54 protein-coding genes and 2 tRNA genes (1 of these 56 running past the window's edge) are annotated in these 57671 nt (G+C 37.7%); 32 read left to right on the top strand and 24 right to left on the bottom strand.

The genetic code is table 11. The features are described 5' to 3' along the window. Positions 1-763, top strand: the 3' portion of a protein-coding gene (locus ACTJIV_RS00280; RefSeq protein ID WP_440624901.1) for a PQQ-dependent sugar dehydrogenase. 455 nt of this gene lie to the left of the window's left edge; only the last 763 of its 1218 coding nucleotides appear in the window; its start codon lies beyond the left edge, outside the window; it ends in the stop codon at positions 761-763. An 82-nt stretch (positions 764-845) separates the two neighbouring features. On the opposite strand, the gene ACTJIV_RS00275 is transcribed toward ACTJIV_RS00280, so the two are convergent. The 8 genes from ACTJIV_RS00275 to ACTJIV_RS00240 all read right to left on the bottom strand — a co-directional run bounded on the left by ACTJIV_RS00275 (position 846) and on the right by ACTJIV_RS00240 (position 10171). Further along, a complete protein-coding gene (locus ACTJIV_RS00275; protein WP_440624899.1) occupies positions 846-3275 on the bottom strand; it encodes a TonB-dependent receptor plug domain-containing protein in 2430 nt (809 codons plus the stop codon). A 162-nt stretch (positions 3276-3437) separates the two neighbouring features. Beyond that, entirely contained in the window at positions 3438-4595 is a 1158-nt protein-coding gene (locus tag ACTJIV_RS00270; protein WP_440624897.1) for a pyridoxal phosphate-dependent aminotransferase, read from the bottom strand. A gap of 3 nt (positions 4596-4598) precedes the next feature. Beyond that, positions 4599-5684 (bottom strand): FAD-dependent oxidoreductase, encoded by a 1086-nt coding sequence (locus tag ACTJIV_RS00265; RefSeq protein WP_440624895.1) that lies wholly within the window; start codon positions 5682-5684, stop codon positions 4599-4601. 24 nt (positions 5685-5708) lie between these two features. Further along, positions 5709-6629 carry a DsbA family protein gene (locus tag ACTJIV_RS00260; protein WP_111953715.1) on the bottom strand — a complete coding sequence of 307 codons (921 nt, stop codon included), beginning with the start codon at positions 6627-6629 and terminating at the stop codon, positions 5709-5711. A 149-nt stretch (positions 6630-6778) separates the two neighbouring features. Continuing rightward, positions 6779-7396: a DUF502 domain-containing protein gene (locus ACTJIV_RS00255; RefSeq protein ID WP_111953713.1), complete on the bottom strand. Its 618-nt coding sequence runs from the start codon at positions 7394-7396 to the stop codon at positions 6779-6781. 26 nt (positions 7397-7422) lie between these two features. Then, positions 7423-8004 (bottom strand): tRNA-(ms[2]io[6]A)-hydroxylase, encoded by a 582-nt coding sequence (locus tag ACTJIV_RS00250; protein WP_111953711.1) that lies wholly within the window; start codon positions 8002-8004, stop codon positions 7423-7425. Between the two features lie 75 nt (positions 8005-8079). Continuing rightward, a complete protein-coding gene (locus ACTJIV_RS00245; protein WP_336378070.1) occupies positions 8080-9168 on the bottom strand; it encodes an acyltransferase family protein in 1089 nt (362 codons plus the stop codon). A gap of 115 nt (positions 9169-9283) precedes the next feature. Next, on the bottom strand, positions 9284-10171 hold the full coding sequence (locus tag ACTJIV_RS00240) for a metalloprotease (RefSeq protein ID WP_111953707.1): 888 nt from the start codon (positions 10169-10171) through the stop codon (positions 9284-9286). Between the two features lie 193 nt (positions 10172-10364). On the opposite strand from ACTJIV_RS00240, the gene rplU reads away from it, so the two are divergent. From rplU to ACTJIV_RS00225, 3 genes are all read left to right on the top strand, one after another. Beyond that, positions 10365-10940, top strand: a complete 576-nt coding sequence (gene rplU, locus ACTJIV_RS00235) for a 50S ribosomal protein L21 (protein WP_111953705.1) — start codon at positions 10365-10367, stop codon at positions 10938-10940. Positions 10941-10952: 12 nt separating this feature from the next. Further along, positions 10953-11210, top strand: coding sequence for a 50S ribosomal protein L27 (gene rpmA, locus ACTJIV_RS00230; protein ID WP_111953703.1), 258 nt, complete (start codon positions 10953-10955; stop codon positions 11208-11210). 199 nt (positions 11211-11409) lie between these two features. Further along, positions 11410-11577: a bacteriocin-like protein gene (locus ACTJIV_RS00225; protein ID WP_223557801.1), complete on the top strand. Its 168-nt coding sequence runs from the start codon at positions 11410-11412 to the stop codon at positions 11575-11577. A 161-nt stretch (positions 11578-11738) separates the two neighbouring features. On the opposite strand, the gene ACTJIV_RS00220 is transcribed toward ACTJIV_RS00225, so the two are convergent. The 6 genes from ACTJIV_RS00220 to ACTJIV_RS00195 form a co-directional block, all read right to left on the bottom strand. Further along, a complete protein-coding gene (locus ACTJIV_RS00220; RefSeq protein WP_223557800.1) occupies positions 11739-14267 on the bottom strand; it encodes a DUF5686 family protein in 2529 nt (842 codons plus the stop codon). A gap of 630 nt (positions 14268-14897) precedes the next feature. After that, a tRNA-Asn gene (locus ACTJIV_RS00215) sits at positions 14898-14971 on the bottom strand. A gap of 138 nt (positions 14972-15109) precedes the next feature. After that, a complete protein-coding gene (locus ACTJIV_RS00210) occupies positions 15110-15829 on the bottom strand; it encodes an AAA family ATPase (RefSeq protein WP_223557797.1) in 720 nt (239 codons plus the stop codon). An 81-nt stretch (positions 15830-15910) separates the two neighbouring features. Beyond that, positions 15911-15987 (bottom strand) — tRNA-Asn (locus ACTJIV_RS00205). A gap of 80 nt (positions 15988-16067) precedes the next feature. Next, on the bottom strand, positions 16068-17549 hold the full coding sequence (gene rseP / locus ACTJIV_RS00200) for an RIP metalloprotease RseP (RefSeq protein ID WP_440624890.1): 1482 nt from the start codon (positions 17547-17549) through the stop codon (positions 16068-16070). Between the two features lie 103 nt (positions 17550-17652). Next, a complete protein-coding gene (locus tag ACTJIV_RS00195; protein ID WP_440624888.1) occupies positions 17653-18093 on the bottom strand; it encodes a DUF6646 family protein in 441 nt (146 codons plus the stop codon). A gap of 105 nt (positions 18094-18198) precedes the next feature. Here ACTJIV_RS00195 and ACTJIV_RS00190 point away from each other — a divergent pair, with 105 nt between their 5' ends. Together ACTJIV_RS00190 and ACTJIV_RS00185 are read left to right on the top strand one after the other, a co-directional pair. Further along, positions 18199-18954 (top strand): nitrilase family protein, encoded by a 756-nt coding sequence (locus ACTJIV_RS00190; RefSeq protein ID WP_440624886.1) that lies wholly within the window; start codon positions 18199-18201, stop codon positions 18952-18954. 123 nt (positions 18955-19077) lie between these two features. Further along, positions 19078-19899, top strand: a complete 822-nt coding sequence (locus tag ACTJIV_RS00185; protein WP_223557793.1) for a hypothetical protein — start codon at positions 19078-19080, stop codon at positions 19897-19899. Between the two features lie 121 nt (positions 19900-20020). On the opposite strand, the gene ACTJIV_RS00180 is transcribed toward ACTJIV_RS00185, so the two are convergent. The 3 genes from ACTJIV_RS00180 to ACTJIV_RS00170 form a co-directional block, all read right to left on the bottom strand. Further along, positions 20021-20320: a thioredoxin family protein gene (locus ACTJIV_RS00180; RefSeq protein ID WP_034701246.1), complete on the bottom strand. Its 300-nt coding sequence runs from the start codon at positions 20318-20320 to the stop codon at positions 20021-20023. A 61-nt stretch (positions 20321-20381) separates the two neighbouring features. Next, positions 20382-20759: a rhodanese-like domain-containing protein gene (locus ACTJIV_RS00175; RefSeq protein WP_440624884.1), complete on the bottom strand. Its 378-nt coding sequence runs from the start codon at positions 20757-20759 to the stop codon at positions 20382-20384. A gap of 1 nt (position 20760) precedes the next feature. Then, positions 20761-22170 (bottom strand): MBL fold metallo-hydrolase, encoded by a 1410-nt coding sequence (locus tag ACTJIV_RS00170; protein ID WP_336378076.1) that lies wholly within the window; start codon positions 22168-22170, stop codon positions 20761-20763. A gap of 351 nt (positions 22171-22521) precedes the next feature. Here ACTJIV_RS00170 and ACTJIV_RS00165 point away from each other — a divergent pair, with 351 nt between their 5' ends. The 14 genes from ACTJIV_RS00165 (at position 22522) to ACTJIV_RS00100 (ending at position 38256) form a co-directional block, all read left to right on the top strand. Then, positions 22522-24048, top strand: coding sequence for a helicase HerA-like domain-containing protein (locus ACTJIV_RS00165; protein WP_223557790.1), 1527 nt, complete (start codon positions 22522-22524; stop codon positions 24046-24048). A gap of 198 nt (positions 24049-24246) precedes the next feature. Next, positions 24247-25470: a 3'-5' exonuclease gene (locus ACTJIV_RS00160; protein ID WP_223557789.1), complete on the top strand. Its 1224-nt coding sequence runs from the start codon at positions 24247-24249 to the stop codon at positions 25468-25470. A gap of 260 nt (positions 25471-25730) precedes the next feature. After that, positions 25731-26930 carry a diaminopimelate decarboxylase gene (gene lysA, locus ACTJIV_RS00155; RefSeq protein WP_174772310.1) on the top strand — a complete coding sequence of 400 codons (1200 nt, stop codon included), beginning with the start codon at positions 25731-25733 and terminating at the stop codon, positions 26928-26930. Between the two features lie 232 nt (positions 26931-27162). Further along, a complete protein-coding gene (locus ACTJIV_RS00150; RefSeq protein ID WP_440624882.1) occupies positions 27163-28896 on the top strand; it encodes a thiamine pyrophosphate-dependent enzyme in 1734 nt (577 codons plus the stop codon). Then, positions 28896-30140: an MFS transporter gene (locus tag ACTJIV_RS00145; protein WP_440624881.1), complete on the top strand. Its 1245-nt coding sequence runs from the start codon at positions 28896-28898 to the stop codon at positions 30138-30140. The genes ACTJIV_RS00150 and ACTJIV_RS00145 overlap by 1 nt, the downstream gene beginning before the upstream one ends. A 114-nt stretch (positions 30141-30254) precedes the next feature. Continuing rightward, positions 30255-30740, top strand: a complete 486-nt coding sequence (locus tag ACTJIV_RS00140; protein ID WP_440624880.1) for a hypothetical protein — start codon at positions 30255-30257, stop codon at positions 30738-30740. Between the two features lie 9 nt (positions 30741-30749). Beyond that, positions 30750-31160, top strand: coding sequence for a hypothetical protein (locus ACTJIV_RS00135; RefSeq protein ID WP_440624878.1), 411 nt, complete (start codon positions 30750-30752; stop codon positions 31158-31160). Then, positions 31147-31527, top strand: a complete 381-nt coding sequence (locus tag ACTJIV_RS00130) for an energy transducer TonB (RefSeq protein ID WP_440624876.1) — start codon at positions 31147-31149, stop codon at positions 31525-31527. The genes ACTJIV_RS00135 and ACTJIV_RS00130 overlap by 14 nt, the downstream gene beginning before the upstream one ends. Before the next feature lie 119 nt (positions 31528-31646). Beyond that, a complete protein-coding gene (gene miaB, locus ACTJIV_RS00125; RefSeq protein WP_223557783.1) occupies positions 31647-33083 on the top strand; it encodes a tRNA (N6-isopentenyl adenosine(37)-C2)-methylthiotransferase MiaB in 1437 nt (478 codons plus the stop codon). A 200-nt stretch (positions 33084-33283) separates the two neighbouring features. Then, positions 33284-33460 (top strand): hypothetical protein, encoded by a 177-nt coding sequence (locus ACTJIV_RS00120; RefSeq protein ID WP_157963354.1) that lies wholly within the window; start codon positions 33284-33286, stop codon positions 33458-33460. Then, a complete protein-coding gene (locus tag ACTJIV_RS00115) occupies positions 33432-34229 on the top strand; it encodes a hypothetical protein (RefSeq protein WP_440624874.1) in 798 nt (265 codons plus the stop codon). Before ACTJIV_RS00120 ends, ACTJIV_RS00115 begins: the two co-directional genes overlap by 29 nt. Positions 34230-34259: 30 nt before the next feature. After that, complete coding sequence (locus tag ACTJIV_RS00110; RefSeq protein WP_223557780.1) at positions 34260-35546, top strand: sigma-54 interaction domain-containing protein; 1287 nt, start codon at positions 34260-34262, stop codon at positions 35544-35546. Between the two features lie 153 nt (positions 35547-35699). Further along, positions 35700-36221 carry an LPS assembly lipoprotein LptE gene (gene lptE / locus ACTJIV_RS00105; protein ID WP_111953663.1) on the top strand — a complete coding sequence of 174 codons (522 nt, stop codon included), beginning with the start codon at positions 35700-35702 and terminating at the stop codon, positions 36219-36221. A 1-nt stretch (position 36222) separates the two neighbouring features. Continuing rightward, positions 36223-38256 carry a hypothetical protein gene (locus tag ACTJIV_RS00100; protein WP_440624871.1) on the top strand — a complete coding sequence of 678 codons (2034 nt, stop codon included), beginning with the start codon at positions 36223-36225 and terminating at the stop codon, positions 38254-38256. Between the two features lie 59 nt (positions 38257-38315). Here the strand turns inward: ACTJIV_RS00100 and ACTJIV_RS00095 are convergent, their stop codons facing one another. The 4 genes from ACTJIV_RS00095 to ACTJIV_RS00080 all read right to left on the bottom strand — a co-directional run bounded on the left by ACTJIV_RS00095 (position 38316) and on the right by ACTJIV_RS00080 (position 40855). Further along, positions 38316-38924 (bottom strand): DUF4126 domain-containing protein, encoded by a 609-nt coding sequence (locus ACTJIV_RS00095; protein WP_336378086.1) that lies wholly within the window; start codon positions 38922-38924, stop codon positions 38316-38318. 209 nt (positions 38925-39133) lie between these two features. Continuing rightward, a complete protein-coding gene (rnpA, locus tag ACTJIV_RS00090; RefSeq protein WP_223557777.1) occupies positions 39134-39511 on the bottom strand; it encodes a ribonuclease P protein component in 378 nt (125 codons plus the stop codon). Further along, the gene (locus ACTJIV_RS00085; protein ID WP_111953655.1) at positions 39511-40236 is read right to left on the bottom strand and encodes a tRNA threonylcarbamoyladenosine dehydratase; all 726 of its coding nucleotides are present in this window, start codon (positions 40234-40236) and stop codon (positions 39511-39513) included. The genes rnpA and ACTJIV_RS00085 overlap by 1 nt, the downstream gene beginning before the upstream one ends. Then, entirely contained in the window at positions 40229-40855 is a 627-nt protein-coding gene (locus ACTJIV_RS00080) for a TatD family hydrolase (RefSeq protein WP_111953653.1), read from the bottom strand. Before ACTJIV_RS00080 ends, ACTJIV_RS00085 begins: the two co-directional genes overlap by 8 nt. 96 nt (positions 40856-40951) lie before the next feature. Between ACTJIV_RS00080 and ACTJIV_RS00075 the strand changes: the two genes are divergently transcribed. The 9 genes from ACTJIV_RS00075 (at position 40952) to ACTJIV_RS00035 (ending at position 50088) form a co-directional block, all read left to right on the top strand. Next, entirely contained in the window at positions 40952-41581 is a 630-nt protein-coding gene (locus ACTJIV_RS00075) for a TetR/AcrR family transcriptional regulator (RefSeq protein WP_073328854.1), read from the top strand. A gap of 129 nt (positions 41582-41710) precedes the next feature. Next, positions 41711-42334, top strand: coding sequence for a GyrI-like domain-containing protein (locus tag ACTJIV_RS00070; protein WP_440624868.1), 624 nt, complete (start codon positions 41711-41713; stop codon positions 42332-42334). A 161-nt stretch (positions 42335-42495) separates the two neighbouring features. Then, the gene (locus tag ACTJIV_RS00065; RefSeq protein ID WP_111953649.1) at positions 42496-43491 is read left to right on the top strand and encodes an outer membrane protein assembly factor BamD; all 996 of its coding nucleotides are present in this window, start codon (positions 42496-42498) and stop codon (positions 43489-43491) included. 42 nt (positions 43492-43533) lie between these two features. Continuing rightward, positions 43534-43857 (top strand): DNA-directed RNA polymerase subunit omega, encoded by a 324-nt coding sequence (locus ACTJIV_RS00060; RefSeq protein ID WP_027372958.1) that lies wholly within the window; start codon positions 43534-43536, stop codon positions 43855-43857. Between the two features lie 122 nt (positions 43858-43979). Next, the gene (coaBC, locus tag ACTJIV_RS00055) at positions 43980-45185 is read left to right on the top strand and encodes a bifunctional phosphopantothenoylcysteine decarboxylase/phosphopantothenate--cysteine ligase CoaBC (protein ID WP_440624864.1); all 1206 of its coding nucleotides are present in this window, start codon (positions 43980-43982) and stop codon (positions 45183-45185) included. Positions 45186-45221: 36 nt separating this feature from the next. Further along, the gene (locus ACTJIV_RS00050; protein WP_111953645.1) at positions 45222-46124 is read left to right on the top strand and encodes a DUF4835 family protein; all 903 of its coding nucleotides are present in this window, start codon (positions 45222-45224) and stop codon (positions 46122-46124) included. 71 nt (positions 46125-46195) lie between these two features. After that, the gene (locus ACTJIV_RS00045; RefSeq protein ID WP_111953643.1) at positions 46196-47845 is read left to right on the top strand and encodes a DNA repair protein RecN; all 1650 of its coding nucleotides are present in this window, start codon (positions 46196-46198) and stop codon (positions 47843-47845) included. Positions 47846-47893: 48 nt separating this feature from the next. Then, a complete protein-coding gene (locus ACTJIV_RS00040) occupies positions 47894-49360 on the top strand; it encodes a DUF5687 family protein (RefSeq protein WP_440624862.1) in 1467 nt (488 codons plus the stop codon). 2 nt (positions 49361-49362) lie between these two features. Next, positions 49363-50088: an ABC transporter ATP-binding protein gene (locus ACTJIV_RS00035; RefSeq protein ID WP_440624860.1), complete on the top strand. Its 726-nt coding sequence runs from the start codon at positions 49363-49365 to the stop codon at positions 50086-50088. Between the two features lie 43 nt (positions 50089-50131). Here ACTJIV_RS00035 and ACTJIV_RS00030 read toward each other — a convergent pair whose 3' ends face one another. After that, a complete protein-coding gene (locus ACTJIV_RS00030; RefSeq protein ID WP_223557770.1) occupies positions 50132-50338 on the bottom strand; it encodes a bacteriocin-like protein in 207 nt (68 codons plus the stop codon). A gap of 144 nt (positions 50339-50482) precedes the next feature. Further along, positions 50483-51877: a class II fumarate hydratase gene (fumC, locus tag ACTJIV_RS00025; RefSeq protein WP_440624858.1), complete on the bottom strand. Its 1395-nt coding sequence runs from the start codon at positions 51875-51877 to the stop codon at positions 50483-50485. 136 nt (positions 51878-52013) lie between these two features. Here fumC and ACTJIV_RS00020 point away from each other — a divergent pair, with 136 nt between their 5' ends. Both ACTJIV_RS00020 and ACTJIV_RS00015 read left to right on the top strand, forming a co-directional pair. Continuing rightward, entirely contained in the window at positions 52014-53621 is a 1608-nt protein-coding gene (locus tag ACTJIV_RS00020; RefSeq protein ID WP_111953633.1) for a fumarate hydratase, read from the top strand. Positions 53622-53712: 91 nt separating this feature from the next. Then, on the top strand, positions 53713-53997 hold the full coding sequence (locus ACTJIV_RS00015; protein ID WP_440624855.1) for a hypothetical protein: 285 nt from the start codon (positions 53713-53715) through the stop codon (positions 53995-53997). Between the two features lie 95 nt (positions 53998-54092). On the opposite strand, the gene ACTJIV_RS00010 is transcribed toward ACTJIV_RS00015, so the two are convergent. Then, positions 54093-54962: a helix-turn-helix transcriptional regulator gene (locus ACTJIV_RS00010; protein ID WP_440624853.1), complete on the bottom strand. Its 870-nt coding sequence runs from the start codon at positions 54960-54962 to the stop codon at positions 54093-54095. Between the two features lie 149 nt (positions 54963-55111). Between ACTJIV_RS00010 and ACTJIV_RS00005 the strand changes: the two genes are divergently transcribed. Beyond that, the gene (locus ACTJIV_RS00005; RefSeq protein ID WP_440624851.1) at positions 55112-57190 is read left to right on the top strand and encodes a T9SS type A sorting domain-containing protein; all 2079 of its coding nucleotides are present in this window, start codon (positions 55112-55114) and stop codon (positions 57188-57190) included. The last annotated feature ends 481 nt before the right edge of the window (positions 57191-57671 follow it).

Raw genomic sequence — 57671 nt, 5'->3', positions numbered from 1 at the left:
ATCGGTGGCAAAAGGAAAGCTCTCGGCAGATCTTAAAAATATTTCAGAAGTTAAAGTTATTTTCCGTGCAGAACCTTCCTATGATGGCGATAAGCATTATGGGAGCAGACTGGCTTTTGACAGGGACGGAAATCTATTTGTAAGTACAGGGGAAAGATCTGACAAACAGACAAGAGTGTATGCCCAGAAAACAGATAATTATTTAGGAAAAATATTAAAAATTACAAAAGACGGAAAACCGGCTCCAGGAAATCCGTTTATTGGAAAACAGGGATATAAGCCGGAAATTTATGCCTATGGCGTAAGGAATCCGCAGGGAATGGCAATAGATCCAAACGGAACGCTTTGGGATGTTGAAATGGGCCCCAGAGGTGGTGATGAAATCAATCTGATACAACCCGGGAAAAATTATGGCTGGGGAGATGTAACCTATGGAATTGAATATTCCGGAGCTAAAGTGGGAGATGGTATAACCCAAAAAGAGGGAACAGAACAGCCCGTTTATTATTGGGATCCTGTAATTTCTCCGAGCGGAGTCACGTTCTATACCGGAAATATTGAGGAATGGAAAGGAAATCTTATCATCGGGTGTTTAAGTGGCGAGCATATTAACAGGATTGTTATGAAAGATAATAAGGTGGTGGGCGAAGAACGCCTTCTTGCTGACCAGAAAGAACGTTTCAGAGATGTGCTGGATGGAATGGATGGCAGCCTGTATGCCGTTACAGACAGTGGTAAGCTCTATAAAATCTCTAAAAAATAAAAAGAGGCTGTATCAGCAGATTATTTCAACAAAATCAAACTGTTGATTATTCTTTACGTTGATACAGCCCTTTATACTTATTTTAAAACTTAAAATTAAGTCTTGCGAAAGCCTGTCTTCCTGCAAAACCCATCTGTACAGGATCGAAAATGCCTCCGGATTCTGTATTACCGTCTACAGCGGCAGTTTGTAATGTAGGATAACGGTTAAACAGGTTTTTGCTTCCAATAGTAAGATTGAAGCTTTTGGAAAATTCATAACCAAAAGATAAATCGGTTGTTACTTTTGCTCCATAAAGCTGGTAGTCATCTGCACCGTTGTAGCCTATCAGCTTTACCTTATCAAATCTTACCAGCTGAAGGTTGGCATTGAACTTATCAATTTTGTAATTTAAGTTCAGATTGACCTTTGTTTTGGGAGCGGACGCTAAAATGAATGCTCTTTCTCTCGCACTCAGGTAGATGTCCTCTTTTCCTTTTAACTTTTCTGAAGTATTGATCTTAGTGATTTCCATGTCATTGTAGTTCCCTGCTAAAGTAGCGGAAAGCTTTCCCGAACCAATATTTTCCGTGTAGCTTAATATAATATCAACCCCTTTTGTTCTGGTATCTATTGCATTAGAAAAAAACTGTGCTTGATCAATATGATTGGCCGCCAGAATATCACCGATAGCATCATCTTCTTGAGTGAAATTTCCTGTCAGAACTATTCTGTCCTTAACTTTAATATAGTAGCCATCTACTGTAGCGGTAAATTTTCCAGTATTAAATGTAAACCCTGCACTACCATTCAAAGATGTCTCTTGTTTTAATTGAGGAATTATGAGTTTTGCCAGATCACTATCATTAGCAGCAAGCTGTATCGTTACAAGATTTCCTCCTTGAAAGTTCGTAAACTGAAGACTGTAATACTTTTGTGCCAGAGAAGGTGCCCTGAATCCTGTAGAAACAGAACCTCTGAATGCAAATTGAGGAGTAATGGCATACCGGGTTGCGAATTTACCATTCAAAGTACTTCCGAAGTCACTGTAGTTTTCAAACCTTCCTGCCACGCTGATCATCCAGTCTTTGGTGATATCCAGTTCAGTGTCTACATAAGCAGCAAAATTATTTCTGTTTTTATTAAATTCCTGTGAATATCCAGGAAATCCCTGCGAGCCGCCGGGGCGCACATCGCCGGATAATGGATTGGTAACAAAGAGACCTTCAGGAGTGTCAGGTGTTACAATATTTCCGTTAACGTCATACATTGCATATGATGCTTCTTCTCCTTTAATAATCTCAAATTCTTCATATCTGAATTCGGATCCGAGAGCAACGTTTAAACCTTCCAATACCTTAAACTGTTTTGAAGCATTAAAACCTGTTGTATTCTGCAAAAGAGAATGTCCACCGGCATTAAAACTCGTAGGAGATTTTATTCCCAGAGTGGCATTAATTGTATTGTCTATCTGATAAGTAAACCTGTTGCTTCCGAATGCATTGTAAAAATCGACATCCCAGCTAGCAACTTTGAATTTCAGACCGTTGTCAAAAGTGAAATCTGTAATGCTGGTATCTTCTATAGGATTAAAACCGTTAGGATAAACTTCAGGGATATTTCCGTCGGCATCCGGTGATCTTGTCCATGCATAGGCATTCGTCTTACGATAGGAAAATCCCTGGCGGGAGTAAAATTTTAACCCGTCAGACAGAGGAAGCTCTACATTTCCGAAGAAATAAATATTCTGTGATTTTGCATCCCCAAACCTTTCCCTTGGAGATGAATACTTTTCCGGATTGGCATTCCGTATGGTACGGTCTTTATTGACAAATTCAACAGTGAAATTACCGAAACCTCCTTTGTTGCCTATTTTGGTTCCCAGATTTCCGCTGAAATCGAAAGTAGTTCCGTCTACTTTATGATCCGACACTACATCTTTGTTTCCCGGGCTTTTAAAAAGATTCATTCCATAAAAGGCATTGCCCTCAAAACCCTGACTGCGGTCATTAAGAATAACATTGATAACCCCGGCTATCGCATCAGATCCGTATTGTGCTGAGGCTCCGTCCCGAAGCACTTCAATCCTTTTTATCGCCCCGATCGGAATGGTGTTCATATCCGATCCTGTGTTTCCTCTTCCTTTTGTTCCAAAAACATTGATCAGTGAGGATTGGTGATATCTTTTTCCGTTCAGTAAAAGCAAGGTCTGATCCGGGCCAAGTCCACGAAGGGTTGCTGGGTCAGTTGCATCAGCGCCGTCTGATCCCGACTGTTTATTGGAATTGAAGGAAGGGGCACTGAATTGAAGAAGCTGGTTCACTTCTATCTGTCCCGTCGACTGGCTAACTTGTTTAATATCAATTACATCAACGGGAACAGGAGTGTTGGTGACGGTCCTTTTTTTATTCCGGCTTCCGGTAATGGAAACTTCCTCTATTTTTGATTCCTTGGAAATCGTATCATTTGTATTTTGCGAATACAACATCGAAACTGTTCCCAAAAAAAGAACACTTGTGTACTTTAATTTCATATTTCATATTTAAGTTAGTGATTGTATCAAAAATATTGAATTTTAATCTCAAATCAATATGAAAATATGCTATTGTGTAAGAATTATTTAAATTAAGTTAAATTTTAATTAAATAAAGAAAAATTTTAATCAATATGCTTGTAATAATGAAAAATATTAACTTTAAAAACTTTTGATTATGCGGCTAAGTCCCTCTTCCAGAATTTCTCTGGAAGTAGAAAAGCAAATCCTGATATGACCTTCGGCACCTTTTCCAAACCATCTTTCAGAGCCTGGAACAACAGCTACTTTTCCCTCTTTTAAAACGTGCTGTGTAAAGGCTTCACTTGAAAATCCGTTTTCAATTTTCGGGAAAATAACAAACGTTGCTTCAGGTAAATTCGGGGTTAAAATACCGGAATTACTCAACATGCTATAGGCAAGATCCCTGTTGTGCTGCAAATGCTCAAGGAAATCATTAAACCACGGCTTGGCCTTTTCAATAGCCACACTTGCTGCAATCTGAGATAATGTAGAAACACCCTCAATGGTAGAATTGAACTGGGATTTTTCGGTAAAATCATCCAAAAGTTCCTGATCATTACACAAAACAGCTCCAATTCTCAAACCGGCGATCCCGAATGATTTTGAAAATCCAAAAACAGTAAAGCTCTTCTTTTTTGCAGCTTCTGAGACTGAAGAATACGTATTGAATTCTTTCTTGTCATAAACGATATCACTCCAGATCTCGTCACTCATTACCCATAGATTATGAGCTTCAGCTATTTCTGAAATTTTTATTAAAATCTCTTTTGAATAAACCCTTCCCACCGGATTGTGAGGATTACAGATGCTGATCAGTTTTGTTTTTGATGAGATTAAAGAAGTCAGCATTTCAAAATCGATCTCTCCTGTTTTGGAGTCAACAGCACATAATTTGATGTTTCCCCCCGCTGCTTCCACTGTCTTTTTGAACAGGAAATCCACCGGATCGAAAATAATAGCCTCATCTCCGGGGCCTAAAACATATTTGGCGACCAGAAACATTCCCTGGGCAGCGCTGTTCACTGCTAAAACATTTTCCGGGGTAAAACTTCCGTTCTTTTCCGTATTGAAGTGTTTTGCAACGCTCTTTTTGAATTCAGGAATTCCTGAAAACGGACCATAGCTGAGGTATCCGTCTTTGATGTATTCAATAATTCCCTGCTCGATCTCGGGAGACATTCTGAAATCCGGATCTGCTGCTGTTAAAGGAATAATCCCGTTTTCCAGGGTTGCCCATCTTCCGTTATACGCTTTTCTTTTCAGGGCCTCAAAATTGATATCTTTATTTGTAAACATTTTTTATTTGTATGAAATTGGTAAGGTGTTTTTTTGCTGCTCGTTTAATGGAAGCAGGAACTGGTTCAGTAGTGTTCTTCCGTTTTTGATGTGGATCTCAATTTCTGCTTTTCTCTCTTCCTCATATTTCTGGAAAGTTTCCGGAAGAGTATTGCCTTCCAGTAAAAGGCTTGTTAAAACATAAGAGTCTTTTAAAGCCGAAGTAACACCCTGGCTTGTAAAAGGAATCAGAGGATGAGCTGCATCGCCTATAAATACAATATTTTCGTGATAAAAAGGATTGAGCTTTTCCAATTCATACACCCTCCATATGTGGGCATTTTCATAACTGGAATCATTGATAATCGAGGACATAAGAGGATTCCAGTCTCCGAAATTATCAACAATGAATTGTTTGATACAGTCTGGAGTATAATCTTCATTGATGAAAAACCGGGTAATATCAAACTGGCAGTACCATAGTATTTTTGTAGAGGAAAGCTTTAATACTCCGAACGTAAGGCCTCCGTTTTCATGATGAAATTTCAAAAAATTACTTTCAAGCTTGCTGGCAATTTCTTCATTTTCAATAATATTGACCACTTCATTTTCTAAAACGGCTTTCATTTTTTCATCTTCAAAAATTTTTCTTCTGATTCTGCTTCTTGAACCGTCTGAAGCTATAATAATGTCAGCTTCTAAGGATGTGCCGTCATTGAGGGTTATACAGGATTTCCCGCCGGAAAAACCATTCAGGGTAACTGTTGTATCATAAGATATTTTATCGGAAGGAATGCCTTCAGCCAAAATCTCTATCAGGGTACTTCTTGAAACGACAAAAACATCTTCAAGGTCTTTTTCAGAAAGAATCTCGCCATTTTGATGGTAGTGAAGATACTTTTTTAAAAACTGGCCTTTTTTGTAGAGATCATCAATATTAATGATATTGGAAAGGTATTCAATGCCTTCTTTGGGAAGGATAAATCCGTGTCCCTTCAGGTCATTTTGAGTTCTTCTTTCATAAATATGGTAATCAATATTATTTTTTTCCAAATAATTTGCCATACTCAATCCGGAAACTCCCGCTCCTATGATTGCAACTTTATACATCCTTATTAGTTTTAAATAGTGTTATTAGTTTTTATTACAAATCCAAAGATCTCCGTTTTTGTATTTTTTGCGGGAGACTTTGTTTTCTTCAGTAAGTTTCTTGAGCGTATCAAATGCTTTATCGAAAGAGATATTGGAAAGAACCGCAAATTCCTGGGTGGTTAGAGTAGGATAAACTGCAAACAACTGGTCTGGTTCTGTAGAATATTCCTGTTTTTTTGCGTCAGGGCTTATTTTTGTTATTCTGCGTTCAAAATCTGTATAAGGTTTAAAACCGTAGAGAATGTCTAAGATTTCATCGTCTTTGGTGAAGATCAAAGTAGGGAATCCTCTTACCCCAAGCTGTCTTCCAAGGTCCAGATCTTTTTTGAATTCGATCTGAGCTTTGGATTCATAATCCTCTTTCCACTGGGCTACATCTAATCCTGCCATTTCCGCTGCTTTTTCAAGATGCTCGGATTTTGTAATATTTAATTTATCAAGAAAAACCATTTCACGGATAATTCTCATATAGTTTACAGCTTTCTTTTTATCCTGCATTTGTGCTGCTTTAAAAGCAATGGATGGGGGATAGGAAGAATTTAAAGGATCTGTCAGCCAGACTCCTCCCTCAATCGGCATTTTATAATAAGGGCTTACCTCTTCCCAATGGCCGGCAACATCACTTGGTTTACTGATCCCTCCGGAATTGTAAATATCCCATGATGGTAAAAGCCCTCCCATTCTGTAATCTATTTCTACCGAATTGCCATATTCTAATTTCATTTTTCTCAGCTGGGCTTCAATTCCCCAGCAGGAAGAGCAGATGGGATCTGTGTAATAAATAATGGTGATTTTATCTTTAGTACCCTGAAGCTGTTCTGTTGAGTATTCTGAATCTTGTGTTTCCAGGATTTCGCATATTCCTTTTTCCGGATCACAATTTAGAAGAGGATTCTTGTTCATATTATTGTTGTTTGAGTTAAGTAAATTAAAGAATAAAAGTAGGTAGGTAAAAATGTCCAAAATGAAGTTTTTTTGGTTAACATAATATTTGGGCAGGACAAAGGAATAATAACCAGACCGGTTATTATTGAAAGAATAATAAAGTAGAATTATTCCGGAGCTTTAAAGATATTGTCGTCCGAATGAAACCCTGCGACACCACCACTCACTGCAAACTTCATGGCAGAAGCTGCGGTCATTCCCACTACAGGTTTGATGTTTTTTTCTTCAGTAACAATTACCCAGCCTGAAATGGCGTAGGAATGGGGCAGGTATACTGCCACGTAATTATGTTTTTCAACGTCTGACATTTCTTTTTGAGTCAGAAAGCCGATTCTCCAAATCTCCGGATTTTCATTTGTCTTTACCCAGACAGGATCGTTGAATTTCTTTTTGTCTCCTACAAATGATGACATAACGTCTTTTGTAGGGGTATAAATATGCTTTACTCCCGGAATTTTTTCCAGAAGGCTATCCATAGTATCGAAAAAGAATTTACCTACGACAAATTTGTTTCCGAGATATCCCAGAACTGCTGTGATAAGTATCGTTGAAACAAAAACAAGACCCGGAATCTCTTTTGCGACAGAAGGAATAATGTTGTCAACAGCGCTTACAACATACCAGATCACAAAAATAGTAAGTCCGATTGGACCAATAATAACCAACCCCTGAAAGAAATTTTTCAGAAAAAAATTGGCAATATTTTCGAAGGTCAGTTTTTTCAACGTGGATTCTTTACTTTTTTATTTTTTTAACCGTGGATTGTTTCTTTGTTTCCGTAAGATTTAATGATATTGGCTTCATATTCCAGCCATGCGTCCCAGCGCTTGTTTACTTTTTCGGGATTTCCAAGCTGTCTCGCAAATCCTATAAATGTTGTATAATGGTTAGCTTCAGAGATCATCAGCTCTTTATAAAATGTCTTCAGCTCTTCATCTTTAATATTTTCAGTAAGAACTTTAAATCTTTCACAGCTTCTGGCTTCTATCATAGCGGCAAAAAGCATTTTGTCAACAATGAGATCATCTCTGTTGCCTCCTTTCTGAATGAAATTCACAAGTTCATTTACATAGTCATCTTTTCTAGTACGCCCAAAAGTATACCCCCGTTTTTTAATGATCTCATGAACCTGATTGAAATGATCCAGCTCTTCCTGCGCAATGGCGAGAAGCTCAGTAACAATTTCAGGATATTCGGGAAGCATAGTGATTAAGCCAATAGCATTAGTTGCTGCTTTTTGCTCACACCACGCGTGATCCGTTAAAATTTCTTCAATGTTTTCCTCTGCAATATTTGCCCACCTTGGATCGGTGGGAAGTTTCAACTTAAACATGCTTTGAATTTTCTGTAAAATTAAAATAAATTGCGATAAGAAAAATTATTTTATTTCAAATTGATTGCTAAAGCGTTAAGAAGCTGTTTTTTTTCTTAAAAATTCCAGAATTTTCCAGCCTGTATCATCCACTTTTTTCAATCCAGCCGCAATAATGAAAGCAAAGATTACATTAACGGTATAAATTAAAATCATGAGTACCCACCACGGCATGTTTTCCTGTAAGGCAACCACAATGAAATAAACCAGTGATGAGCTTATACCCTGTGCGAAATAAAAAAATATGGCATTTTTACCAATGTAGGTAACGAAATTTTCTTTTGTAATCTTTAACCTGTTATAAAGCACAAATAATGTCGTTAATGAAAACAGTGACCAAATGATATAAGGAATTTTTGGCGGAAATTTATTTTTATTGATTTTGTAGAAAATCTCATTTCCATAATACCAAAACATCCAGATCAGTGCTGCTGCGACTATCATATATAAAACAGGGATTGCTTTTGCAGGAATCTTTTTACCACGCATTCTGTTGGCAATTAAAAAGATGGTAAGATAAAAAGCGACATAGCCTACCTGTCCTCCGGGATAATATTCCGGGAAAACATTAAATATTAGAGTCAGTGTCAGGCATAGTGCTATAAACCAGTTGACATGTTTTGGGAAGAATCTTAAGATCAGTACTCCGAAAACAGCCAGTATAAAATATACTTTCAGATACCAGAAGCTTCCCATGACAACGGGGAATGTATCAGCGTTTGTGTACTGGTGAAGATACCAGTTACCAAGATTCTGCCATTGCGGAATATCTGATACGCTGGTCGCTGCATACTTTGAACCAAAGGTTGAATAGAAACTCTGGAGCCATTCCAGGGAAAAGAACGTTAATCCGAAGACCTTGAAAAAATAATCCAGAAAGAACAGAAATGTTACAAAGATCATATAAGTGATCTGAAGTTTTAATAACCTGTAAAATGTTTTTTCGATGTTTGATCCTGATGTGATTCCGCTTAAAGCATAAAAGAGGGCTACATCAAATACCAGGGAAAATACTCTCACCTCGGCAGGAATATAAAACTGTCCGGACCAAAAAGCGGTATGGATGAATATAATGGAGAGGGTTGCCATTCCCTTGGCAAAATCAATATAGAGATCTCTGTTCATTTGTTGTAGGATATGGCTCAAAAATAAATAAAGTTTGGGATATTTATCCAATAAACTAAAAAGAGACAGAACATTGCTGCCTGTCTCCTTTGTTAAATATGCTAAAAAATGAATGTTATTTAAGGTGCTTAAATTCTTCTTCAGAAATTTCTCCGGTCTGAATCTTTCTAAGTTCATCGATATACTGGCTCATATAAGCATCGATCTCCGGATTTACAGTGTTTTTGCCCATTTTGTAGGTGCCGTTTAACACGCCCTGATAATAGTAGAAGAAGTTGTAGTCAAAATTGGCTGCGTTAAGATCGTACTGCCCAAGAAGGAATCCTAAACGTACTGCAGATCTTCTTTGAGGAGGAGTTCCGTGGTGATTCGCGCTTGTGGTCTGGTAGTCACCGATGCTCTGTGCAAATTCATAAGCTGCAGCAATTTCAGCGAAACTGGTTTTGTTGTATCCGTTTGGTCTTCTTAAATAATATCCTGCAAAACCGTCTGCTTCCAGTTCGTTTGGTCTTGCTGTAGATTCGTTTACAGTAGGAAGACCGAAAATATACTGTAACTGATGCCCGTATTCATGAGCAAGGATCATGGCATTCACGATATCTCCTCCTTTATTCTTTGCATCCGCATAGATTGCGTAACCATAATAAATTTTTCCTGTGGAATAAGAGATCGCATTGTAAGTGGAATTGAAATTGGAAGGATCGTCTACAAAACGAAGAGTTGGATTGCTTCTTCCCCAAAGACTGGCGATTTTAGTCATCTGGGAATTCATAAAGTTGGTGTCTGTTGTGTTTGAAAGACCCGTTTTAAGCACTGCGGTTGAACTCCAGTACTGATCTACATAGGAGCAGCTTTTTTGAAGTTCTCCGGGTTGTTCGATCTTTGCACTTGCAGATTGAGATTCAGGAAGGACAGATTCTTCCATTTTGTCATCACGGCACGCTGATAATGAAAAAGCGGCAATGGCTCCTGCTAATAAGCAGAATTTAAAGTTTCTTTTCATATAAAATATTTTTTGGTGATAACGAAGGTATAAAATTATCTCTTAAGTATGAGCATATTAATGTTAAAAATTATTCAAAACATAGTGAAATGGATTTTGTTATTATTTTTACTAAAAATACGGGACTGATTGTAAGCTATTTGGAAATTTATTCATATATTTGCACCTCGAAATAACTAAAAATTTATAAACAATGTTTGCAATTGTAGAAATAGCAGGGCTTCAATACAAAGTTGAGCAAGACCAGAAGTTGTTTGTAAACCGTTTAAAAGGAGAAAAAGGAGACAAAGTTTCTTTTGACAAAATTCTTCTTACTGTAAACGGTTCAATCACTGTTGGCGCCCCAGCTGTAAACGGAATCACTGTAGATGCAGAGATCCTAGACCATGTAAAAGCTGATAAAGTAATCGTTTTCAAAAAGAAAAGAAGAAAAGGTTATCAGGTGAAAAACGGTCACAGACAATCTTTAACTCAAATTAAAATCACTGGTATCACTGGTTTTGACGGAAGTACTAAGAAAGCTGCTAAAAAAGAAACTGTAAAGGCTGAAGTTCTTTCAGACAACGCAACGGTTAACTTTGGTGAAGATCACGAACTGAACTATCACTTAAAGAAAAACAACCTGTCTCAGTCTAAAGAAAACAGAGAAACTTTAATTACTTTAGGTAAAGCGGTTAAAGTTGAATTAGAAAAGAATGTTCTTACTCACGAAGAAGTAGATGCTGCTATCGTTAAGAATATTGATCAATTTAAAGCACTTAACAAATAATCCAGTAATAAAATGGCACACAAGAAAGGAGTCGGTAGTTCCAAGAACGGTAGAGAGTCTCACTCTAAGAGATTAGGTGTGAAGATTTTCGGTGGACAAGAAGCTATTGCCGGAAATATTATTATCAGACAGAGAGGTACACAACACCACCCGGGTGAAAACGTGGGTATTGGTAAAGACCATACTTTGTTTGCATTAGTAGACGGTAAAGTAGTTTTCAGAAAGAAAGCAAACAACAGATCTTTCGTATCTGTAGAGCCAAACGCATAATTATTTAAGCGTTTTATAAAATTTAAACCTCAGCCATTGGCTGAGGTTTTTTTTGTGCTTAATTCTGTGAAAAGAAAAATATTTTTGCTAATATTCTTATTGTAGTGAAATATTTATATATTTGTTAACGATCAAATAACAAATCATTTGCGGATGCCGAAAAGCAGATAGAGTAGGCAACAAATTAAAACAAAATACTATGAAAAATCTAAAAAAGCTATCAAAAAAACAATTGAGAACAATAGATGGTGGTGCTTTAGCATGTCCTCCTCCTGCAACTACTTGCGTAGAATGGTGCACATGGACTCCACAACAGAGATTAATGTGCCGTAACATGATTATAGATCCGGATCCATGCGGATGTTAGAATAAATAAGTTATTGAAAAATATAAACCTCGGCAGTGCTGAGGTTTTTATATTAAAAGAACATACTGCTGTAAAAATTTTACGCCTGCTGTTTTTGTAGATAGACTCATCTGTAATTGATCAAAAAAGCTCCTTGTCTACTTGACAAGGAGCTTTTTATTTTAAAATCCTACCTGGAATCCTGCTTTTATTCCGAATGTTGAAATATCCGGTCTGTCGAGATAATTTCCTCGCCAGTTAAAATCTACCCTGAATATTCTAAGGTTTCCGATTCCGATATTTTCAATTCCGAAACCGTATTCAAAATAGATCTGTTCGCTTGGCGCTGAATATTTGAACCCTTCCACATTAATGGATTTAGAGGCATCACTTAAAGTTCCGTAAGCGGTTCTGATAAATGCAATTTCTCTAAGTTTCAGTTTTTTAATCAAAGGAATGAAAGAAAGTATTTTTCCATTGAAATGATGTTCAAGATGAAGCGTTGAATAGGTGTCTGCTACAAATTCATAATAATTAAGTTGTGAAAATGTATTCTGCGCAAGGCTGTATGACTGGTTTCCAGGGATTACATTCTGCAGTGCCAGAGGAACTGTGTCAAAAGTTTTTCCTGCTTCAAAGTTAACAATAGTTTTACCCCAGCTTCCGATCAGAATAGGCTTGTAGAACATGAATTGAAGACGGTTATAGTTGAAGTCGCCGTTAAAAAGCCCCTCAATTCCTCTGGTGTACTTCAGGATAATAGTTGGAGCCAATGTTCCGTGCTCATAACGGTCAACTCCTGTCTGGGAAAATTTTGCTCCAGGTCTTGCAATTAAACTTAAGGTAACGTGGGAATCATTAAGTGTTTTTCTCAAATCTCCATTGCGGTAATACATCAAGCTGAATTTATCTGGATTGGCGGATTTAATGCTCTGTAATGTTCCGTCTACCCTTACCTGGAAGTTTTTCCAGGGTTCAATAGAAGCGAAAATATTAGTCTTGTTTATAGAGCTCAAAGAAGCGTTTTCACCTCTTGCAAAAAGGGTAGATGAAGCAAACGTACGTGCCATGATTCCGTCATCGGTAGTAAGCTGTACACCTAATTGTTCAATATCTCTTTTTGTTCCCGCCCCGATCATGAACCTGTTCACTCTGTTGAACATATAGCGGGCTTCGGCTCCGTATTTAACTTTTTCGTCTTTAAATCCATAAGCTGTGTAAAACTGAACCCTCCATGGGTCATTTTGCCCAAAGTAAGTTCTTGCTCCCAGTCTTATCCTGTCACCTTCCACTTCATTTTTACCATAAATTGAAAAAATAGGACCTATATCAATACCTTTAAAGGCATTGTAATATCCTGATGCAAGTGTTTCATAGATTTTAACGATACGGTTAAATTTTGGAGTCTGCTGAAGCTTGTCAAGCATTTCATAGACACCCTGTTCGGATTTTGAGAGTGAGTCAGGTCTTGCTTTTACCCAATAGGCATCGTCTTTATCTACAAATTTATCATCGTATTCTTCCTGTTTTCGTGTGAATACTTTATCATCGAGAGGTTTATTGAATTCATATTGAGAATAATCAACCGACCGTTTGGCTATGATGCTTTTAGAGGTCCTCTTTTTTGCGAAAGGTGTAAGTTCTATCTCTGTAATGAACTTTTTAGGAAGAAATGTATTTTCGTCGGGGTTGTCGTATTCCAGCTCCGTGGAAATACTGTTGATAAAGTTAACATTGATCTTCTGTGTGGATTTTAAAGTGGCTCCTAATACAGCATAATTATCGGTATCAATATAAAGGTAGCCCTGAAAGGCTAAAACGTCTTTCCTTTTGGGTTGGTATCTTATTTTATAGGCATTCTCACCATGAATAGAAATGGTATCTGTTAAATTATAATCATAAGTGCTGAATCCGTTTGTCCCGACGGGGCTTGGAAATCCAATATCGAAATAATTTAATGTATTGTCGTAAATATTAATATCGCGGTAGAGGTTTTTTGCAGTAATGGTAATTACCTGATTATCCTGAAATCCTGATGTTTTTTGGGCAACCAGCAATCTTTTTGTCTTTTTTCCGGGTTTGTTTTCTCCGAAATTTTCATAAATGGATTCATTCAGGAAGATAGGGAGTCCAATCTTTCCACTGGCTGTAGAATCGGCATAATCAAAAATGAAATCAAGCTTATTGAAGATCTTTTTACTCATAAAAGCGCTGTCCAGGTTATTCGCGTCAAACTGGATTTTCTCGTACTCTTTATAAGTATAGGTGTCGAATTTCTCTAAGCCATTGTTTCGTTTTCTTTTCCATACTTCCTGCATGATAGCATAAGCAGGGTTTTCTTTCTTATTTTTGTATTTGGGCTTTTCGTTGTGAATAACGATCTCACCAATTGTGCTTACTTTTTCTTGCGAAAGCTGTACAAAAATATTGGCCGCGTTTTCGGGAGTGACGGTAACGGTTTCTGTGGAATAATTTTTTTTAGCAAATTTCAGCTTATAAATAATACTGTCCGACTGGACGCTAAAGGTTCCAAGGGAAGTTTTTAGAAAAGGTTCAGTATTATCATTAATAAAGACGTCTACACCGGAAATTTCTTTATTGGTTTTTGCATCTACAATTCTTCCGTTTGCTGTGTTTTGGGCGTATGCCAGGCAGGATATAAAAAACAGAAAGAATAGATTATAATATTTGGAGTTGTTATTTAACATCATTTGTTTCTTCAAGCAATTAGCACAAACAAAAAGCGTGCTGTTTATTTAAAAAAGATCATTTTTTTTAACGTTTTCTACGAAAATTCATAAAACTACAAATGTAACGAAAATAACAGTAAAAGATTATAGTAATTAATGACTTAATAATATTGGATTTAATATGAAACAAACGCTGTTAAAAATGCTATATCAAAAAGCAAATATTGATAAATGAATGTTCTGACATTTGCAATTAACATTTTTTCCACAATTTATCAACGTATTAATTGAGTGCATCAACTTATCAATGCCTTTTCAACAGGCTATTCACATATATTTAACAGGCTTATAAAGTATTCTCCATAACATGCCAATAGCTTATTGGTATTTTTTCCACAAATTACTAACAGTTGTATTTCATTTATTTTCAATGGTTTATTACTGATTAGTATACTTTTCCGCAAAATGTAATGGTGATATGCTTTTGGTTAATATTAAATACAGAAGATTTAACTAACATTTTTACTATTTTAAGAAAATTGTTAATAAATTCTTGATTGTAGCATTAATAGATGGATTGGTACTTTCTGATGGATTAAGAATATAAAATAAAAGCATAAAAAAAGACCTACATTTCTGTAAGTCTTTTTGCTCCTCCTGCTGGGCTCGAACCAGCGACCCTCTGATTAACAGTCAGATGCTCTAACCAACTGAGCTAAGGAGGAATTTTCCTCTGTTTAAGGTGATGCAAATATAAAAGGAATATTAATATCAGGCAAATTTTATCCCCGATTAAAGGCTATTTTTGACTAAAAATGTTGAATCTCAGTAAGAAATATTTTCAGAAAATAATTGAATTAATTCTAATCATCTTCAAATAAATGCCGGAAATAGAGTTCCGGGGATTCTAAAAAATTCTTTGTTAGCTGATAATGCTCTGTTTCTCTATAACTGACCTGTTGAATTTTGTTATCCAATAAATAAATTTCTGCACCGGGATAGCTCATCAGGATCGGGGAATGGCTGGAAATAATGAACTGGGCTTTCCCTGCTTTTTCCAATTTGTGAATGATGGATAATAATGATAATTGCCTTTGTGGCGAAAGAGCGGATTCCGGCTCATCAAGAATATAAAGGCCATTCTGGAAATGATTATGAAATAAGGCAAGAAAAGCTTCGCCGTGGGATTGCTGATGCAGGGATTTTCCTCCATAGGCATTCAGGACTCTTCTGTCTTCTTTGGCTACTTCATCTATATAAGTTGCAAAGTTGAAAAAGCTTTCAGCTCTCATAAAGAATCCCTGCCCGGTTTTCGTTTTCCAGGAGAGTGTAAGATGTTCGGATAGTCCTGATTCGGTTTTGTGGAAATTGTAGTTGTGGTTTCTGCTGCCTCCGGATACATTGAAATCACACTTTTCTGCAATGGCTTCCAGTAATGTAGATTTACCGATGCCATTTTCTCCAACGAAAAAAGTGACATTGCTTTTGAGTTTTAAATCTAAACCATTACTAAGAAAAGGAAGATTAAAAGGAAAATCTTCCGGATGATTGTCTTTTAAGTAAATCCGGGATAGGTAAGGCATTAGAATTATTTTACATATTCTGATTCCATCAAGCAAAATCTATGCAAAATAAAAAAGACCTACATTTCTGTAAGTCTTTTTTGGCTCCTCCTGCTGGGCTCGAACCAGCGACCCTCTGATTAACAGTCAGATGCTCTAACCAACTGAGCTAAGGAGGAATGTCCTTTGTTTTAAGTGGTGCAAATATAGGACGAATATTTATACCGCACAAATATTTTTTAGAAAAAAATCAAAAAAATTATAAACTGCCTGTAAGTGCTTTAAAGATATCACTTCCGAAGATGAGTAACATCAATCCTAAGAGGAAGATAACCCCGATCATCTGTGCGTTTTCCAATACTTTTTGAGGAACAGGTTTCCCCGTAATCACTTCCCACAAAGTAAATAAAACGTGCCCACCATCAAGTCCCGGAATAGGAATCAGGTTCAGGAATGCCAGCCAAACAGAAAACATAGCTGTGAAACTCCAGAATAAGCTCCAGTTAATAGAGACGGCACCATCTTTAGATTTCTGTACCGGCATATTCTTAATGATCGCCAGTGGACCTCCTACTTTCTTATATCCCTGAACTTTCTTGTTGAATACCAGCTTAAACTGCTTCACCTGATACGTTAAGCTTTCAATACTTCTTGTAAATCCTCTTCCGATAGATTGTACAACAGTAAAATGCTGTGTGTTGGCGAATTTTTCAAGCTGTTTGTAAGAAGCTATTCCTAATGTACCTTCCTTAGAAACTTCGAGACTTAGCGGCTGTACAGCGCCAGCTCTTAATACCTCCATATTAATTGCCTTACCTGCATTTTTTATAACAACACCTTGAAGTTCATCATAATAATTAATCTTCTGACCGTTTACCGAAACTACCTGGTCACCTACTTTTAACCCTGCTTCAGCAGTTTTAGGATTCACAATAGTATCAATTACAGGAGCGTATCTTGGATTCAGGAATGCTTTTGGGTTTTCATCTTTAAAAGCGAGTGCTTTTCCGTCATCGTTGGTGTTAAAAGTAACCTCTTTTCCTTTCCTTAAAACAGTTATTTGATCACTTAATAAAATATCCAAAGACAGCTTATCCAGATTGTTCTGAACTTTTCCGTCTACCTTTAAGATCTTGTCTCCATCTTCAAAGCCCATTGCTTTTGCAACATTGGTATAATGCATTGGGGTTTCTACTTTCGTTGTATCAAAAGAAGTTTCTCCGTTGAAGTATGAAAGACTTCCAAAAATGATCCAGGCAAGGAAAAAGTTAACAGTAACTCCTCCCAGCATGATAATCAGTCTCTGCCATGCCGGTTTGGATCTGAATTCCCATGGTTGTGCAGGTTTTTTCATCTGCTCTTTATCCATACTTTCATCAATCATCCCTGCAATTTTCACATAGCCACCGAAGGGAAGCCATCCGATACCGTATTTTGTCTGTTCAGGATGTTTTCTCCAGTCGTTGTCTGAAAGTTTTGATATATCGATAGGAACTTCTTTCTCTTTTCCGTCTACTACGATAGTTTCTGTGTCCGGAAGGTTTTTGGAAAGAAATTTATACTGCCATTTTCCGTTGATCTTCTTCATTGAAAAGATAGAAAACCATGGATCGAAAAACAGGAAGAATTTCTCAGCCCTGGTCTTAAACCATTTTGCCGGTAAAAAGTGTCCAAGCTCATGAAGAACCACTAAAATAGAAATACTTAGTATGAACTGGAAAATCTTGATTGCTAATTCCATTAATAAATTTTAGATTTTAATTTGCAAAGGTAACAATTATCAAAACTATGCCAAATAAAAAAGCCCCTCTAAATGAGAAGCTTTGTCATATATTTAGTGAATTCTACAGGTTGAAAGAAACCCCTATGCTGCCGTTGTTGCCGACTTCTGCAAAAACACCCACTTTCTCGGTGAAAAAGTAACGGGCTCCAATATGGGCTCCGATCCCGAAATCCTTTCCAAGAACACCAATGTCAACACCTGGATAAATATCCCATTTTGCAGGTAAATCAAGTGCTTCATTAAGATGAAAATTCAATCTTCCGAAAACAAAAACACGGTTATCTTTATCATGATCTTTATAATTATCAAAATAAACATTCAGCCCGGCCCCAACGGATATCAGTTTATTCAATCCGTAATCATAGGTTCCGGTAACTCCGGTTCCGTATCCCCAGGCGCTTAGTCCTGCCTGAACTTTTTGGTCGCCTTTACCCGTGTATGCCTGCGCATTGGCTGCAGTACCGAAAAAAGCAATCATCAACACAAAAAACAATTTCTTCATAAACTTTACTTTTTATAAAATGATAATAATGAAAATATCCTCATCAAAAATAGAACCGAAATCAACGGAAAATCGTATTTTTATTGAAGTTATTTAACAAAGTTTATGAGAATTGCAGGACTTAATTTAGATATTGTCTGGAAAGATAAAGACAGAAATTTTCAACTGATCGGAGAACAGCTTAAAGACCAGAAAGCTGATATTTTCCTGCTTCCGGAAATGTTTTCCACCGGTTTCTGTATGGATGCTGCTGAGGTTTCGGATAGAAATGAAGAATCCCTGGAATTTCTGAAAAAAATCTCAAAAGAAAAAAATGTAGCTATTTGCGGGAGCGCTCCGGTAGAAGAAAATGGTAAATTTTATAACAGAATGTACTTCGTACAGCCTGATTCTGAAACCGTTTTCTATGATAAAAGGCACCTGTTTTCTTTCTCGGGAGAAGATAAAGTGTATACGCCCGGAGATAAAAGAGTTATTGTAAATTATAAAGGCTTCAGGATTTTATTGCAGGTCTGCTACGATCTCCGTTTCCCGGTTTTTGCAAGAAATAATGATGATTATGATGCTGTTCTATACGTAGCCAACTGGCCGGAAAAAAGAGTGGGAGCCTGGGAACACCTTCTGAAAGCCAGGGCAATAGAAAACCTGTCTTTTGTTTTTGGGTTAAACAGAATCGGGACAGATGGGAATGGTCTTTTTTACCAGGAAAGCTCACATTGTTTTTTTGCAGATGGGAGAGAAATTTCACAAAAGAATGGAAATATCATTTCTGCAGAACTGAATATGGAGGAACTGAAAGATTTCAGGCAGCATTTCCAGTTTTTGAATGACAGAGATAATTTTGAGATCAAAATTAAATAATTCGAAAGTTAAGATTTTTAATATTTTTTGATTTTTATTGAATGTTTTGAAATGTTTTTTATTTTCTCAAAAGTATATTGTAATTTTTTTTAATTTTAAATATATAATTAGAAAGAATAATATATGAATAAAAAACTACTGTTTGTTGTCTTCTGTGTTTTGAATTTGGTGATGAACGCGCAGGAAAATACACGTAATCAAGAAAATGATATTGCTGAATTTCAATTGGAAGATGGATCTTCATTTAAAGCAAACTCTGTGAACGCAGTTACTAAAACTATTAATGTGGGACAAATAATAGTCCACAACAGAATATCTGCATTTCAATATACAACACAGGCAGGTGAGAAGACGAAAGAAATAAACTCTAAAGATGTAAGAAAGATTATTTATTATAATGGTGATGAAATTTCTCAAATTCAGGAAAAAATTAAAGTAAAAACGGTAAATAAGAAAGGAGATCTTTCAAATGATACAGCCGAAACGTTCGAATACTTACTCTATGACGGTAAAATTAAATTATACAGTTCAAATGTATTTGAGTGTATGGGATTGAATGCATGCTATTATACTCATTCAAACTTTTATATCCAAAAAAGTGGTGAACCTTACACGGTTTTGGCAGTAAAACAAAAGAGTCAGTTCAATTCTAAGATGGGATCATCCATTGAAAATATCGTTGATGCTTTCAGAGCAATTGGCGGAGATTGTAGTTCATTTAATCAGTATTTAAATTCTTTTGAGAAAGAAATGATGCAGGAAAAGCATTTGGATAAAACTTTACAAAAAGAATATCAGGAAATTTATAAAACTACTTTACAAGAAGTAAAAAAGGATAGAGTGCAAGCCAAAAAATTATTTTATATCGTTGGAGATAAAATACAAAACAGGCAGGCTGAAATTTACATTGGAATCATAAAAGAGTATGAGAAGAATTGCCCGTAAATATACTGGTAATTCGTTATAAAAATCCCAGGTATTTTACGAATCGAAACGGATTCTATTCTCAATTATCTGTGTAAATCTATGAAATATAAAAATAAAAAAAACTGTGAAAAATCACAGTTTAAGAATATTGTTTAAGCAGTTCCGTGAGTGTATTCACATCATGTACGCCGCTTTCTTTCCATAAGAGTTCTCCGTTTTTAAAGACTGCCAGAGTCGGGACTCCACGTACACCATATTGTGCAGCAAGAGCAGGATATTGGTCTACATCTACTTTGATGATTCTTGCTCCTTCACCTATATTTTCCTTTACGGTATTTAACACTGATGACTGTACTTTGCATGGCTGGCACCATGTGGCAAAAAAGTCAATAAGTACAGGTCTTTCCGAATTAATGATTTCTTGAAACTTTTGTGACATAGTTTTGGTTTTTTATTTAAACCATTAAGATTCAGTAAATAAATCTTAATGTATGACATTTTTATTTTCCGGACTGTTTCTCGTCCTGAATTGCTTTTACATTTTGCAAGCTTGTACCATCATAAGCTTCCACCCCATTTTTCTTTAAGATTTCCATAGCCTGATCGGCCTGAATGCCTTTGTTGCAGAAAACAACCACTTTCTTGCCTTTAAGCGAATCCATATTGTTCTGTATTTCAGCTAGTGGAATATTGATTGCGCCTTTTGCAGTTCCTGCTTCATATTGTTCAGGAATTCTTACATCGACTAAAGTAACATCAGGGCTGTTGACCATTTCTCTGATGTCAACCTTTTGTGTGAGGCTGGTACTTGTTGTTTTACAACTTGTTAACGTTAGAATAATAGCAATGAAGTATCCTGCAACCTTTCCTTTTATCATCTTACAATGTTTTTGATTGGCAAACAAAATCTGTTGTAGGCAATTTTTCTATCTTTTTGATGCCGTTGAAGCCACCTTCTATTTCAGTAAAATTTCTGATTCCGTGTGAGTTAAGTATGCTTGCTGCAATCATGCTTCTGTATCCGCCGGCACAGTGAAGGAAGAAATGTTCAGAATCATCAATGGTTTTTACCCAGTCGCTGATGATATCCAATGGCTTGTTAAATGCGTTGTCAACATGTTCAGCAGAATACTCACTTAATTTTCTTACGTCAATAATTTTGGCATTTTCAGTGAACTGTTCTGCAAATTCTGCAGGAGAAATTCTTTTGACCTCATCAATTTCTTTACCTGCATTTTTCCAGGTGTTGAAGCTTCCGTCCAGGTACCCTAAAACATTATCAAAACCTACCCTGCTTAATCTTGTGATTACTTCTTCTTCAGTACCTTCATCACTTACAAGCAGAATTGGGTGTTTTACATCTACGATCATATTTCCTACCCAAGGGGCAAAATCTCCCTTAAGGCCAATGTTGATCGAATTCGGAATGAATCCTTTATGGAATTCTGCAGGGCTTCTTGTGTCTAAAATCAAAGCTCCGGTTTCTTCTGCCAATGCTTCAAAATCTTCTGCAGTAACAGGATTTAATCCTTTGTTCATCACTACATCCAGACTTTCATATCCGCCTTTATTCATAGCGACGTTCATTCCGAAGTATTTCGGAGGAGCAGTAAGACCGTCAAGGACTTCTCTGATAAAAGATTCTTTGTCCGGCTGATTAAGGGCGTAATTCGTCTTTTTCTGATTTCCTAAAATATCTACCGTTTCCTTCTGCATATTCTTTCCACATGCTGACCCGGCTCCATGTGCAGGATATACCGTAATGCTGTCGTTCAAAGGTAAAATTTTAGTCTGAAGGCTTTCATAAAGAATGCCTGCAAGATCCTCCTGGGTAAGATTAGTTGCTTTTTGTGCCAGGTCGGGTCTTCCAACATCACCTAAAAATAAAGTGTCTCCAGTAAAAATAGCAGTCTCAGTGCCATTTTCGTCAATTAAAAGGTAGGTTGTACTCTCCATTGTATGTCCCGGAGTATGCAATGCTTTTATTTTTATTTTTCCGATTTCAAAAATCTGGTTGTCTTCAGCAATGATCGCTTCAAATGCAGGTTGGGCAGTAGGTCCGTATACAATAGGAGCTCCTGTTTTTTTGCTTAGATCCAAATGTCCTGAAACAAAATCCGCATGGAAATGGGTTTCGAAAATGTATTTTAAAGTAACATTATCTTTGTCAAGGCGATCCAGATAAGGTTTAACCTCTCTTAGAGGATCAATAATCGCAGCTTCATTCTCTGATACAATATAATAGGCACCCTGAGCCAGACAGCCCGTATATATTTGTTCAATTTTCATTGGGATCTTTTTTAAATTTTAGATAAAGATACAAAGTATTAGATGAAATGTGAATGAATTGTTAAATTCAGACGATAGTTTCTTTCAATATTCATAGGCTGGTAGATATAAAACCCTTTGTTTTCAAATGAAAAGCCGGAAGTGAAGAATCGCTATTTGACACAACTGTTTTTTATCATGTCTGAAAAATAGAAATAATTATGTAATGCTATTACTTGCACCTTTTTTTAACCAATTTTTGAAATTTATAAAAGATGGAGAGAAAGACCTCTGCTGAATAGATCATTAATATTATTTTAATGACCGAATATTTTATAAAATATTTTATATTTATCAGTTAAAAAAGATCAGATGGCAGATAAAACACAATTTATTGAAGAACTAAATGCAAAATACACTCCGAAAGGAGAACACATTATATTAGGAAAAGGAATGCTGGACGGAGAAGTAGTACCGGAAGTTAACGTTACAATTCCTTTGAAAACCATTAACCGTCACGGTCTTATTGCGGGAGCAACAGGAACGGGTAAAACGAAAACGCTTCAGGTATTTGCTGAACAGCTTTCCCATGCAGGAATTCCTTCTTTGGTTTTGGATATTAAAGGAGATTTTTCAGGAATAGCTGAAGCGGGGCAAATGAATCCTGTAATTGAGGAGAGATATGCTAAAACACAGCTTCCTTATAATCCGCAGGCCTTTCCGGTAGAACTGATGAGCATATCAGGAGGAAAAGGAGTGAAATTAAGAGCTACTGTTACAGAATTTGGCCCAATTTTATTAAGTAAGATCCTGGAGCTTAATGATACTCAGCAGAGTATTATGTCTATTGTTTTTAAATACAGTGATGATAAAGGGCTTCCGTTAATTGATCTCAATGACTTAAAAAAAGTCTTGCAGTATGTAACGGATAATGCTCAGGGAAAAGCTGAACTGGCGGCTAACTACGGCTCTATAGCTCCGGCTTCTTTAGGAGCAATTTTAAGATCTATTGTTGCGCTGGAACAGCAGGGCGCAGCTAATTTCTTTGGCGAATTAAGCTTTGATGTTCATGACCTTCTTGAAACCAGAGATGGAAAGGGAGTCGTGAATATTTTAAGGGTGTCGGAAATTCAGAATAAGCCACAATTGTTTTCTACCTTTATGCTTTCGCTCTTTGCCGAAATTTATATGACTTTCCCTGAAGAAGGAGACAGCGGAAAACCTAAACTTGTCCTTTTCATAGATGAAGCTCACCTTATTTTTGATGAATCTTCAAAAACTTTGCTTTCACAGATCGAAACAATGGTCAAGCTGATCCGTTCTAAAGGTGTCGGAATCTATTTTATCACGCAGATTCCAGGTGATGTTCCTGAAAATATTTTGTCACAGCTTGGACTGAAAATACAGCATGCCCTGAGAGGTTTTACCGCAAAAGATAAAAAAGAAATTACCAAAGCTGTCGAAAATTACCCAACGACAGAATTTTATAATGCATCGAATCTGATTCAGAATCTTGGGATCGGAGAGGCTTTTATAACGGCTTTGGATGAAAAAGGAATCCCGACACCTCTTGTTCATACTTATCTGATTTCTCCGGAATCAAGAATGGATGTTCTGAATGACGCTGAAATTTCAGAACTGACTGGAAATTCTTCTTTGGTCGCTAAATATGAACAACCTGTGGATAAAGAATCTGCTTACGAAATATTGACCAACAGAATGGAGCAGGCAGCTCAAAACTCAGCGCCGACTCAGAAGACAAAACCTGTAAAAGAAGAACCGGGAATGTTTGAACAAGTACTTCAAAGCAAGGCCGGAAGGACTTTTACCAGTACTTTGATGCGGGAAGGAGCAAAAGCTTTGCTGGGAATGTTCGGGCTTGGCGGAAGAAGGAGATAGTATTTAAAATAAGTTGATAAACTGATTTGTTATGAAAAAGAACATCAGTTTTATGGTGTTAAATTGGTTGTCCTGAAGCTGTTTTATGAGTGGCCTCAAGGTGCGGTTTACTTTTTTTGACATATTTTTTGTTATTTTAGCAGGATTACCTTTACGGGTAAATATTTAATTTAAAAATAGCAGTATAACTACAACTCAATGTATTCAATTATAGATATAGAAAGTAATGGTGCAGGTTATAGACATGAATGCATTATAGACATAGCCATCTACAGGTATGATGGTCAGAAGATTACGGACCAGTTTATATCTCTTGTCAATCCCGAAAGTGATATTACCCCGTTTGTGCAGAAACTGACAAACATTACGCCTAAAATGGTGAAAACGGCTCCAAAATTCCATGAAATAGCTAAAAGAATCATTGAGATTACTGAAAATACGACTTTGGTAGGCCATAATATTGATTTTGATTACAGAATGCTGCGCCAGTCTTTCAAAAGACTTGGTTATGACTTTCAGACCAATACCTTAGATACCATTCCTTTGGCAAAAAAAATGATTCCCGATGAAGTAAGTTATTCATTGGGTAAGCTGGTGAAATCGCTCGGTATTCCATTGACGAACCATCACAGGGCTGAAGGAGATGCAAGGGCAACGCTGGAGCTGTTCAAGCTTTTAATATCAAAAGACACTGAAAATGAGATCATCCAGAAGCAACATGACGAGACCAATGCAAAAACATATATTAATAAGATCAAAGTTCTGACTCAGGATCTTCCCAACGAAAAAGGTTTTGTCTATTTCCAGAACGAAGCCGGAAAAATCATGCTATCAGATTACGTTCAGGATATCAATAAGTTTTCAAAAAAAGTCTTCAATTCCAAGTCTAAAAAATGGGAACAGATTCAGAAAGATGTTGAACAGATTAATTATGAGCTTACAGGAACAGATATTATTGCAAAACTGATCCTTAATTCCAAAAATATCAAAAAAAGAGAAGTATGTCCGTTCGGACTTTACTTTAGGAATAATAAGTACATAGTTGAAAAAAATAAACTGAATAAAACGGAAAGGCCTATCCTGAAATTCAGATCATTTACCCAGGGAACAAAAGCGGTTCAGTTTATTGGCTTGCAGGAAGAATTTAATGATGTCAATGTTTTCCTCAAAAAGATAGATTTCAGAAAAAGAAATGAACTTTGGCTCGGTCAGGGAAGAAAACTGGGTGAGAAACTGTTTCTGATTATTGAAAACGGCAGGGTAGTTTCGTATGGCTTTTATGAACTGTTTACACAGATACAAACCCTCAGTAAGCTTTCAAAACTGAAAATAGACCTGCCTCTATCTTCTACAGATCTCCATAATGATCTCCAGCTTGCCCTGCTTCGTGGTGATTTTGAGACGTTGCCATTGCCAAAATAATAGAAGAATTAATACTTTACAAGTTTTTGTCAGGAAAAAAATGCTTTTCAAATGAATTTCCTTGAAATAAAAAATAAATAGTACTTTTGCAAAAATAAAAAAGAAGCAATGCAAAATTTTAAACAAATTAAAACTGGAAAAAAGGGGGCTGTAAAGTTCTCTAAGGTTTGGAATATTTAAAAGAGTTGTCTTGCATAAAAATAATTAATGTGGCAGGCTCTTTTGGAAGAATCTGCCTTTTTTTATGTTAAAATCAAATTATGAATTCAAAAGATTTGCTACAGATTGCCAATGAATATGGCACGCCAGTGTATGTTTACGATGCTGAATCTATTAAAACCCAATACGAGAAGCTTACATCTTCTTTCTTAAAACACACGAAGTTCTTTTATGCTGCCAAGGCGTTGACCAATATCAACATCTTAAAGTATGTTAAGAATCTGGGCGCATCTTTGGATTGTGTATCAATAAATGAAGTAAAACTTGGGCTGAAGGCCGGATTCACTAAAGAAAAGATCCTTTTCACGCCAAACTGTGTAGACCTTGCCGAAATTGAAGACGCAATGAAGCTGGGTGTTCACATTAATATTGATAATATCTCTATTCTTGAGCAGTTCGGGAATAAATTTGGAAACTCTTATCCGATCCTTGTAAGAATCAACCCACATATTTTTGCAGGAGGAAACTACAAAATTTCAACAGGACACATCGACAGCAAGTTCGGGATTTCTATTCACCAGGTTCGCCATATCGAAAGAGTGATGAAGAGCACCAACCTTAATGTGGAGGGTCTTCACATGCACACAGGAAGCGAGATTAAAGATCCGGATGTTTTCCTGCAGGCATTAGACATTATGCTGGAACTTTCCGAGCATTTCCCTAACCTTAAATATCTGGATATGGGAAGCGGGTTCAAAATTCCTTACCAGGACAGCGAAGAAGAAACAGATGTGAAAACCTTAGGTAAAAAAGTAGAAAAAGTATTGTCCGAGTTCACAAAATCTACAGGAAGAAAGTTTGAACTATGGTTTGAGCCCGGAAAATTCTTAGTAGGAAAAAGCGGATATCTTTTGGTAAAAGCTAATGTGATCAAGCAAACCACGGCTACTGTATTTGTAGGAGTGAATTCAGGGTTTAATCACCTGATCCGTCCGATGTTCTATGACTCTTACCATAAAATCGAGAACCTTTCAAATCCAAAAGGAGCGGAAAGAATCTATACGGTAGTAGGGAACATCTGCGAAACCGATACTTTTGCCTGGGACAGAAAACTGAATGAAGTAAGAGAAGGTGATATTCTTGTTTTCTATAATGCCGGAGCGTACGGTTTTGAAATGAGCTCAAACTTTAATTCAAGATTAAAACCGGCAGAAGTCTTATTCTTAGACGGAAAAGCACATCTGATCCGTAAAAGAGATGAATTTGAAGACCTGTTGAGAAACCAGATAGAAGTAATTTAAAATCAAATATAAACTTATAGAAGCTCTGCAGATTACTGCAGAGTTTTTTTGTTTGTTTTAAAGCATTTTACTGTAATCAAAAGAGCTTTAATGTGTTGAAATTTTAATACTTTTTAGGAATAGAAATTATAATTTATTAGCTAAATTTGAGAGAGGTAAGAATTTTAAACACTTCCCATTCACGATCCTTTCGGGATTCCTTAACTAAAATAAACACCAAAAAATACTAATTATGGCTAAAAACATAGCAGAGCAGATTGTTGAAATGCTCGAAAATGCCAATGTGAAAAGAATTTATGCAGTAACCGGCGATAGCCTTAATCATCTTAATATTGCTGTTAAAAAAAGCAGTATTGAATGGATTCATGTAAGGCATGAAGAAGTAGGTGCATATGCGGCCGCGGCAGAAGCAGAGCTTGATGGGTTTGCAGTATGTGCAGGGAGCTGTGGTCCGGGACACGTTCATCTGATCAATGGAGTTTATGAGGCACATAAATCCCACGTTCCCATGCTTGTCATCGCTTCCACGATCCCAAGTGATGAAATGGGAATGGATTATTTCCAGGAAACAAATACTATAAAGCTGTTTGATGATTGCAGTCACTACAACCAGATGATCACAAGACCGGAGCAGGTACAGAGAACGCTTCAGACCGCCATTCAGCATGCCATCTCAAAAAAAGGTGTGGCAGTAATCGGGCTTCCGGGAGATGTGTCGGAACTTGATGCCGAAGAAGGGCCTACGTCTGCCCAGATATTCAGGACCCATCCCGTAATAAGACCTTCCGATGAAGAATTAGAACAGCTGGCTACCTTGGTTAATGAAAGCAAAAAAGTTACCCTTTATTGTGGAATTGGAGCAGGAGAAGCGAATGCTGAGGTTGTAGAACTATCGAAGTTTCTAAAAGCTCCGGTAGGCTATTCTTTCCGTGGAAAAATGGCCATTCAGCCTAATAACCCTAATGAAGTGGGGCTTACAGGGCTACTGGGATTTCCGTCAGCCTATCATGCGATGCACGAAGCAGATCTTGTTATTCTTTTAGGAACCGATTTCCCGTACCAAAAATTCATGCCTGTAAAAAACAAAATTGTCCAGATCGATGAAAGTCCTGAAAGATTGGGAAGAAGAGCAAAACTGGAACTAGGTCTGGCAGGAGATGTAAAAGAAACTATTAAAGCCCTGCTGCCGTTGCTGCAAGAAAAAACAGATGCTCATTTCCTTAATGAACAATTGGCATTTTATGAAAAAGTAAAAGAAACTCAGTTTGCTTACGTGAAAGACTTTGGAAAAGAAAACGCCATACAGCCTGAATATGTTGCACATACTTTAGACCGGTTGGCTAAAAAAGATGCCATTTTCACAGTAGACACAGGCATGTGCTGCGTGTGGGGAGCAAGGTTTATTACAGGAACAGGCGAAAGAAAAATGTTGGGCTCCTTCAACCATGGATCAATGGCGAATGCTATGCCGATGGCTATAGGTGCCTCTTTGGCTCACCCCGACAGAGAAGTGATCGCTATGTGCGGAGACGGAGGAATTTCAATGCTCTTGGGAGATATGGCAACCATATTTCAGTATAAGCTCCCGGTAAAACTGATCGTTTTCAATAACAGAACCCTGGGAATGGTAAAGCTGGAAATGGAAGTAGGAGGAATGCCGGATAATGAAACCGATATGATTAATCCGGATTTTGCAATGGTAGCACAGGCTATGGGATATCCCGGAAAGAATGTTCATAAACCTGAAGAGGTAGAAGATGCCATTAAAGAATGTCTTGCTTATAACGGGCCTTATCTTCTTAATATATTTACCAATCCAAATGCACTGGCTCTTCCCCCGAAAATAGACTTTGATCAGGTCGTGGGAATGACAAAATCTATGGCCCAGCTGATGCTTGGCGGTAAGATGGAAGAGGTTCTGGAAACTGTGAAATCCAATTATAAACATATTAAAGGACTGCTGTAATGAATGCTTCCTTAAAAAAGTTTTATATAATCGCGTGGTTATTCGGGCTGGTGTTTTATTTTCTGGATTATGTGGTCAGGTCTGCACCGGCAGTCATGATTCCGGAACTGGTCAATAATTTCAGTACAACAGAACTGAAGCTTGTCAGTCTGATCGGAACGTATTACTATACTTACTCTACCTGCAGCCTCATCGCGGGGATGGCTTTGGATAAATTTGGCGGCAAAAAGTCACTTTTTGCAGGCGCTTTAATCCTGGGGATAGGCTGTTTGCTGTTTTTAGCTTCTTCCTATTCTGGTGGCGTGGCTGGAAGGCTGTTGCAGGGAGCAGGATGTGCTTTTGCATTTCCTGGCTGTGTTTATCTTGCAAGTAAAGGATTCTCTTCCAAATCTTTGGCAACGGCTGTTGGATTTACACAATGTATCGGAATGCTCGGCGGGACGGCGGGACAGTTTATCGTGGGGCCGTGGGTAGAAGAAGGGGTAAATATAGACACCTTCTGGCTTTGGTCGGGTATTATTACAGTTATTACAGCATTTTGCCTGTTCTTGGTAATTCCCGGTGAAAAACAATCTGAAGTACAGCCTGGCGATGCTGTTAAAAAAGTTGGATATCTAGAGCCATATAAAATTGTCTTTAAAAATCCCCAATCCTGGCTCTGTGGCATTATTTCAGGGTTACTATTTGCTCCTACCACCATATTTGCAATGACATGGGGTGTTGCATTCTTCGAAAAAGATAAAGGCTTTATGTTTCATGATGCTGCCATTACCAGTGCAATGGTTGCTTTCGGATGGGTATTCGGGTGTCCGCTTTTAGGTTTTATTACAGATAAAATCGGAAGAAGGAAACCTGTTTTAATCGGAGGAGCAATCCTGATGATCTTCAGTTTTCTGCAGCTGCTGTATCTTCCGGAATTGTATCCGGCCAAAATAAGCATGTTTATTTTTGGCCTTGGTTCCGGGGCTGCCATGATCCCGTATTCTATCATTAAAGAAGCAAATCCTGATTATGTAAAAGGAAGTGCAACCGGAGCAATTAATTTCATCACCTTTGGAGTAACTACCTTGGTGAGTCCGGTATTCAGCAGATGGTTTGGGAAAAGTTTAGAGGATTCTTCAGGAGAAATGCATTTTCAGTCTTCCCTGTTATTCTGGATTGCAGGGATTGTTCTTGCAGTTTTGATTTCACTCTTGTTAAAAGAAACAGGAAGTAAAGCACAGTTACAGACTTTAAACGCTTAAATGAATTTCAATAGTTTATGGAAAACTTCAGGTGCAGCCCTGAAGTTTTTCTTTCTTGGAAAGCGTTTAAATAAGTAAATTTGTTAAAGCAATTTAATAACTCATGAACAGTTTATGAAAATTTTTACATTAGTGATGGCTCTTCTTGTGGCAAACTTTACATTTGCCCAACAGGATGTTGAAGAAAGGGATGATAACCCGATTACGGAAATCAATAAAAATCTTCTAAAAATAGATATCAAAGAACCTCTTTTACAGGTGGTGGTGAAAAACTGTAACGATTTCAAGCCGGCAGCCTTTGAAGGCGGTGTAACGGTTTATAAAGAAACCTTGCAAAAATTTATGTACGATTACCTGAATTCAGATTTTTATGTCCTGAACGGAGATTTTACATTTACTCTCACCGTTGATCAGACCGGAAAAGTGACCCATATTGAAGGAACTCCTAAAGTAGCCAACAGCACTTACTTTTTTGATGATATGAAATATGTAGTAAGAAGAATCAAAAAGAACTGGATTCCTGCTTCGTGTAGCGGTCAGCCTGTTGCTTCACAGATCAAAATTAAAATGCATTTCTCTTCAATCGCTACAGATTTATAAACTACTCAGATGAAAAAATACCTTTTATTATTACTTTTACTATGTATCGGAATTAAAAGCTTTTCTCAAAATACGTCCCCGGTAGAAGTAGCTTCATATACCCAGAAAGCTAAATTCTCCGGTGGTGATGAAGCTTTCCGGAAACAATTTATGGATATGCTTTACGCTTATGTTGATACCCAAAGCTACGCCATCAATGGTAAAATAACTTTTTTAATCAATATTTCACCGGAAGGTAAAATGAACAAGCTTGACGTTGTCCCGAAGATCAAAAACAGTGAAATGTTTATTGATGATGTAAAATATGCTATGAAGAAGATCAAAGGAAAATGGACGCCGGCCATGTATGGTGATACTCCTGTTGATTCTAAAATGATCATCAAGGTTAATTTCAGTACCAATGCATATGACCATGATTAGAATGCTGTTTGCATTATTGGTTATATTTTCCCTGAAGTTATCAGGACAGGAAGCTGTGCAAAATTCTTCGAAAGAAGCTATGCCGGGAGGAATGAACAGTTTCAGAGCAGAAGTGGCTAAACAAATCGATCTCAGTGGTTTCGTCTGGACGCAGCCCTTTAAGCTCGTAGTAAATTTCTCCGTGAGCAAAGAAGGAAAAATGGAAAATATAAAGCTGCAGGAGTCTTCCGGAAATGATGAATTTGACCAAAGGATCATAGACGGAATCAAAAGGATGAGAAAGAAAAAATGGACACCTGCAAAGAGATATGGAGAGCCGGTTGAATCTTTTTATACCCTTCCGTTAAACTTTAATCCTCCGAAATAATCCCCTGCCATTCTGTCACAATATTTTGTATCTTTGCAGACTAATTTGTTTGGGATTTAAAATTCATCACGATGCTTTGAAATTTAAATGCTGAGCATTGAACTTTTAAAACGATTATTGTGCAGGAAAAATATATAGACGAAACAAAACAGGGAGAAGCTTTTGCTATCGCTGAAAGACCTGAGAATTCTAAAAAGCTCTTTTTAGAAAGCTATGGCTGTCAGATGAACTTTTCTGATTCTGAAATTGTTGCATCTATTCTTAATGAGCAGGGGTACAATACAACCCTGAAAGTAGAAGAAGCAGACCTTATCCTTTTAAATACATGCTCCATCCGGGAAAAAGCGGAGCAAACCGTAAGAATGCGTCTTTCACAGTTCAAAAACCTGAAGAAAGAGAAACCTAATATGACGGTAGGAGTTTTGGGATGCATGGCAGAAAGATTAAAAACCAAATTTTTGGAAGAAGAGCAGCTGGTAGACCTTGTGGTAGGGCCTGATGCCTACAGGGATCTTCCCAACCTTCTGAAAGAAACAGAGGACGGAAGAGACGCCATCAACGTAATCCTTTCAAAAGAAGAGACCTATGCAGATATCAACCCTGTACGCTTAGGCGGAAACGGGGTTACAGCTTTTGTAACCATCACCAGAGGTTGCGATAATATGTGTACCTTCTGTGTAGTTCCTTTTACCAGAGGTAGAGAAAGAAGCCGCGATCCGCATTCCATCATTAAAGAATGTAAAGACCTTTTAAATAACGGATACAAAGAGATCACCCTTTTAGGGCAAAACGTAGACTCATACTTATGGTACGGAGGAGGCCCGAAAAAAGATTTCGTTAAAGCTTCCGAAATGCAGAAAGCTACGGCTGTTAATTTTGCACAACTGCTTGATTTAGTAGCTAAAGCTGTACCTGAAATGAGAATCCGGTTCTCTACTTCAAATCCTCAGGACATGAGCCTTGAAGTGTTCAGAATGATTGCAAAACATGATAATATCTGTAAATATGTTCACCTTCCTGTACAGAGCGGCAGTAACAATATGCTTCTGGCTATGAACAGGCAGCATACCCGTGAAGAATATTTGGATTTAATTAAAAAAGCGAAGGAAATTGTTCCTGATATTGCTTTTTCACAGGATATGATTATCGGTTTCTGCAATGAAACAGAACAGGATCACCAGGATACCTTAAGCCTGATGAAAGAAGTGGAGTATGACTATGGTTATATGTTTGCTTATTCCGAAAGACCGGGAACGCCTGCCCATAAAAAAATGGAAGACAATATTCCTGCTGACGTCAAACAAAAGCGTCTGGCTGAGGTTATTGCCCTTCAGGGAGAATTATCCAGAAAAAGAATGGAATCTTATGTAGGAAGACATCATCAGGTCCTCATCGAAGGGATATCCAGAAAAAATAAAAACCAGTGGAAGGGAAGAAACTCACAGAATGCAGTCTGTGTTTTTGATATGCTTGAAGGCCAGAAAATAGGTGACATTGTGGACGTTTTTGTCTATGGCAATACACAGGGCACACTTTTAGGAAGAACAGCGGAGTAATTTTAAAGTTTTCCTGAAAAACTGGCAGTCTTCAATATGACCAGGGGACAAAGGGGTTTGACTATAAAGAAGAGAAACTGGCCACTATAGAAAAACTGCAAAAAAGAAAAAATATCTTCCGAAACTAAGATGAACGGTTATATTACCGTAAGATTTTTAGTAAATTGTGAAGGAAAAACAGGACTGTCAGGGTTCAGCAGATGAATACAGATCTTAAAGAAACAGGTCCGGATAAAGAATTGGAAGACAGACTGCTGCGGTTTACGAAATCGCTGGACGGCTGGATGCCAAAAGAGAAAAAAGGTTTTAAAGCAGGCTATTATCAGTATTTAACCTATAAAATTGAAAATGGAAAAGTTTCAGAGGTATTACCTTAGCTTTTTGTTACTTATCGTTTACACCAATACTATTGCGCAGGTCAACTGTAATGCAGTAGAGGGTGAGGACTGCAAAAAAGCTTGTGAACTATACAACTGGGCTTCAGACAGGCAAGGAAGCAGGGAATACCAGGAAGCCTTTGATAAAGCGATTGGGCTCTGCCCCGATTTCTCCAGTTCCTATATGGAGAAAGCCGTTCCCTACCTTAAAAACGGGGATTTTGTAACCTGGAAAATACTTATTGATAAAGCTGTTGCTGCAGATCCTAAAATGCATTTAGGGTACAGAGGCTGGTACAAATTCCAGTTTTTGCGGGATTATAAAGGGGTAATCCGGGATTTAGAAGAATTAAAAAAATATTATCCTGAGGATCTGGGAAGATCTTTAAACGGAGACTATCATTTAGAGGTGGTGAAATCCTTGTCTTACAGTGCTTTAGGACAGAAAGAAAAAGCGGTCGGGATCATTGAAAACCTTTTGGCTTCCAAAGGGTACTTTAAAGGGATGTACGACCACTACCAGTTGGGGGTAACCTATTTTGAGCTTGGCAGATATGACAATGCCTTAGAGAATTTTGAAAAACAAAGCAAAGAAAACAACTTTGCTGAGAATATATACTTTAAAAGTAAAGTTTCTAAAATCAGGAACAAAGATTATTTGGATTTAAAAAAGTTAGCATTAATGACTTATGATGAAGGAAAGACCATGAAAGATGTCTACACTCATCACTTCAACAAAATCTACAGAAAACAGATCAAGGAGCTGTAGATTATTAAATCAATAATCAAAAATTTACTTATGAGCAACGACTTACAAAACATAAAAAACCGCTTTGGAATTATCGGGAACTTCCCGGCACTGAACCGCGCTTTAGAAAAAGCAATCCAGGTTGCGCCTACGGACATTTCCGTCCTGGTCATTGGAGAAAGTGGTGTTGGAAAAGAATTTATCCCGAAAATCATTCATTCAGAATCCAAAAGAAAGCATCAGCCCTATATTGTGGTCAATTGTGGAGCAATTCCGGAAGGGACCATTGATTCTGAGTTATTTGGCCACGAAAAAGGAGCATTTACTGGAGCTACAGCAACCAGAAAAGGATATTTTGAGGTAGCAGATGGCGGAACCATCTTCCTTGATGAGGTAGGAGAGCTTCCCCTGCAGACCCAGGTCCGTCTTTTGAGGGTGCTGGAAAGCGGTGAATTCATGAAAGTGGGTTCCTCTCAGGTTCAGAAAACCAATGTGAGAATTGTGGCAGCTACCAACGTGAATATGATGAAGGCTATTCACGACGGAAGATTCCGTGAAGACTTATTTTACCGTCTGAATACTGTGCAGATCGACATGCCGCCTTTACGGGAAAGAAAAGGAGACATTCACTTGCTATTCAGAAAATTCTCTATAGACTTTGCAGAAAAATACAGAATGCCGGAACTGGAACTTGAGCCAAGTGCCGTTCATTATATTGAAAATTATAGCTTTCCGGGAAATATCCGCCAGCTGAGAAACCTGGTAGAGCAGATGACCGTAGTGGAAAGAAACAGACAGGTAACAGTTGAAAAACTGGCTGAATATATCCCTATGGAAACCCATTTGCCGATGGTCGTGAATAATCAGAATGCCCAAAAGCAGAATGATTTCGGAAGTGAAAGAGAAATTATGTACAAAATTCTCTTTGACATGAGAAGTGATATCAACGACTTAAAATCACTTACCTCAGAACTGATCAAAAACAGAGGAACCGCTGATCTCAGCAATCAGGAGAAAAATCTGATCAACAGGATCTATTCTGCAGAGCAGACACAGCCGGTGAGCCAAAATTCACTGCTGTATTTCGAGGACAAATCACCGGGAGTACAGTCTGCACCTACCATCATTTCAAATGCTGACGACAGCTATGAAGATATTGAAGATATAGAAATAGAAGAAAACAGACCTGAATCCTTATCTCTTCAGAATAATGAAAAAGATTTGATTATCAAAGCATTGGATAAGCATAAGGGACGCAGGAACAGGGCGGCAGACGAGCTTGGTATTTCACAAAGAACTTTATACAGAAAAATAAAACAATATAACTTAGAAGACTAACGGAGATGAAGAATTTGGAGCTACTCACCCCCCGTAGAAAGCATTTCCTAGCTTATAATTATTGCATGCGGGATAAGAATACTGTTTTCCATACCTTTGGGGATCTGTATGAGGATGTAGTCTGTAAAGATGTATTAGAGAAATAAAAAAGGTATGAGTAAATTAAAAATAATATTTGGGTTTGTAATTCTTTCGCTGTTTCAGCAGTGTTACTCTTTTACAGGATCATCATTGACAGACGAAAAAACCGTCCAGATCAATGAATTTCCGAATAATGCAGCGCTGGTGAATCCTACCCTTTCCCAGCAGTTTTCTACAGATATCCAGAACAGATTTCTGCAGAGAACCACATTAAAAGGAACAAAATCAAATCCTGACATTCTGATAGAAGGTGAAATTTCAGACTATAATTTTTCGCCGACTACGATCAGCTCCAATACACTGACAAACCCTTCGGGAGGCGTTGTACAGCAGGCACAGAACAAGCTGACCATCAGTGTAAAAGTGCATTACGAAAATAAAATACATCCGGATTCCAGTTTTGACAGAACCTATTCGGATGAAGTGGTTTACAACAGCGACCTGAGCCAGAGCCAGATAGAAACTTCCCAGGTAAAACTTGTAACAGATAGAATTATTAATAAGATATTTAACGATATTGTAGCCAATTGGTAAGATGAATCCCAGAGTTTTAGAACTATTAAAGAGTCCCAAAAATATACAGTCAGAAGATCTAGCTCTTTTGAAAGAAGAAATACATGCTTTTCCCTATGTTCAGAACATCAGGGCGCTTCATTTGTTTGGGGTACATCTTTACGATAAAGAAAACTATCAGAAAGAACTTTCCACGACCGCCGCTTATACCACAGATAAGAAACTTCTTTACCAGCTGATCAACGGTAAAATCCAACGTGAACCGAAACCGGAAACTGTAGAAGATAGATATGCTTCTAAAATTCTGGAAAAACCAGTAAAATATTCTTATAAAGAGAAAACATTCCCGATAAAAAGAGACGAGTCTCCCGAAAAAAGGGAAAACAAATATGAAGAGGCAACAGGTATGATTCCGCCTGCAAAGGAAGTTAAGCATATTCATGTTAATGGGGAAAGAAACAGAATTCTATTTGAAGGAGAAGAAAACTTCCTGGACGAAGTGCATTCTGAAATAATAGATCTTGAATCTACGCTGGAATCAGGAGTAATAGTTACGCAAAAAACTGAACCGGTAACAGAACATCTTAACGAAAAAATTATAACCGAGCCGGCCGCAAATAAAAACGATCAGCCTGAAAACTCAGAAGCCGGAGTAGAATTCACTCCTGAATTAATTGTTGAGGAAAATAAAATTGACAGCCCCTCAGAAGAGCTGAAAATACAGACAGATGATGCACTAAGCTTCCATGAAGTAGAAACTCTGACACCGGAAACAGAGCCATCAGCTGAACAGACTGAGACAAATGAAGCTATTGAAGAGCCCGTGACTGCTGAAACAGCGCCGGACCCGGAAATTACAAATGAAGATGCCCATGTAAATGAGCCTCATGCTGAGATCAGTTTCCACGGGATGGATGAATTTCTGCCGGATGTTAAAATCCAAGGAAACACAGATAACGAAGCTGTAACTGCTGAAATTCCTAAGCCGAATGTAAATAAGCATGAGGAAGAAATGAGACGCCTTATTGAAGAAGTAGAGAAAAAAATGAAAGAAGTACAGGCGGTATCAAAGGTTGAAAATGAAGAGCCGGAAACTGCTGATCATGAGATCAGTTTTGCTGAAACGCAGAGCTTTCATTTCTGGTCCACAGAAAAAGAAGAACCAAAAGCCGAAGAACCTGCTACGCAACTAAAAGAAGATATAATCGAACAGCCAATTCAGCATGAAGAGCCTGTAGAGATTCGGGAAAAAGTAGAAGAAATTGAAACTGCGGTAGAACAAGCTTTTGTGTGGAAGCCTATGAGTCTTGAGTCCAATCTGCCCGATTCCATGATCAGCCATGCCAGTGCACTTCCTGCGGCTAAGGCAGAAACCCCAAAAGAGGAGAAAATCCCGGTAATAGAAGATAAACAAGAAAGAATTGTTCCACAAACGGTTGAAGAACCTCAAAAAGATTCTGAAACAGTCTCAGATGAAAAACTTTCTGTTGCTGAAGAAGAAATACCTGAAATTGTAGAAGAGAAAAATGAAGAAGTTGAAAATTCAGAAGCAATGATCGAAACAAAAATGCCAAAAGAAGAAGCACCAGTTATGAATGTATCTTTCTTTGGGACCGATATTTCGAGTCTGGCAGTAGAAAAAGCAGCAAAAGAAGAAGAGCCTGTTCATCAGGGCAAAGCAGAGGGCCAAACACAGGCCGACAGCAATGTGCCTGGATTTATCAATACATGGCAGAGCTGGCTTAAGATCGGCAGAACAGAAGAGGAGGTTTCTCAAAAGGAAAAAACTCCGGTTCAGGAAAAGGTAATTGAAGCTTTCATTGAAAATAATCCTAAAATAAGTCAGTTAAGAGACGAGAGTACTTACGTTGTCAAAGAAAAGAATGATGACATTTCTCATTTGATGACAGAGACACTTGCCAACCTTTATTTCGAGCAGAAACTCTATACGAAAGCCATCAAGGCATTTGAAATTCTGATCAATAAAAACCCGGAAAAAAAGGAATATTTCCAATCTAAAATCAAGGAAATAAAAGATTTCAGAAGTAAAAGCTAAATAGGCTTAAAAAAGATACTAAAAAGGCTGATCACAGAAAAGTGTCAAGCCTTATTTTTTTATATACTATCAGTGGCGTTTTTACTGCCACGCAGTTTCCGCAGGGCTTTCCGTCCAAAGATAATAACAAGAATAATCATGATAAGTGCAAAAACAGCAGCAATAATCGGTGCAGCCATCGCCAGTATAGACATGATTCCGGCTCCTGCAGTTTCAGTAGTTCCCACTACGGAATTTCCCAGGCCGCCCGTTGTCGCAGTAGAAGCTGCCCGGATTCCTGCGAAACCGGAACTGATCGTAGCAGCTGTTCCGCCCCCGGCAATTAATGCAAGTGCCCATTGTGGAAAAGTTCCAAGATCGGCAAACTGGCTGGCAAATAAAACAGAGCCCGCCACAGTAGCCAAAGGAACCGAGACCGTATCCAGCAGATGATCCACAAACGGAATATAATAGGTTAAAATTTCAGCGATTGTTGCAATTCCGGTAGTAATAAGTGCCGGAAGCCCCGAAAGCCATTCAAAATGCTCATTCATCGGGATCCAGTGAAAATAAGAGGCAAGACTTACCGCAAACATCGGCAGAAAAACTCTGAAGCCCGTAGCGGCTGCCAATCCTATACCAATGAAGGCACTGAGTATGTAGGAAAAATAGGGAACATGATCTAACATTTTAATTTTCAGATTTATTGTTTCCCCTAAAATTACAAAAACTATGCAAGGTTTTGTAAAAAATAAATACTTGTAGATTTTATAACAACAACTTTCCGGAATCATCTGTGAAAATCTGTGCCATCTGTAGCTAAACACACCTTCAGACTTTACAAGAGTTTACACAAGATGATTGCATTGGGAAATTACTACACTGTTATATTGCTATATCATTGAGGCTTCTTCTGCATATGACAAAGCTTGATGAACTGCTCTTCCACTTCCTGAAACTTAGCAGGCATTTCTGGGGAAACCCAAAACATCATAGCCAATGTTTTTTCTCCGAAAGCCTCTTTAAACAGATTCTTGTTCAGACGATAACACTCCCGCAAAAGTCTTTTTACCCGATTCCTGTATACAGCCTTTTTGAAATATCTTTTAGAAACAGATACCCCGAACTTATGGCTTTCCACCTCCAGATTGGGCCTGTCCTTCAGAATGATGACCCTCAGATTTCCGCAGCTTCTCCATTTACCTTTGTCAAAAAGTAAAGCAATCTCAGTATTTTTTTTGAGCTTTTCTTCCCTGGAGTATTTAAAGTTCTGCATTAATCTTGTTTCACTAGATAATTAATCACCTCAGCTGCTGCATACAATCCGAAGATGGCAGGGATATAGCTGATAGTGCCATAGAAAGACCTTTTGTAATTGGCTCCGTCCGTCATTTTCAAACTTTCTTCCTGCTGAAGCTCATTCGAGAATACACATCTGAAACCCTTATTGATCTTTTCCTTTTTAAGTCTTTTTCTGATCTGTCTGGCAAGAAAACAGTTCTGTGTTTTGCTGATATCTCTTACCATTACTTTGCTGGGATCTGTTTTTCCACCGGCTCCCATAGAGCTGATCAGTTTTATTTTTCTTCTTTTGGCTGCTTTTATTAAGCATAGTTTTGGAGTAACACTGTCGATACAGTCCAAAATATAGTTAAACTTATCAGAATCAATGACTTCATCCATTCTTTCCGGATTCAGGAATTCATTGATCTTGATTAAATTAATTTTCGGATTGATGTCAAGAAGCCTTTCAGCAACAACCTCCACTTTATGTTTCCCCACTGTAGAATGCAATGCCGGAAGCTGTCTGTTGACGTTGGTGATGTCCACCGTATCGCCGTCTACAATAGTCATATTCCCTACACCCGCTCTGGCTAAAAATTCTGCGGCAAAAGAGCCCACGCCTCCTAAGCCTATTACCAGTACATTTGCTTTATTAAGTTTCTCCAGCCCTTCTTCTTTGATCAGGAGCTCTGTTCTCTCCAGCCAATACTTATCCATTCTTTATCGTGTCTAAATTTTCTACAATATGTTCATTCAGTTTTTCGAGAGAAATACCCTTTAATTCCGAAACTTTTGAATATAACTCCTCTATGTTAAAATCTTCATTATCAGTTTCTAAAAACAATCTGTCTAAAGGAGTGTTTCTTACAATATCCTGCAAAGATAGATGATACAAAACAGCTTTTCCAAAACTCAAATAAAAATTATTTTTCAGAAGGTCTTCCGCTATCCGTTGCTTTTTATTAAAACCGTGAATGATAACCGCCTGTTCAGCCTTCTTTTTAAAAGAAATGACCTCATAAAACTTTCTTACACAGTGAATAATCAGAGGTTTTTTCACCTCGTTTGAAATAATAATCTGTCTCTGGAAAACCTTCTCCTGGATATTCTGGGGTATCGGTACAATAGAGTCCAGTCCGCATTCACCGATAGCCAGACAGTTTTCTGAAATATTGGATTCCAGCCAGCTGAACTGTTCCTTCATAGAATCTACAACAATATCTTTAGGATGTATACCTATAGAATAAGGGGAATCCGGAGGAACTGTCCCAAAATCTATATTGTAGATCCCATTCAGGTTATTCTTCTTATGATGGTGAAAATCAAAAAAATCCATTCACAAAAGTACAACTATCCAGAATTAATTTAAAATTATTAAACGAACGTTTATAATTTTGTTAAAAATTTCTTAACTTTACTCAAAGTGCACTTCATGAGAAAAAAATTTACAGAAAAACAGATCCATATTTTGGACATTGCCGAAGAGCTTATCGCCAAAAAGGGATATGAAGGAACCTCTGTAAGGGATATCTGTTCCAAGGCCAACATTAATGTGGCCATGATTTCCTATTACTTCGGTTCCAAAGAAAAAATGATGTCCTATCTCTATCAATACCGCGTATTGAAGACCAGAGAGAATTTTTCAGAATTTGCAGATACCATTAAGGATGGCAAACCCGAAATGCAGCTCAGGGAGATCATTAAGTACATTGTTTCGCAACTATTCAAATACAATTATTTCCACGGGTTTGTGACACAGGAGCTCAGACATACCGAAAACTTAAAAGATGAGCTATTGGATTTCTATCAGCTGTTTGTGAAAAAGCTGGATGATGTTATCAAAAAAGGGGTTGCGTCAGGCGTGTTTACTTTCACACCAAAGCCTGAAGATATTCTTACCATGATCATTGGGTCTACATTATTTGTCATCAGGAACAAAAATTTCTATGAGCTGTATGTGCCGAGTAAAAATGAAGAGGCTTATACCAAAGAAGCAGAAAAAAAAGTAAGAATGAATCTTTTAGTCAGTGTTTTTGCTATTTTAGGATATGCCGCGGATTAAAATAGGTGCACACTTAAAATGCGTTAAATGATTATAAATATAAGAATCTATTAGCGGGAAAAATATACTTTGCATATTAATTAGATCGGAAAACACACCGAATATTTTTAACAAATTAAAATAATTAATATGGAAAAATTAGATCTTGCTAAAAAATACAAAACGTATTTTACAGCTAAAGCTCAGCCACAGCTAGTACAGATTGAAAAAGCATCTTTTATTTCAATTTGCGGCAAAGGAGATCCTTCCGGAGAACCTTTTAAAAAAAACATTGAAGCATTGTATTCCATTGCTTATACCTTAAAATTCACATATAAAGAAAAAAATGAAGATTTTGTGGTGTCAAAGTTAGAAGGACTTTGGTGGTTCGATGAAAAAAAATATGCAGGAAAAACGATTGATAGCAGTCCGGTTGAAGTTCCCAGAAGCGAATGGGAGTACCGCTTAATGATTCGTATGCCTGAATTTGTTAAGCCTGAAGATCTCGTAAACGCAATAGACAAAGTATCCGGTGAAAAGAAAATACAAAAAGCCACGGCTGTTGAATGGTTCACATTAGAGGAAGGACGTTCAGTTCAGATAATGCATTTGGGGCCGTTTTCTACGGAGCCTGAATCTTTGAAAAAAATCAGTGTTTTTATGGATAATAACCGTCTTTCCAGGAATGGTTTACACCACGAAATTTACCTCTCTGATTTTAGGAAAACAGCCCCTGAAAAGTTAAGGACGATTTTAAGAGAACCGGTAAAATAGCCTAAAATGTGTTTGGATATTTTATTGCAATTGATAATTCAGCATCTATTGTAAACTAAAATACGTTAAATATTCATAAAAAAAAATCTATTGACAAAAAAGTTATATTTTTGCAAATTAGTAAATCGGCTGTATCATCCGAAAACTGTTGAATTTTTTATATGAAAAAATATATTTTAGGTCTTTTTGCAGTGGCAGTGATTTCCTCATGCGTAAGCCAGCAGGAAAAAGCAATGAAGAGTGCTGACAAGAATTTTATCTTAAAGGCAGCTAATGATAACTTTGCCAAAAAGAAGTGGAAGAATGCATTGGCACTATATGACAGGCTTACTAACCTCGTAGCAGGAACAGATGATTTTCCTAATGTAGGTTTTAATACTGCTTATGCGAATTATTATGACAAAAGCTATAAGCTGGCGGGGCATCAGTTTAAAAACTTTGCGGTCAACTTCCCTAAAGATCCAAGAGCAGAAGAAGCAGCGTATATGTCTGCATTATGCTACTACGAAGGTTCTATGGATTATAACCTGGACCAGTCCACTACAGAAACCGCAATCAATGAGCTTCAGGATTTCCTGACCAATTATCCAAACTCTGAAAGATCTAAAAATATCAGTCAGCTGATTGACGAGCTGTCTTATAAATTAGAATTCAAGGCATATGAAAATGCCAGACAGTACTTCAAAATGGGTGAGTACAAAGCTGCTAACGTTGCTTTTGAAAACGTCCTGGAAGATTTTCCAAGTACCAAGCTTCGTCCGAAGATTTATGATTATATCATGAAATCACGCTATGAGCTGGCTTTAAAGTCTGTATATGACCTTAAAGATGAGCGTATAGAAAGTGCCCTTGCTTATACAAAGCTGGTAGAAAAAGAGCTTCCGAATACGGAATATTCTAAAACAGCAGTAGACCTTAGAGCGAAACTGACAAAAGAAAAAGAAAACTTTGCTGTTGTTAAAAAACAGACAGAAGCAAGAATTGCAGCATTAACGGCAAGACAGAAAAAGGAGGCTGATAAAATGGCAGAAAAAACTAAAGCTGAGCAGCAGATTAAAGATCAGATCAGCAATGAAAAGAAGGCAATGCAGATCCAGAGGGATAGTGCAGCACTTCAGACCCCTCCTCCGGCGGCCACTTTCAAAATCCAAAGATAATTCGTAAATTTGCCATCTTATTAATAAAATAAATTTCTCAAAATGAGCGTAAAAGATACAAAAGCAGAAGTAAATACTATTACTTACGATAAAGACAAGATTGAAGATAAAGTAGGTTCAATCTATGAAGCTATTGTTATCATGGGAAAGAGAGCAGAGCAGATCAACGCAGAAATCCGTACAGAACTTCACAATAAACTGGACGAATTTGCGGTGCACAATTCTACATTGGAAGAAGTTTTCGAAAACAGAGAGCAGATTGAAATCTCTAAACATTATGAAAAACTTCCTAAGCCTACTTCTATTGCTATCGAAGAATGGCTGAATGAAGATATCTATTTCAGAAAGACAGAAGACAGAAAATAATTATTTGTGTTTTTTATATATGAAGGTCATAAAGGAATTCAGTTCTTTTATGACCTTTGTCTGTTTATACCTGTCTTTGTGCGAAAAAATAAGTAATTTAGTATTTCAAAAATTAAAACTAAATGAGTGTTTCCGGTAAAAAGATACTTATCGCTGTTTCTGGGGGAATTGCGGCCTATAAAATTCATTTCCTGATCAGGGATTTTGTAAAAAAAGGAGCCGAAGTTCAGATGATAATGACGTCCGATGCAGAGCAGTTTGTAACGAAATTAAGTCTTTCAACCCTTTCCAGAAAACCTGTATATTCAGATTTTTATGGCAATAACGGTACCTGGAACAGCCATGTGGAGATGGCCTTATGGGCAGATGTAATGATCGTAGCTCCATGTACGGCTAATACCTTGGCTAAAATGGTTCACGGTATGTGTGACAACCTCGTGATTGCTACCTATATGTCAGCAAAATGCCCTGTATTTATTGCTCCGGCAATGGACCTTGATATGTATGCGCATCCTTCCACCAAACAGAATATTGAACTGGCAGAAGATTACGGTCACATCATTATCCCCGCTGAAACCGGTGAACTGGCCAGCGGATTGGTAGGGCAGGGAAGAATGGCAGAACCTGAGACTATTTTTAAAACTGTTGAAAACTTTTTTAACTCCGTAAATCACGCCAAAAGCTTAGAAGGAAAAACAGTGCTGATCACAGCCGGGCCAACCTACGAAGCTCTTGATCCCGTAAGATTTATCGGTAACCATTCCTCAGGCAAAATGGGCTTTTCCCTTGCTGAAGAAGCCTCAAAAAGAGGCGCAAAAGTTATTTTGATATCAGGACCCAGCTCACAGAAGACAGAAGATAAAAATATCCAGCTTCATAAAGTAACCTCTGCCAAAGAAATGCTGAATAAAGTGTTTGAATTTTATGACCGCGTGGATATTGGTATTGCCAGTGCCGCCGTAGCAGACTATGCCCCAAAAGAGGTTGCGAAAGAGAAAATAAAAAAAAATGATGATAATTTAACCATTGAACTGGTTAAAAATCCTGATATTCTTAAAACAATGGGTGAAAAGAAAACCCATCAGTTTTTGGTAGGTTTTGCCTTGGAAACCCAGAATGAAGAAGAAAATGCCAAAGGGAAACTCGAAAAGAAAAATCTTGATATGATCGTGCTGAACTCCCTCCGTGATGAAGGTGCAGGCTTTAAAAACGACACCAATAAAATTAAGATATTTACCAAAACAGGAAAAAAAGAATTTGATCTCAAATCAAAAGATGAAGTCGCTGCAGATATTCTGGATTTTGTTGAGGCTCAACTTTTAAAATAATTTTAATAAATTTCCGTTCTCAATTTTTAATAGATAATGAAAAAAATCATAAGCCTATTTTTGCTGCTTTTTATATATAATCTGAGTTTTTCCCAGGAATTGCTTGCGACCGTACAGATCAACTCCCAGCAACTGGGAGGAAGTAACCAGCAGGCCTATAAAGCCTTGGAGAAAAGTCTTAGAGACTTCATCAATAATACCAGCTGGACGGGGAAAAAACTTCAGAATTTCGAAAAGATCAAATGTAATTTTGCAGTTGTTATTGCTGAAAGAGACGGAAACCGTTTCAAGGGAAGCATTGTGATTCAGGCTGTGCGCCCCGTATTCAGTACCAGCTATGAGTCTCCGCTGATTAACCTTCAGGACCAGAGATTTGCCTTTGAATATATTGAAAACGAAAATCTTGTATTCAATGAAAGACAGTTCTCAGGAAAAAACCTTATTGATGTGATCAGCTTTTATGTGTACGTCATTTTAGGTTATGACGCAGACAGCTTCCAGTCTATGGGCGGAACACCATGGTTTGCAAAAGCCCAGCAGATTGCCCAGAACTCTCAGAACAGAAACTATGAAGGCTGGAATGTCATCAATGAGCCAAGAAGCCGTACCATCCTCATCAATGAAATTATCAACCCGAACTGGAATCAATTGCGTTCCACAATGTATACCTATCACAGAGCAGGTTTGGATAATCTGTTCAATCAGGATCAGACCGCTGCGAAAAAAGTGATTTTTGACGCCCTTATGCAGCTGAAAAGGTATGAAAACTCTTTCCAGCAATCCTATTACTTCAATCTGTTTCTTGATAATAAAAGTGATGAGATCTTCAATATTTTCAATTCAGGAAATAATGGAGGACTTGTTATGAATGATCTTAAACAGCTTATGATGATCTTCACACCTAAATATTCGGAGAATAAGTGGAGTAAGTGGAAATAAAGATCCTTCGTTTTAAGTTTTTGAATACTTAATTCTATATTTGCATTACTTAAAGTAATCAGCTATTATCCATGCTTTCGAGAATTTATATTAAAAATTTTGCCTTGATTGATACTCTTGAAGTATCATTGCATAACGGTTTACAGGTCATCACCGGTGAGACCGGAGCAGGAAAATCTATTATTTTAGGTGCCTTAAGGCTTATCCTGGGCGAAAGGGCAGACGTAAAATCTATTTCCAAATCAGAAGAGAAAAGTATTGTAGAAACTGAATTTGATTTAAATAACCAGTTCAAAAAATTCTTTATTGAAAATGATCTCGATTATGAGCATCAGACCATCATCCGAAGGGAAATTCTTCCTTCCGGAAAATCCAGAGCATTTATCAATGATGTACCGGTAACCCTTGATGTACTTAAAGAATTATCTTCAAAACTGATTGATATCCACTCGCAGTTTGAAACCTCAAACCTTTTTACCTCAGAATACCAGTTTAAAATTATTGACGGCCTTTCTGAAAATAAAAAAGCGATTGAAGAATATCAGAATGAATTTTCAGATTTTCAGAGTTTAAAAATACAGCTTAAAAAATTTCAGGCCCAGCTTTCTGAAAACAGGAAAGAAAGCGATTATAAAGAATTTCTCTTAAACGAACTGGAGGAACTGAAACTGGACGATATAGACTATGAAGACCTTCAGAACCAGCTTTCCATCCAGGAGAATGCCGAAATGATCTCTGAAAACCTGGTCCAGATTCTTTCAAGGTTTCACCAGGAAGAAGTCGGGATCCTTTCTTTCTTCAACGAAGCTAAAAATAAACTATCAAAAATATCAGAAGTTTCAAGTAGTTTTTCAGAACTTGATGAAAGACTGGAAACTTCTTTTGTGGAGCTAAAAGATATTATTTCCGAACTTGAAAATGAATCGGAAAGAATAGAAATCAATCCAGCCAATCTTGCTATCCTTGTTGATCTTAATAATAAAATCAATGCCCAGTTTCTAAAGCATAGCGTTTCTGATATCAATGAATTGAAAGAACTCAGAGACCAGCTTGCAGGAGAACAGAAAGGTGCTTCAGAACTTGAAGATAAAATTTTGGAAATTGAAGAAAGTATTTCCAAAAAAGAAAAAACACTTCAGTCTCTGGCCGAAAAACTTTCAAAAAACAGAAAAAAATCTATTCCTGTCTTTGTCAAAAAAGCAGAAGGTCTTCTTAAAAAATTAGGACTTGAAAAAGCCCGAGTTGACATTGAGCTTCAGGATACCCCTGAATTTAATGCATTCGGGAAAGAAAATATACAGTTGCTGTTTCAAGCTAACTCAGGCTTCCCTTTAAAACCAATTCAGACGGCTATTTCCGGTGGTGAAAGATCGAGGGTCATGCTTGCAGTGAAGAAAATCATTGCCGAAAGCGACGAGCTTCCAACCCTGATTCTGGATGAAATAGATACGGGAGTTTCCGGGAAAGTAGCAGAAGAGATTGGAAACCTGATGCGGGAAATGGCCACAGACATGCAGCTTATTGTTATTTCTCACCTTGCACAAGTTGCAGCCAAAGGAAATAATAACTACAAAGTGGTTAAACGTGATATTTCCGGTAAAACACAATCCACCATCATTCCTCTGGATGACGAGGAAAAGCTGAACGAGATTGCCCAGCTTCTTTCCGGGAGCAAAATTACTGAGGCCGCACTGGCACAGGCTAAAGAACTTATTGGCTAAAATTGTAACATATTTTACATTATACTGACTAATGTAAAAAAACTAAATATGTTTCTAAAGTTCCTCAGGCTCGAAATCAAGAGCTTTTTCCGTGGTACTTCTGTAGGGGTGAATCTTGCCATGAAGATCCTTCGTTTTATAGGAATCCTCTACTTTATGGCGTGCCTGGCAGGAGGTGCTTTTGCCGCATTCTTCTATGTGCGGGACGAAATGCACCAAGATCCTTTAAAAGCGATTTCAAAACTTGTAGTGGTTGCCTGGGCACTGGACCTCATTCTGAAATACATCTGGCAGGAAATGTCTACCCAGAATATTAAACCGTTTCTGACCCAGAATATTCCCAAGAATACACTGGTCAATTATATGCTTGTGAAAACCTTTCTTTCGGCATTAAGCTGGCTGAATTCTTTATTCTTTATTACATTTTCCCTTATTGCACTGTTCAATGGATACAGTGTGACGGGTATTTTGGCCTGGTTAATCGGGATTTCTTTTTTGTTTTACCTTAATAATTTCATTAATATTCTCTTTAATGATAAGGAAATAGTAGCAATTATCATAGGGCTTCTATTTGCTGCAGTGGCCGGGCTTGGATATTATAATATAGTCCCTGTGCTTTCTTACTCAGAGAGATTTGTTTACGGTTTCTACAAGAATCCTTATATGATTGTAATTCCGGTTATGCTGTTTTTCAGTCTTTGGAAAATATGCTTTAATTACGTCCGGAAAGAATTTTATTTGGATCAGGGGCTTGAAGCTAAAAAACAGTTCGGGAAAACGGAAAATATTGCTTTTCTAAACAAATATGGCGTTATCGGAACCTTTATCAATAATGATATTAAAATGCTGAGACGGAATAAAGTCACCAAAGGAATTCTGATCGGAAGTTTTTTCTTTCTTTTTTACGGATTGCTGATGTATACCTCTGTGATTTATAAGACGCCTGCCATGATGATGTTTATGGGACTGTTTGTAACAGGAGGCTTTCAGTTTCTCTTCGGGCAGCGGGTTCCTGCATTCGACAGTTCTTACTATCCATTGATGATGACACTGAATGTTCCTTACAAAGAATATCTCAAAGCAAAATGGTGGCTGATCAATATTGTGACGGCAGCTTCAATCATTGTTGCATTATTTTATGCTTATTTCGGTTGGGAAGTTTATATCACATTTTTGGCAGCAGGACTTTATAATATCGGAGTGAATTCCCAGCTTACCCTTTGGTCCGGGGCATTTAATAAAACCCAAATTGATCTGAATTCAAAAGAAAAAAGGATAGGACAGAAAAACAGCTTTAATCTGAAATCCATGCTCTTATTAATTCCGAAAATGCTGCTTCCAATGGGTGTCTTTGCCCTTTCAAAATATTTCTTTGGAATTACGGCCGGAGTTGTAAGCATCGCGGTTTTTGGACTTGCAGGATTCTTCCTCAGAGAAAAAATATTCGATATCATCGTCAAACAATATAAACGCGAAAAATACAGTACACTGGACGCATTTAAAAACAAAGATTAACTATGATTACTATCAATAATTTATCCAAGACTTACGGAACTGCCACAGTTCTTAATATTGAGCATCTTGAAATCCCTAACGGTGAAACATTTGGGCTTGTAGGAAACAATGGCGCCGGAAAAACCACTCTTTTCAGTCTTATGCTTGATCTGATTCAGCCTACTACAGGCTTCGTAAGCATCGAAGATATCAAGGTGAATGAATCTGAAGTCTGGAAAAACAAAGTTTCTGCTTTCGTGGATGATACTTTCCTGATTGGCTATCTGACACCGGAAGAATATTTTTATTTCATCGGAGAATTGAGAGGGCAGAATAAAGCCTCCATTGATGAGTTTTTAAAGCCATTTCACGATTTTTTCAATGGTGAGATTCTTAATTCAGGAAAATATGTCCGTGATCTGTCAAAAGGAAATCAGAAAAAAGTAGGAATAGTAGGAGCTGTCATCGGAAATCCGGAGATCATTATCCTTGATGAACCTTTTGCGAACCTGGATCCTTCCACCCAGATCAAACTGAAAAATCTGATCAAAGAACTTTCAAAGCAGGATGGTGTAACTTTTCTGATCTCGAGCCATGATCTTTCACATACCACAGAAGTCTGTAACAGAATCGTTGTTGTGAATAAAGGACAGCTTGTAAAAGATATAAAGACCAATCCGGAAACGTTAAAGGATCTTGAACAGTATTTTGCAGATCAGGTTTCAGTGCCTTCAGCAGTTAGTTTATAATAAAAGGGCCGAGAAAATTTTCCCGGCCATTCCATCAATTATCTTAAATAGGATCTTCCTCTATCGGAATTGCACACATATCTACATGCACCATGCACAACCCCTGGCAAGGATTGTCCGTGGGATTACTGCAGCATGCATAATAACCATTGTACTGAACAAGATACCAGTTCGTAGGACAGCGCGGAATAACCGCACCTCCAAATACCTGTTTCAGGCTTTCTCTGCTGAATTTTTTTAAATTTTTCATAAGATTAGTTTTTATATTATATCACTAATATATGAAATTATATAATTGAAGTAGATTTAAAATTTTGAATATCAGTATTTTATACAAATTAAAAGCCTCAGGATTCCTGAGGCTTTTCTACATTTAATCTATAATTCTAAAAATTTATTTCAGGCTTCCCACCATATCTTCCGGCTTCACCCATTCGTCAAACTGCTCAGCCGTTAAAAAGCCAAGGTTTACAGCTTCTTCTTTTAGAGTAGTGCCGTTTTTATGGGCTGTTTTTGCAATTTTTGCTGCATTTTCGTAACCGATGTGGGTATTTAAAGCAGTAACAAGCATCAATGATTTGTCTACCAGTTCTTTAATTCTCTCATGGTTGGGTTCAATACCTTCAGCACAATGATCATTGAATGAGATACATGCATCTGCAATCAATTGGGCAGACTGAAGGAAATTATAGGCCATAACAGGTTTGAAAACATTAAGTTCATAATTCCCCTGCGTTCCTGCAAACGAAATCGTAGTATCGTTTCCAAGAACCTGGGCACAAACCATAGTCATTGCCTCGTTTTGCGTAGGATTTACTTTCCCCGGCATAATAGAAGATCCCGGCTCATTTTCCGGAATATGAATTTCCCCGATTCCTGAACGTGGTCCTGACGCTAATAACCTGATATCCTGGGCAATCTTGAATAAAGAAACAGCCAGTTGTTTTAATGCTCCGTGAGATTCCACAATCGCATCATGAGCGGCCAGTGCTTCAAATTTATTTTCAGCCGTAACAAAAGGATGGTTCGTAAATTTCGCGATATATTCAGCTACTTTTACATCATAACCGTTTGGAGTGTTAAGCCCTGTACCTACTGCGGTGCCGCCCAAAGCAAGTTCAGAAAGGTGGGGAAGTGTATTTTTTAAAGCTCTTAATCCAAATTCAAGCTGAGCTCTGTATCCTGAAAATTCCTGTCCCAGAGTAAGTGGAGTAGCATCCATAAGATGCGTTCTGCCGATTTTTACAATATCTTTAAAAGCTTCTGCTTTTGCAGCAAGTGTATTCTTTAATTTTTCAACAGCAGGAATGGTTACTTCCACCACTTTCTTATAAGCGGCAATATGCATGGCTGTAGGATAAGTGTCATTGGAAGACTGTGATTTATTCACATCATCATTCGGATGAATTTCAGATTTGTCGCCTAAAGTTCCTCCATTGTTAACATGAGCCCTGTTTGAAACCACTTCATTAACGTTCATATTGGATTGCGTTCCCGAGCCTGTCTGCCAGATCACCAATGGAAACTGATCATTCAGCTTTCCTTCCAGGATTTCGTCGCATACCTTAGTAATCATCTCTCTTTTCTCTGCAGAAAGAACGCCAAGATCAGTATTAGTGTAAGCTGCTGCTTTCTTTAAATAAGCAAAAGCTTCAATGATTTCGTTGGGCATAGAACCTTCAGGTCCGATCTTAAAATTATTTCTTGAACGTTCAGTCTGTGCTCCCCAAAACTTATCTGCAGGCACCTGAACCTCTCCCATAGTATCCTTTTCGATTCTGTAATTCATTGTGATTGAAATTTTTATAAAGTTAATTATAAACGCAGAATCACGCAATTTATAATCATTATAAATATCAATACAGATGACTGATTTTACTCATGCTTTTTTGAGGATGCCGTATTTTTGCACAAACAAAAATTGAATGGATTTTAGATATCAGGATCCGTATCCGATCCAGAAAGACGATACGGTGTATAAAAAGCTTACATCAGATTACGTAAAGGTTGAAAAATTAGGAGAAAGAGAGATTTTGACCATTGATCCTAAGGGTCTTGAACTTCTGGCTGAAGAAGCAATGGCAGATGTTTCTTTTATGCTTCGCTCTTCACATCTTGAAAGTCTGAGAAGAATCATCGACGATCCGGAGGCTACTGATAACGACAGATTCGTTGCCTATAACCTGTTGCAGAATGCTGCGGTTGCCGTTGAAGGAGCTCTTCCTTCATGCCAGGATACAGGTACGGCTATTGTAATGGGGAAAAAAGGAGAAAATGTTTATACAGGGGTTGATGACGGTGAATATTTAAGCAAAGGAATTTACAATACTTATCAGAAAAGAAACCTGAGATATTCCCAGGTAGTCCCTTTGACGATGTTTGACGAAAAAAATTCAGGGTCAAATCTTCCTGCACAGATTGATATCTATGCTAAAAAAGGAGATTACTACGAATTTTTATTTTTAACGAAAGGAGGAGGTTCTGCCAACAAAACATTCCTTTATCAAAAAACCAAATCATTGCTGAACGAAAAATCTCTTGAAGAATTCGTTAAAGAAAGAATTTCAGATCTGGGTACAGCGGCATGCCCGCCTTATCACCTGGCGCTGGTTATTGGGGGAACTTCTGCTGAAGCGAATCTGGCTGCCGTGAAAAAAGCATCTGCAAAATATTACGATCATCTTCCGACAGAAGGAAACGAAGCAGGACAGGCCTTCAGAGACCTTGAATGGGAAGCTAAAGTTCAGAAAATCTGTCAGGAAAGTGCTATCGGAGCGCAGTTCGGAGGAAAGTACCTTACCCATGATGTAAGAGTAATCAGACTTCCTCGTCATGCTGCTTCTTGTCCGGTCGGAATGGGTGTTTCATGTTCAGCAGACAGAAATATCAAAGGAAAAATTACAAAAGAGGGTATCTTCCTTGAACAGCTTGAACAGGATCCGAAAAGATTTTTACCGGATACGCCTCCACACCTGGAAGAGGCTGTTGAGATTAACTTAAATAAACCAATGCCGGAAATTCTTGCCGAACTGTCCAAATACCCGATCAAAACAAGATTAAAATTGAACGGAACGTTAATTGTAGCAAGAGATATTGCCCACGCAAAGATCAAAGAGATCATCGACAGCGGAAAACCGATGCCGGAATATTTCAAAAATCATCCGATCTATTATGCAGGACCGGCAAAAACTCCGGAAGGAATGGCTTCAGGAAGCTTCGGGCCTACAACAGCAGGAAGAATGGATGTATACGTTGATGAGTTCCAGAGTCACGGCGGAAGTATGATCATGCTGGCCAAAGGGAACAGAAGTAAAGATGTTACCAATGCCTGTGGTAAATATGGAGGTTTTTATCTGGGATCCATCGGAGGACCTGCCGCCATCCTTGCCAAAGACAATATTGTGTCTGTAGATATTGTGGATTTCCCTGAATTAGGGATGGAAGCCGTAAGAAAAATTGAAGTAAAAGATTTCCCGGCATTCATCATTACTGACGATAAAGGCAATGATTTCTTCGCGGATCTTGCCCATTAATTAGTTTAAAATCAAAATAAATTATAAAATAGGGCTTGTATCTTTTGTGTACAAAACAAAAAAGTCCTATTTTTGCCTAAAATCTTAGAGAATGATAACTATTTTATCAGCATTTTGGCCGTTTTACCAGTTCCTATGGACTGTATTCTTTATAATTATGTTCTTAGTAGGATTCTGGTGTATCTTCATGTTCTTCGGATTGGTAATCCCAATGTGGTTAACTGAAGGTCTGAAAGAATATTTCGGAAAAGTAAAACCTTTCGACCCTGAAGAGATCAGAAGAAAACAGGTAAATGAGCAGGAAGGTGTAGAAGTGATCTTTAGCAACCCTAAAGGGAACGGACCCTTCATCCACGATCACGGACATCATCATTAATTGATTGTCATTGCTTTTTCACCTGAATTCTGAAAAAGTAATATCAAAGCAAAACAACATATATAAACCGCTTAATTTTTTAGGCGGTTTTTTTATTACCCGTTTCTCAGCTTTTCCGGGGAAACTCCGAATTTTTTCTTAAATGCACGGGTAAAATTCTGGACATACTCATAACCACATTCAATAGCGATTTCCTTAATCATAATGTCTTTGTCGATGATCATTTTCTTTGCCTTAAGCATTCTCAGTTCCGAAATATAATCCGTCACGGTCATATCATACTGATGTTTAAATTCTTTCCTGATCTTATTCTGGCTGATACCCGTCAGCTTTCCGATGTCTTCTGCTCTTATATTTTTGTGATAATTCTCATCGATGAACTTTTTGACGGTAAAAGAAATGCCAGGCTCTTCCCGGGTATTGTTTTTTTCATTGAATTGCTCAAAAATAAGGATGAGGAGTTTAATAATCTTTGCCTCGACAAATAACCTCTGCATCATTCCTTTCTTTGAATAGCTGATCAGCTCATTTAAAATCATGTGCATTTCCACAGTCATGTAGGGAGGAGTTTTCTTGTGGAGAAAAATATAATTGTTCCGGATCATATTTTCCAGAATTTCCGCATTTTCTCTGCTCGATTCGGGATCAATAAGGTTAAAGATATGCTGGTAATTGATCTGTATCTGGAAATATTTTATAGTTTCCTGGCTTTCTGTCCAAAGTTCGGCTGTGCTTTCCTGAGAAGAATAGTGGAGAATATACTGGTTTTTTCTGAACATGAATTTTGTTTCACAGTCATTCGCTTCTAATCTGATATTGGGGCTTAGCAGAAAGAGAAGACTGAAGCTCGCCTTACTCTCAATCATATGTAATCTTGAAAACTTCTTAGGCTGATGCTCTTCCTGCATGATCATTTTGATATGGTCGGAAGTGAAAAGCAATCCGTTTCTGGAGGAATTCTTCATACACAATGATTTAGGGATGTATAATTTTTTGAAACAAAGCCTAACATCGGATAACAAAAAGTTTGGAAATGATAACTCAGGGTTAAGAATGAAAGGTAATTTTGCACAAAATTAAATTAAATTTAGAATAATTAAAAATAATATTAAATATGTTTCAAAATTTACATTTTGCGATGCGTAAAATAGGAGCCGGTTTAGCATTGCTGACCATCGCAGGAAGTTATCTATATGCCCAACAATGGGAAGATGTAGGAAGTGCAGCGGGAGTTTCAGCAGCTGGAAGCAGTTATAATAACCTGGCCGTAGACCAGACAGGGAATTATTATCTTTCTTATTATGACACTTCTGTCGCTAAAGGCTCTGTACAGAAATTCAATGGAACTTCATGGTCATATGTAGGAGGATCTCCAGGAATTACTGAAGGAACGGCAACATTTAACTCCCTGTCATTAGACGGTTCCGGGAATGTTTTTTATACCAGTCAGATTGGTTATCCGGGTTCAGGAATTGCAGCACAGCAGTTTAACGGAACTTCATGGTCATCGCTTCCCAACGTTACAACATCAGCAGCTAACTATCATGCTTCTGCAGTTTCTCCATCTAACATACTTTTTACATTTGGAGGTCAGAATTCAGGAACAGTACAGCGTTATATAAACGGAGCCTGGGAACAGGTAGGAAATACAGGATTTTCCAATGGGGCTACATTTGCAGAAATGGTTATAGGATCTGATCAAAAAGTATACACCTGCAGTATATCCGGAGGTGTAAGGGTGTATCAGAATAATACTTCAGCAGTGGCTACGGATGCATGGAGCCTGGTTGGAGGAAGTATTGTAGATGCCGCTTCTTCTTCAGAACAGTATACCTCAGATATTGCTATAGATGGAAATAATAATCTGTATGTAGCTTATGTTTCCAGTTCGGCTAACGGGCAGAAACTGAACGTTAAGAAATTTGAAGGAAATGCATGGGTACAGCTTGGACAGGTTAATTTTTCCGGTGGGAAGGTACAGCACGTAGCTATAGCGGTGACCCAGTCCGGACAGCCGTATGTAGTTGCCAGCCGTTTTGAAAATGATGATCTGTTAAGAAATACAGTGTATAAATTTGATGCTGCTATCCAAAATTGGGTGACTTTAGGCGGGAATTTTATTTCTGACGGACAGGCAAAATATAACGACCTGGCCATAGACAGAGCAAATAATTATTTGGTGCTGGCTTACACGGAAGATGTTACTAAAGTGAAAAGAATTCCGTTAGACGGTGTTCCGCCTGGCTGTACCAATACAAACCCGGGCAGCAATGCCGGAGATACGGGCTGTGTTACTTTTACTTACCGTGGACAGCAGGTTACCTATGCAACTGTAAGAGGTGGTGACGGAAATATATGGCTGCAGCAAAACCTGGGAAGCTCTCAGATTGCCTCTGCCATGGGTGACGAGAGTTCCTATGGAGACCTTTTCCAATGGGGAAGATGGGATGACGGACATCAGCTTAGAAATTCAGCAACAGCGGCTCCGGTATCTCCCAATTCACCGGACGGATTAGCTGGTTTGAGTGCTTTTATCATTGGTTCACCTTCATGGTGGGGAACCTTTGAGGCTACCGATAAATGGACTGCTTCAGATCCTGCAAATGTATCCAAGCATGTAGGGGCAGATCCTTGCCGGGCTGTAGGAACAGGCTGGAAAATACCATCGCAGGCAGAATGGACAGGTATTGTGAATGCAGAAAATATTGCCAATCCCGGCACAGCTTACAACAGTCACCTGAAACTTCCTGCATCCGGTTACAGAAGTTCTTCCAGCGGGGCACTTACGTTTGCAGGACAGAGAGGGTATTTCTGGAGTTCGGATACATCAAATTCAGGGGGAAAATACTTATATATAGGTTCTACCATTGCCAATCCTTCTTCAGGGGCGATGAGGGGGCAGGGTTCTGCGGTAAGATGTATAAAAACGGCTTCTGCTCTTGGAACATCTGATATCATAAGAAATACTGAAACAGTGGGAATGTATCCTAACCCTACCAATGGAATCCTTAATATCAAAGCAGATTCACTGATTGAAAGTGTAAATGTGACCAATATGACAGGGCAAAGACTTAATAATGTACAGCTTGTTAATAATCAAATCCATATGAACGGACTTCCGGATGGAATTTATATCGTGGAATTAAAATTAAAGAACGGCCAGGTTTTTTCTAAGAAAATTATTAAAAACTAGGTCCTGTTCCGTTTGGTTGATCAGCAAAGCCCTTTTTTAGCAAAGCCTTTTGTTTTATGTTTAATAGGAATTATGTATTATAGGGGGGATAACTTTTTTATTTAGTTTTAAGGACTCATGCAACCATGGGTCTTTCATTTTTGATAGGATAATTAATAATGTATTTATTGCAATTAGAAATGAAGGGGAAGTAATATAATAATACGTCAAGATCTGTCGCTTTACATTAATAGATTTGCATTAGCAAGAAAAGAAAACACTGGCAAGTGATATGATCTATATTAAATCTCAGCAAGGAGACTTGCACATGTGTTAAAAAAAGTTAATTTTACATTTTTAATTATAAAACTAAATACACAATCAGATGAAGAAAATTTACTCTGGTGCATGTATTCTATGCACGATTCTTGGACTTTCTGCCCAGGAAGTATTATGGCAGAAAGACATCAAATCCTCTACACAGGATTTTCTAAGCCAGGTG

It is taken from the genome of Chryseobacterium sp. 22532 (assembly GCF_052044665.1).
Taxonomy (GTDB): domain Bacteria; phylum Bacteroidota; class Bacteroidia; order Flavobacteriales; family Weeksellaceae; genus Chryseobacterium; species Chryseobacterium lathyri.
The sequence above is the reverse complement of the archived record's forward strand: the minus strand, read 5'-3'. Positions and strand labels throughout refer to the sequence as shown.

Bases quoted from the DNA above. Each gene is read 5' to 3' on its own strand.
- ACTJIV_RS00275 (WP_440624899.1), bottom strand. From the start codon at position 3,275: ATGAAATTAAAGTACACAAGTGTTCTTTTTTTGGGAACAGTTTCGATG.
- ACTJIV_RS00270 (WP_440624897.1), bottom strand. From the start codon at position 4,595: ATGTTTACAAATAAAGATATCAATTTTGAGGCCCTGAAAAGAAAAGCG.
- ACTJIV_RS00265 (WP_440624895.1), bottom strand. From the start codon at position 5,684: ATGTATAAAGTTGCAATCATAGGAGCGGGAGTTTCCGGATTGAGTATG.
- ACTJIV_RS00260 (WP_111953715.1), bottom strand. From the start codon at position 6,629: ATGAACAAGAATCCTCTTCTAAATTGTGATCCGGAAAAAGGAATATGC.
- ACTJIV_RS00250 (WP_111953711.1), bottom strand. From the start codon at position 8,004: ATGTTTAAGTTGAAACTTCCCACCGATCCAAGGTGGGCAAATATTGCA.
- ACTJIV_RS00245 (WP_336378070.1), bottom strand. From the start codon at position 9,168: ATGAACAGAGATCTCTATATTGATTTTGCCAAGGGAATGGCAACCCTC.
- ACTJIV_RS00240 (WP_111953707.1), bottom strand. From the start codon at position 10,171: ATGAAAAGAAACTTTAAATTCTGCTTATTAGCAGGAGCCATTGCCGCT.
- rplU (WP_111953705.1), top strand. From the start codon at position 10,365: ATGTTTGCAATTGTAGAAATAGCAGGGCTTCAATACAAAGTTGAGCAA.
- rpmA (WP_111953703.1), top strand. From the start codon at position 10,953: ATGGCACACAAGAAAGGAGTCGGTAGTTCCAAGAACGGTAGAGAGTCT.
- ACTJIV_RS00225 (WP_223557801.1), top strand. From the start codon at position 11,410: ATGAAAAATCTAAAAAAGCTATCAAAAAAACAATTGAGAACAATAGAT.
- ACTJIV_RS00220 (WP_223557800.1), bottom strand. From the start codon at position 14,267: ATGATGTTAAATAACAACTCCAAATATTATAATCTATTCTTTCTGTTT.
- ACTJIV_RS00210 (WP_223557797.1), bottom strand. From the start codon at position 15,829: ATGCCTTACCTATCCCGGATTTACTTAAAAGACAATCATCCGGAAGAT.
- rseP (WP_440624890.1), bottom strand. From the start codon at position 17,549: ATGGAATTAGCAATCAAGATTTTCCAGTTCATACTAAGTATTTCTATT.
- ACTJIV_RS00195 (WP_440624888.1), bottom strand. From the start codon at position 18,093: ATGAAGAAATTGTTTTTTGTGTTGATGATTGCTTTTTTCGGTACTGCA.
- ACTJIV_RS00190 (WP_440624886.1), top strand. From the start codon at position 18,199: ATGAGAATTGCAGGACTTAATTTAGATATTGTCTGGAAAGATAAAGAC.
- ACTJIV_RS00185 (WP_223557793.1), top strand. From the start codon at position 19,078: ATGAATAAAAAACTACTGTTTGTTGTCTTCTGTGTTTTGAATTTGGTG.
- ACTJIV_RS00180 (WP_034701246.1), bottom strand. From the start codon at position 20,320: ATGTCACAAAAGTTTCAAGAAATCATTAATTCGGAAAGACCTGTACTT.
- ACTJIV_RS00175 (WP_440624884.1), bottom strand. From the start codon at position 20,759: ATGATAAAAGGAAAGGTTGCAGGATACTTCATTGCTATTATTCTAACG.
- ACTJIV_RS00170 (WP_336378076.1), bottom strand. From the start codon at position 22,170: ATGAAAATTGAACAAATATATACGGGCTGTCTGGCTCAGGGTGCCTAT.
- ACTJIV_RS00165 (WP_223557790.1), top strand. From the start codon at position 22,522: ATGGCAGATAAAACACAATTTATTGAAGAACTAAATGCAAAATACACT.
- ACTJIV_RS00160 (WP_223557789.1), top strand. From the start codon at position 24,247: ATGTATTCAATTATAGATATAGAAAGTAATGGTGCAGGTTATAGACAT.
- lysA (WP_174772310.1), top strand. From the start codon at position 25,731: ATGAATTCAAAAGATTTGCTACAGATTGCCAATGAATATGGCACGCCA.
- ACTJIV_RS00150 (WP_440624882.1), top strand. From the start codon at position 27,163: ATGGCTAAAAACATAGCAGAGCAGATTGTTGAAATGCTCGAAAATGCC.
- ACTJIV_RS00145 (WP_440624881.1), top strand. From the start codon at position 28,896: ATGAATGCTTCCTTAAAAAAGTTTTATATAATCGCGTGGTTATTCGGG.
- ACTJIV_RS00140 (WP_440624880.1), top strand. From the start codon at position 30,255: ATGAAAATTTTTACATTAGTGATGGCTCTTCTTGTGGCAAACTTTACA.
- ACTJIV_RS00135 (WP_440624878.1), top strand. From the start codon at position 30,750: ATGAAAAAATACCTTTTATTATTACTTTTACTATGTATCGGAATTAAA.
- ACTJIV_RS00130 (WP_440624876.1), top strand. From the start codon at position 31,147: ATGACCATGATTAGAATGCTGTTTGCATTATTGGTTATATTTTCCCTG.
- ACTJIV_RS00120 (WP_157963354.1), top strand. From the start codon at position 33,284: ATGAATACAGATCTTAAAGAAACAGGTCCGGATAAAGAATTGGAAGAC.
- ACTJIV_RS00115 (WP_440624874.1), top strand. From the start codon at position 33,432: ATGGAAAAGTTTCAGAGGTATTACCTTAGCTTTTTGTTACTTATCGTT.
- ACTJIV_RS00110 (WP_223557780.1), top strand. From the start codon at position 34,260: ATGAGCAACGACTTACAAAACATAAAAAACCGCTTTGGAATTATCGGG.
- lptE (WP_111953663.1), top strand. From the start codon at position 35,700: ATGAGTAAATTAAAAATAATATTTGGGTTTGTAATTCTTTCGCTGTTT.
- ACTJIV_RS00100 (WP_440624871.1), top strand. From the start codon at position 36,223: ATGAATCCCAGAGTTTTAGAACTATTAAAGAGTCCCAAAAATATACAG.
- ACTJIV_RS00095 (WP_336378086.1), bottom strand. From the start codon at position 38,924: ATGTTAGATCATGTTCCCTATTTTTCCTACATACTCAGTGCCTTCATT.
- rnpA (WP_223557777.1), bottom strand. From the start codon at position 39,511: ATGCAGAACTTTAAATACTCCAGGGAAGAAAAGCTCAAAAAAAATACT.
- ACTJIV_RS00085 (WP_111953655.1), bottom strand. From the start codon at position 40,236: ATGGATAAGTATTGGCTGGAGAGAACAGAGCTCCTGATCAAAGAAGAA.
- ACTJIV_RS00080 (WP_111953653.1), bottom strand. From the start codon at position 40,855: ATGGATTTTTTTGATTTTCACCATCATAAGAAGAATAACCTGAATGGG.
- ACTJIV_RS00075 (WP_073328854.1), top strand. From the start codon at position 40,952: ATGAGAAAAAAATTTACAGAAAAACAGATCCATATTTTGGACATTGCC.
- ACTJIV_RS00070 (WP_440624868.1), top strand. From the start codon at position 41,711: ATGGAAAAATTAGATCTTGCTAAAAAATACAAAACGTATTTTACAGCT.
- ACTJIV_RS00065 (WP_111953649.1), top strand. From the start codon at position 42,496: ATGAAAAAATATATTTTAGGTCTTTTTGCAGTGGCAGTGATTTCCTCA.
- ACTJIV_RS00060 (WP_027372958.1), top strand. From the start codon at position 43,534: ATGAGCGTAAAAGATACAAAAGCAGAAGTAAATACTATTACTTACGAT.
- coaBC (WP_440624864.1), top strand. From the start codon at position 43,980: ATGAGTGTTTCCGGTAAAAAGATACTTATCGCTGTTTCTGGGGGAATT.
- ACTJIV_RS00050 (WP_111953645.1), top strand. From the start codon at position 45,222: ATGAAAAAAATCATAAGCCTATTTTTGCTGCTTTTTATATATAATCTG.
- ACTJIV_RS00045 (WP_111953643.1), top strand. From the start codon at position 46,196: ATGCTTTCGAGAATTTATATTAAAAATTTTGCCTTGATTGATACTCTT.
- ACTJIV_RS00040 (WP_440624862.1), top strand. From the start codon at position 47,894: ATGTTTCTAAAGTTCCTCAGGCTCGAAATCAAGAGCTTTTTCCGTGGT.
- ACTJIV_RS00035 (WP_440624860.1), top strand. From the start codon at position 49,363: ATGATTACTATCAATAATTTATCCAAGACTTACGGAACTGCCACAGTT.
- ACTJIV_RS00030 (WP_223557770.1), bottom strand. From the start codon at position 50,338: ATGAAAAATTTAAAAAAATTCAGCAGAGAAAGCCTGAAACAGGTATTT.
- fumC (WP_440624858.1), bottom strand. From the start codon at position 51,877: ATGAATTACAGAATCGAAAAGGATACTATGGGAGAGGTTCAGGTGCCT.
- ACTJIV_RS00020 (WP_111953633.1), top strand. From the start codon at position 52,014: ATGGATTTTAGATATCAGGATCCGTATCCGATCCAGAAAGACGATACG.
- ACTJIV_RS00015 (WP_440624855.1), top strand. From the start codon at position 53,713: ATGATAACTATTTTATCAGCATTTTGGCCGTTTTACCAGTTCCTATGG.
- ACTJIV_RS00010 (WP_440624853.1), bottom strand. From the start codon at position 54,962: ATGAAGAATTCCTCCAGAAACGGATTGCTTTTCACTTCCGACCATATC.
- ACTJIV_RS00005 (WP_440624851.1), top strand. From the start codon at position 55,112: ATGTTTCAAAATTTACATTTTGCGATGCGTAAAATAGGAGCCGGTTTA.